The 57088-nt window shown below is 68.2% G+C and carries 48 protein-coding genes (2 of these 48 only partly in view); 26 read left to right on the top strand and 22 right to left on the bottom strand.

Annotation, left to right across the window (positions count from 1 at the left end; genetic code table 11):
• The 4 genes from F0U60_RS03370 to F0U60_RS03355 form a co-directional block, all read right to left on the bottom strand.
• Window positions 1-1216, bottom strand: partial view of a PAS domain S-box protein gene (locus tag F0U60_RS03370; protein WP_395813871.1) — the 5' portion only. The gene continues 2384 nt to the left of window position 1, outside the view; the window shows 1216 of its 3600 coding nt (coding positions 1-1216); it begins with the start codon at window positions 1214-1216; its stop codon lies beyond the left edge, outside the window.
• 160 nt (window positions 1217-1376) lie between these two features.
• Window positions 1377-2132 (bottom strand): DUF1338 domain-containing protein, encoded by a 756-nt coding sequence (locus F0U60_RS03365; RefSeq protein WP_395813869.1) that lies wholly within the window; start codon window positions 2130-2132, stop codon window positions 1377-1379.
• 27 nt (window positions 2133-2159) lie between these two features.
• Window positions 2160-2903 carry an alpha/beta hydrolase-fold protein gene (locus tag F0U60_RS03360; RefSeq protein WP_395813867.1) on the bottom strand — a complete coding sequence of 248 codons (744 nt, stop codon included), beginning with the start codon at window positions 2901-2903 and terminating at the stop codon, window positions 2160-2162.
• A gap of 503 nt (window positions 2904-3406) precedes the next feature.
• Window positions 3407-3661 (bottom strand): GlsB/YeaQ/YmgE family stress response membrane protein, encoded by a 255-nt coding sequence (locus F0U60_RS03355; RefSeq protein WP_395825943.1) that lies wholly within the window; start codon window positions 3659-3661, stop codon window positions 3407-3409.
• Between the two features lie 221 nt (window positions 3662-3882).
• Here F0U60_RS03355 and F0U60_RS03350 point away from each other — a divergent pair, with 221 nt between their 5' ends.
• On the top strand, window positions 3883-4143 hold the full coding sequence (locus F0U60_RS03350; RefSeq protein ID WP_395813865.1) for a phage tail protein: 261 nt from the start codon (window positions 3883-3885) through the stop codon (window positions 4141-4143).
• A 28-nt stretch (window positions 4144-4171) separates the two neighbouring features.
• Here the strand turns inward: F0U60_RS03350 and F0U60_RS03345 are convergent, their stop codons facing one another.
• Both F0U60_RS03345 and bioA read right to left on the bottom strand, forming a co-directional pair.
• Window positions 4172-5278: an NIF family HAD-type phosphatase gene (locus F0U60_RS03345; RefSeq protein ID WP_395813863.1), complete on the bottom strand. Its 1107-nt coding sequence runs from the start codon at window positions 5276-5278 to the stop codon at window positions 4172-4174.
• 59 nt (window positions 5279-5337) lie between these two features.
• A complete protein-coding gene (bioA, locus tag F0U60_RS03340) occupies window positions 5338-6642 on the bottom strand; it encodes an adenosylmethionine--8-amino-7-oxononanoate transaminase (protein WP_395813861.1) in 1305 nt (434 codons plus the stop codon).
• Between the two features lie 123 nt (window positions 6643-6765).
• On the opposite strand from bioA, the gene F0U60_RS03335 reads away from it, so the two are divergent.
• Window positions 6766-7251, top strand: coding sequence for a c-type cytochrome (locus F0U60_RS03335; protein WP_395813859.1), 486 nt, complete (start codon window positions 6766-6768; stop codon window positions 7249-7251).
• Between the two features lie 8 nt (window positions 7252-7259).
• Here the strand turns inward: F0U60_RS03335 and F0U60_RS03330 are convergent, their stop codons facing one another.
• Window positions 7260-12590 (bottom strand): AAA family ATPase, encoded by a 5331-nt coding sequence (locus F0U60_RS03330; RefSeq protein ID WP_395813856.1) that lies wholly within the window; start codon window positions 12588-12590, stop codon window positions 7260-7262.
• 274 nt (window positions 12591-12864) lie between these two features.
• Here F0U60_RS03330 and F0U60_RS03325 point away from each other — a divergent pair, with 274 nt between their 5' ends.
• Entirely contained in the window at window positions 12865-14043 is a 1179-nt protein-coding gene (locus tag F0U60_RS03325; protein WP_395813854.1) for a GNAT family N-acetyltransferase, read from the top strand.
• Here the strand turns inward: F0U60_RS03325 and F0U60_RS03320 are convergent.
• Window positions 14040-14765: a double-CXXCG motif protein gene (locus F0U60_RS03320; protein ID WP_395813852.1), complete on the bottom strand. Its 726-nt coding sequence runs from the start codon at window positions 14763-14765 to the stop codon at window positions 14040-14042. The two genes, F0U60_RS03325 and F0U60_RS03320, sit on opposite strands and share 4 nt — an antisense overlap.
• 211 nt (window positions 14766-14976) lie before the next feature.
• Here F0U60_RS03320 and F0U60_RS03315 point away from each other — a divergent pair, with 211 nt between their 5' ends.
• Complete coding sequence (locus F0U60_RS03315) at window positions 14977-15546, top strand: AAA family ATPase (RefSeq protein ID WP_395813850.1); 570 nt, start codon at window positions 14977-14979, stop codon at window positions 15544-15546.
• On the opposite strand, the gene F0U60_RS03310 is transcribed toward F0U60_RS03315, so the two are convergent.
• Together F0U60_RS03310 and F0U60_RS03305 are read right to left on the bottom strand one after the other, a co-directional pair.
• The gene (locus F0U60_RS03310; RefSeq protein WP_395813848.1) at window positions 15540-16079 is read right to left on the bottom strand and encodes a hypothetical protein; all 540 of its coding nucleotides are present in this window, start codon (window positions 16077-16079) and stop codon (window positions 15540-15542) included. The two genes, F0U60_RS03315 and F0U60_RS03310, sit on opposite strands and share 7 nt — an antisense overlap.
• A gap of 39 nt (window positions 16080-16118) precedes the next feature.
• Complete coding sequence (locus F0U60_RS03305) at window positions 16119-17096, bottom strand: hypothetical protein (RefSeq protein ID WP_395813846.1); 978 nt, start codon at window positions 17094-17096, stop codon at window positions 16119-16121.
• A 266-nt stretch (window positions 17097-17362) separates the two neighbouring features.
• Between F0U60_RS03305 and F0U60_RS03300 the strand changes: the two genes are divergently transcribed.
• Window positions 17363-18049, top strand: coding sequence for a suppressor of fused domain protein (locus tag F0U60_RS03300; protein ID WP_395813844.1), 687 nt, complete (start codon window positions 17363-17365; stop codon window positions 18047-18049).
• Window positions 18050-18121: 72 nt separating this feature from the next.
• On the opposite strand, the gene F0U60_RS03295 is transcribed toward F0U60_RS03300, so the two are convergent.
• From F0U60_RS03295 to F0U60_RS03280, 4 genes are all read right to left on the bottom strand, one after another.
• Window positions 18122-18967 carry a Fic family protein gene (locus F0U60_RS03295; RefSeq protein ID WP_395813842.1) on the bottom strand — a complete coding sequence of 282 codons (846 nt, stop codon included), beginning with the start codon at window positions 18965-18967 and terminating at the stop codon, window positions 18122-18124.
• 679 nt (window positions 18968-19646) lie between these two features.
• The gene (locus F0U60_RS03290; RefSeq protein ID WP_395813840.1) at window positions 19647-19919 is read right to left on the bottom strand and encodes a hypothetical protein; all 273 of its coding nucleotides are present in this window, start codon (window positions 19917-19919) and stop codon (window positions 19647-19649) included.
• 93 nt (window positions 19920-20012) lie between these two features.
• Complete coding sequence (locus F0U60_RS03285; protein ID WP_395813838.1) at window positions 20013-20936, bottom strand: WD40/YVTN/BNR-like repeat-containing protein; 924 nt, start codon at window positions 20934-20936, stop codon at window positions 20013-20015.
• Between the two features lie 79 nt (window positions 20937-21015).
• Window positions 21016-21741: a hypothetical protein gene (locus F0U60_RS03280; RefSeq protein ID WP_395813836.1), complete on the bottom strand. Its 726-nt coding sequence runs from the start codon at window positions 21739-21741 to the stop codon at window positions 21016-21018.
• Between the two features lie 262 nt (window positions 21742-22003).
• Here F0U60_RS03280 and F0U60_RS03275 point away from each other — a divergent pair, with 262 nt between their 5' ends.
• The 7 genes from F0U60_RS03275 to F0U60_RS03245 all read left to right on the top strand — a co-directional run bounded on the left by F0U60_RS03275 (window position 22004) and on the right by F0U60_RS03245 (window position 28122).
• Window positions 22004-22471: a ferritin-like domain-containing protein gene (locus tag F0U60_RS03275; RefSeq protein WP_395813834.1), complete on the top strand. Its 468-nt coding sequence runs from the start codon at window positions 22004-22006 to the stop codon at window positions 22469-22471.
• Between the two features lie 162 nt (window positions 22472-22633).
• Window positions 22634-23707, top strand: coding sequence for an AmmeMemoRadiSam system radical SAM enzyme (gene amrS / locus F0U60_RS03270; RefSeq protein WP_395813832.1), 1074 nt, complete (start codon window positions 22634-22636; stop codon window positions 23705-23707).
• 120 nt (window positions 23708-23827) lie between these two features.
• Complete coding sequence (locus tag F0U60_RS03265) at window positions 23828-24466, top strand: LuxR C-terminal-related transcriptional regulator (protein ID WP_395813830.1); 639 nt, start codon at window positions 23828-23830, stop codon at window positions 24464-24466.
• A 107-nt stretch (window positions 24467-24573) separates the two neighbouring features.
• Complete coding sequence (locus tag F0U60_RS03260) at window positions 24574-25470, top strand: S1C family serine protease (protein WP_395813828.1); 897 nt, start codon at window positions 24574-24576, stop codon at window positions 25468-25470.
• Window positions 25471-25485: 15 nt separating this feature from the next.
• The gene (locus F0U60_RS03255; protein ID WP_395813826.1) at window positions 25486-26400 is read left to right on the top strand and encodes a S1C family serine protease; all 915 of its coding nucleotides are present in this window, start codon (window positions 25486-25488) and stop codon (window positions 26398-26400) included.
• A gap of 60 nt (window positions 26401-26460) precedes the next feature.
• On the top strand, window positions 26461-27396 hold the full coding sequence (locus F0U60_RS03250; RefSeq protein ID WP_395813824.1) for a ketopantoate reductase family protein: 936 nt from the start codon (window positions 26461-26463) through the stop codon (window positions 27394-27396).
• Between the two features lie 93 nt (window positions 27397-27489).
• Entirely contained in the window at window positions 27490-28122 is a 633-nt protein-coding gene (locus F0U60_RS03245; RefSeq protein WP_395813822.1) for a hypothetical protein, read from the top strand.
• A gap of 36 nt (window positions 28123-28158) precedes the next feature.
• Here the strand turns inward: F0U60_RS03245 and F0U60_RS03240 are convergent, their stop codons facing one another.
• Window positions 28159-29820: an ATP-binding protein gene (locus tag F0U60_RS03240; protein WP_395813820.1), complete on the bottom strand. Its 1662-nt coding sequence runs from the start codon at window positions 29818-29820 to the stop codon at window positions 28159-28161.
• A 587-nt stretch (window positions 29821-30407) separates the two neighbouring features.
• Entirely contained in the window at window positions 30408-31088 is a 681-nt protein-coding gene (locus F0U60_RS03235; RefSeq protein WP_395813818.1) for a Crp/Fnr family transcriptional regulator, read from the bottom strand.
• A 214-nt stretch (window positions 31089-31302) separates the two neighbouring features.
• Between F0U60_RS03235 and F0U60_RS03230 the strand changes: the two genes are divergently transcribed.
• From F0U60_RS03230 to F0U60_RS03210, 5 genes are all read left to right on the top strand, one after another.
• A complete protein-coding gene (locus F0U60_RS03230) occupies window positions 31303-31896 on the top strand; it encodes a hypothetical protein (protein ID WP_395813816.1) in 594 nt (197 codons plus the stop codon).
• Between the two features lie 137 nt (window positions 31897-32033).
• The gene (locus F0U60_RS03225; RefSeq protein ID WP_395813814.1) at window positions 32034-33257 is read left to right on the top strand and encodes a hypothetical protein; all 1224 of its coding nucleotides are present in this window, start codon (window positions 32034-32036) and stop codon (window positions 33255-33257) included.
• Window positions 33254-35209, top strand: coding sequence for a protein kinase (locus F0U60_RS03220; RefSeq protein ID WP_395813812.1), 1956 nt, complete (start codon window positions 33254-33256; stop codon window positions 35207-35209). Before F0U60_RS03225 ends, F0U60_RS03220 begins: the two co-directional genes overlap by 4 nt.
• A 25-nt stretch (window positions 35210-35234) precedes the next feature.
• Window positions 35235-36767 carry an Hsp70 family protein gene (locus F0U60_RS03215; RefSeq protein WP_395813810.1) on the top strand — a complete coding sequence of 511 codons (1533 nt, stop codon included), beginning with the start codon at window positions 35235-35237 and terminating at the stop codon, window positions 36765-36767.
• A 15-nt stretch (window positions 36768-36782) separates the two neighbouring features.
• Window positions 36783-37502, top strand: coding sequence for a DnaJ domain-containing protein (locus F0U60_RS03210; protein WP_395813808.1), 720 nt, complete (start codon window positions 36783-36785; stop codon window positions 37500-37502).
• Window positions 37503-37514: 12 nt separating this feature from the next.
• Here F0U60_RS03210 and F0U60_RS03205 read toward each other — a convergent pair whose 3' ends face one another.
• Complete coding sequence (locus F0U60_RS03205) at window positions 37515-38189, bottom strand: PaxA (protein ID WP_395813806.1); 675 nt, start codon at window positions 38187-38189, stop codon at window positions 37515-37517.
• Window positions 38190-38502: 313 nt separating this feature from the next.
• Between F0U60_RS03205 and F0U60_RS03200 the strand changes: the two genes are divergently transcribed.
• The 3 genes from F0U60_RS03200 (at window position 38503) to F0U60_RS03190 (ending at window position 43612) form a co-directional block, all read left to right on the top strand.
• Window positions 38503-39447, top strand: a complete 945-nt coding sequence (locus tag F0U60_RS03200; RefSeq protein WP_395813804.1) for a hypothetical protein — start codon at window positions 38503-38505, stop codon at window positions 39445-39447.
• A gap of 29 nt (window positions 39448-39476) precedes the next feature.
• The gene (locus tag F0U60_RS03195) at window positions 39477-42287 is read left to right on the top strand and encodes a TonB-dependent receptor domain-containing protein (protein WP_395813802.1); all 2811 of its coding nucleotides are present in this window, start codon (window positions 39477-39479) and stop codon (window positions 42285-42287) included.
• A gap of 83 nt (window positions 42288-42370) precedes the next feature.
• On the top strand, window positions 42371-43612 hold the full coding sequence (locus F0U60_RS03190) for a phosphatidylserine/phosphatidylglycerophosphate/cardiolipin synthase family protein (protein WP_395813800.1): 1242 nt from the start codon (window positions 42371-42373) through the stop codon (window positions 43610-43612).
• A 109-nt stretch (window positions 43613-43721) separates the two neighbouring features.
• Here F0U60_RS03190 and F0U60_RS03185 read toward each other — a convergent pair whose 3' ends face one another.
• Together F0U60_RS03185 and F0U60_RS03180 are read right to left on the bottom strand one after the other, a co-directional pair.
• Window positions 43722-44405, bottom strand: a complete 684-nt coding sequence (locus tag F0U60_RS03185) for a 2-hydroxychromene-2-carboxylate isomerase (protein ID WP_395813798.1) — start codon at window positions 44403-44405, stop codon at window positions 43722-43724.
• Window positions 44406-44438: 33 nt separating this feature from the next.
• Window positions 44439-45449 carry a phosphatase PAP2 family protein gene (locus F0U60_RS03180; protein WP_395813796.1) on the bottom strand — a complete coding sequence of 337 codons (1011 nt, stop codon included), beginning with the start codon at window positions 45447-45449 and terminating at the stop codon, window positions 44439-44441.
• A gap of 127 nt (window positions 45450-45576) precedes the next feature.
• Between F0U60_RS03180 and F0U60_RS03175 the strand changes: the two genes are divergently transcribed.
• Window positions 45577-46269: a TetR family transcriptional regulator gene (locus F0U60_RS03175; protein WP_395813794.1), complete on the top strand. Its 693-nt coding sequence runs from the start codon at window positions 45577-45579 to the stop codon at window positions 46267-46269.
• Here the strand turns inward: F0U60_RS03175 and F0U60_RS03170 are convergent.
• Window positions 46235-49186, bottom strand: coding sequence for an SNF2-related protein (locus F0U60_RS03170; protein ID WP_395813792.1), 2952 nt, complete (start codon window positions 49184-49186; stop codon window positions 46235-46237). The genes F0U60_RS03175 and F0U60_RS03170 overlap by 35 nt on opposite strands.
• Window positions 49187-49239: 53 nt before the next feature.
• Window positions 49240-49632 (bottom strand): SET domain-containing protein, encoded by a 393-nt coding sequence (locus F0U60_RS03165; RefSeq protein ID WP_395813790.1) that lies wholly within the window; start codon window positions 49630-49632, stop codon window positions 49240-49242.
• A 358-nt stretch (window positions 49633-49990) separates the two neighbouring features.
• On the opposite strand from F0U60_RS03165, the gene F0U60_RS03160 reads away from it, so the two are divergent.
• From F0U60_RS03160 to F0U60_RS03150, 3 genes are read left to right on the top strand one after another with little or no spacing between them, the layout of a single operon-like run.
• A complete protein-coding gene (locus F0U60_RS03160; RefSeq protein ID WP_395813788.1) occupies window positions 49991-51226 on the top strand; it encodes an ATP-binding protein in 1236 nt (411 codons plus the stop codon).
• A gap of 11 nt (window positions 51227-51237) precedes the next feature.
• Entirely contained in the window at window positions 51238-51687 is a 450-nt protein-coding gene (locus F0U60_RS03155; protein ID WP_395813786.1) for a response regulator, read from the top strand.
• Window positions 51684-53609 carry a response regulator gene (locus tag F0U60_RS03150; protein WP_395813784.1) on the top strand — a complete coding sequence of 642 codons (1926 nt, stop codon included), beginning with the start codon at window positions 51684-51686 and terminating at the stop codon, window positions 53607-53609. Before F0U60_RS03155 ends, F0U60_RS03150 begins: the two co-directional genes overlap by 4 nt.
• 63 nt (window positions 53610-53672) lie before the next feature.
• On the opposite strand, the gene F0U60_RS03145 is transcribed toward F0U60_RS03150, so the two are convergent.
• Window positions 53673-55028: a sigma-54-dependent transcriptional regulator gene (locus F0U60_RS03145; protein WP_395813782.1), complete on the bottom strand. Its 1356-nt coding sequence runs from the start codon at window positions 55026-55028 to the stop codon at window positions 53673-53675.
• A gap of 196 nt (window positions 55029-55224) precedes the next feature.
• On the opposite strand from F0U60_RS03145, the gene F0U60_RS03140 reads away from it, so the two are divergent.
• Window positions 55225-56298, top strand: coding sequence for a hypothetical protein (locus F0U60_RS03140; RefSeq protein ID WP_395813780.1), 1074 nt, complete (start codon window positions 55225-55227; stop codon window positions 56296-56298).
• A gap of 270 nt (window positions 56299-56568) precedes the next feature.
• A protein-coding gene (gene adh, locus F0U60_RS03135) for an aldehyde dehydrogenase (protein WP_395813778.1) crosses the window boundary here: on the top strand, window positions 56569-57088 show its 5' end (the start). 1010 nt of this gene lie beyond the right edge of the window; only the first 520 of its 1530 coding nucleotides appear in the window; it begins with the start codon at window positions 56569-56571; its stop codon lies off the right edge, out of view.

The following is a 57088-nucleotide window of genomic DNA, read 5'->3' as shown; positions in this document are numbered from 1 at the left end:
CGGTGCGTTTGCGCTCGGTGATGTCCCGGAAGTAGACGGCGAGCCCCTCCCCCGTGGGGTAGACGTTCATCTCCACCCAGGTGTCCTTTTTGGGGTCATGCTCCTCGAAGTGGACGGCGCGCTGGGTGGTGAAGGCCTCGCGGAAGTACCGTGCGGAGCGCGACTCGGAGAAGCGCGGGAACACCTCATTGGGGGTGCGCCCGAGCATCTCCTTGCGCGAGCGGCGGGACAGCTCCTCGGCCCGGTGGTTGACGTAGGTGAAGCGCCAGGCGCGGTCCAGGGCAACGAAGGCGTCGGTGATGCTCTCCAGCATGCGGTGCAGACGCCGCTCCACCTCTTCGGCCCGGGCCCGTGCGGCCTGCTCGCGCAGGAGTTCGCGCTCGCTCTCGTCGGCACGCAGCCGTGCGGTGATGTCCGTGAAGGTGATGACCACGCCGATGAGGCGACCGTCCTCCCGCACAGGGCTGCTGCGGTACTCCACAGGGAAGAAGCTGCCGTCGCGCCGCCAGAACACCTCGCCCACCACATGGTACGTCTGGCCGTCTCGGAAAGCGGCGTGTATCTGGCACTCGGACTCGGGCAGGGGCGTGCCGTCCAGGCGCGAGTGGTGGACAAGCTCGTGCTGTGACTTGCCAATGAGCTCCTCTGGCGTCCACCCCAGCATGCGCGCGGCGGCCGGGTTGACGAAGGTGGTGCGCCCCTCCGTGTCCAGGCCGTAGATGCCCTCGTCGACGGAGGTGAGGAAGAGCTCGCCCAGCTGGCGCAGCAGCGCGAGACGGCCCTGCTCACCGACAGGGCTCAGGGCGCAGGAGAACCCGAGCAACTCACCGCCTGCGTCGTGCAGCGCGGTGAGCACCTGCCTCGCCCGGAAGCGGGTGCCATCTCGCCGCACGCGCCAACCTTCGGTCTCACTGTGGCCCTCCCGCTCGGCCTGGAACAGCGCCTGCTCCGCCAGCGCGTGCTCCTCGGGCAGGTACAGGGCGGAGAGGGGCTCGCCGAGCAAGTCTGCCTTGGAGTGGAGGGTGAGCTGCCCCGCCGCCGAACTCCAGAGGGCAATGCGGCCCCGCACATCCAGGCCAACAAGCGAGAAGCCCTCTGTCTGCTCCAGCATCCGCACGGCGAGTGCGCCGCGTAGCCAAGGCGCGTCGTCTTGACGAGCTTCGTCTTCAGGCGCCTCCAATTCACCCGGAGTGCTGTGGACGGTCGGAGGCGGCAAGCAGCAGGGCCCTCCTTTCGGACCACCCGTCGCGCCCCACCTGATTCGAGGGCGGGAAGCACGGGACTCAAGGCTGTGGATTTGCTCACGCGCGGACAGAGCGCAAGGAGGGCCCGGCCGAACGGCCACTGACTATCGGGGCGGGATTGGCGGCACGCTCCTAGGCCCCCGAGCGCTTCGTCATGTCGAAGAGGGCTCGCGCCTGGGGGCCGAGGAAGCCATCAAAGCCGGCCGAGCGCTGGGCAATCTCAAAGTACGCATAGGGCCAGTCGCGCGTGCGTCCGTCCTTCAGCCGAAGGGTGACGGGAGCAGCGCGGGTGGCCGTCTGGCGCAGGGGGCTGCCCGGCTCGCCCTCGATGTCTGCCTTCATGGGGACACCGGCCTCGCGCATGCGCCGCTGCCACACCTCCACGTCGTCCACGCAGCCGGTGAAGTGGTTCACCTTGCGGCTAAAGGCGAGCAGCCACGCGCCGTACTGAGACTCCTTCTCCAGGGCGAGCAGCGCCGGCTCATCCGGCGGCGGAGGAGCGGAGAACCAGTCGGCGAGCGCCTCGAGGGCGTCGGGGGCGGGAGGGTCCGCTGGCAGCGCGGAGAGGATGCGCTGGGCCTCGGCAGAGAGCTTGTCGGCGTGGAGCTCGGAGATGAAGACGCGGGGCAGCCCCTCCGGGTGAGCCATGTAGATGGCGGAGAGGTGCGTATCGGGGAAGGTGTACTGGCCCGCGGGCTTCCAGCCGAAGCGCTCGAAGACGCGCGAGAAGAGCGAGATGCCCCCACCGGGCCGAGCGAGGGAGCGAAGCGCGATGTGGTCATTGCGGAAAGCGCCGCCGGAGAGCTGGGCGAAGGTGCGCGCGTAGGGCACCTCCGCGGCATAGCGTTCCCACAACAGGTCCAGGAGTCGGGTGGCGTCAGGGCTCATGACGCGCAGTCATAGCGGAAGCCGACCCTACTTCCCGCGCCGCTGCGCGAAGAGCCAGGTGCTCACGGCCTTGTCGAGGTACACCGTGTCGAAGATGTCATGGCCCAGGCCGGGCAGCTCGGTGTAGCGCACCGCGTTACCCCCTCCGCTCTTGAGCTGCTCCAGGAGGGCGCGGCTCTCGGAGACGGGGACCACGGAGTCGGCCTCTCCGTGCCACATCCACAGGGGAAGGCCCTTGAGCTTGTCCAACCCGGGGCGGTCCGTGTAGCGCCCGGAGACGGCCACCACAGCGGCGAAGCGCTCCGGGTAGCGCGCCGCAAGCTGCACCACGCCCCGAGCCCCCATGGACTGGCCCGCCAGGTACACCCGCTTCCTGTCCCCGCCGTACTCCGTGAGGGTGCGCTCCAGCGCCTCCAGCGCGAAGTCAGCCACCTCCCCGCTCCACTCCCGATCTGGCGGACACTGGGGCAGCACCAGCACGGCCGGGTAGCGCTCCGGGTGCACGCGAGCCGCCTCCGCCAGGCTCTGGGTCCTCGGCCGATGCCCGTCCTTGCCGCGCGCGTTCGCGTCGTGCAGCGCCAGGATGACCGGCCAGGAGGCCCCTGGGCGATACCCCGGCGGCAGGTACACCGAATACGGGTACGTCTCGCCGCGCACGGTGAGAGACTTCGCCACAAACGTGCCGGCATTCCCGCCCGGGGCCGCGGGCTCACCCGCGTCGGGCGTCCCCGCCAACAACCACGCCACCAGCACCAGCGTCACCGAACCCATGGGTCTCCTCGTGTACCCGCACAGGTTCTGTCGCGGGATAGGGGAAAGCCCTGAAACCTACCCCTGAGCAAGAGGAGACGGGACGCACCGCACGCGGACCAGGCGCTCAAGGGTTGCGTTTCCATCACCCGGCGCTTGCATCTGACCGCATAGGTGGGAAACTGCGGCTGCGCGCGTCCTCGGGATTCGACCTTGGAGGGGTTTTGTCTCCCGAGGACGCGCGCAGTCTTCCGCAACCGAATTCGCGCCGCGGACTACCTTGGAGGGGTTCCCCCGCGTGCGCGTCATCCGGTATTCCGGGCGCACATACGGTAAAAGCGGGGTCAAAGGCTAGTCCCTGGCTCACAAAGCCATTAGCGCGACTTCATCGCGCCCATTAGCCTTGCTGATTCCTCCCGGGTGATGCCATCAGCCTACAGCATGGAAGGCTGTGTGCCTACCAGTTTGTGGAGCGGACTTCCCATTCTGCGAGAGCCCGTAAAATCTCCAATTATATCGGGAAGTTAGCGTCGTCCGGACATCATCCGCCCGATGGCGAGCAGCACAATGGCGCCGACAATGGCACCAATGAAACCGCTGGGCTGCAGCACGCGCCAGTTACCGCCCCGGAGTATCGAGGCGATGAAGCCGCCCATGAAGGACCCGGCAATGCCCAGCAGGGTCGTGGCGATGAGGCCCAGGCCCTGCCGGCCGGGCATAACGGCGCGGGCAATCAGCCCCGCCAGGAAACCGAAGATGATCCATCCACACAGGCCCATCGCGCCCTCCTCCAGTGTTTCGCGCTGAGGTGAAGCCCCAGTCTGCATGAACTACGTGCTGGGGCGAACATCATTGCTCCTGAGCTCTCGAGCTCCCGAACCGCAAACGTTTGGAGAGTGGGCGCTGTGAAACCGTTCACACCTTTGGCGTGAAGCCGTTCGTTCTCCCAGGCCCGAGAACCATGATCCTCTCGGCCCTTGGAAGTTCAGGGAACGCAGCCATGTCAAACCCCTTCATTGGCGAGATCCGCATGTTCGCCGGCAGCTTCGAGCCCCGAGGTTGGGCGCTGTGCGATGGCCGGCTCTTGTCCATCTCGCGCCACTCGGCCCTCTTCTCCGTCCTGGGTACCGCCTATGGAGGCGACGGCATGACCACCTTCGCGCTACCGGACCTGCGCGAGCGCGTGCCGTTCTCCTCCGGACCGGGCGCGGCGCTCCACTACATCATCGCGCTCGAAGGAGCCTTCCCCTCTCGGGGTTGAGGGCGAACGGGCTCGCGTCAGGAGCCGCTCAGAACCGCGGATCGACGACCTCGGGATGCTGACGGACGTAGTCGATGGCTCTCGCGCGGTCGAAGCCGCCGCTGTCGACGAGGAACTGCACAGTCACCTGCCCCAGCGAGGTGTAGGGCAAGTAGGCATCGGCGAACTCGCCGCCCCTCGCGTCCATGTACCGGACCGAGTCCTCGATTTCCTGCACGACGGTGGGCATCGCCAGCTCGAAGGCGCGGCGCAGCGCCGGGTCGCTGGAGGTGCAGTAGGTATCGGCCTCGAACTTCTTGAAGATGCGGGCGTTGCGCATCTGGAAGAGGCGCGTCGGGTTGTCATCGACGATGACGACGCGGCGCAGCTGCTCATCGAAGACCCGCAGGTCCTTGGACGGCTCGCGCACGGGATTGCCCCTCCTCGGGTCGGCAACACCCTCGGACTTCTCCTGCAGGACGAGGTGGCTGTTGGTGAGGATGCCAGCGATCGCGGGGTGCTCGGAGAGGGAGACGCCGTTGAGCTTCCAGTGCGCGAGGTTCTCGAGGGTGAGCGTATCCACGTTGGCGGAGAAGAGCACGACGACGCCATTGAGCGCCTGGATGCGCTCGAAGGCCTGCTGCCAACCCGGGACGAGCTTCAGGTACCGCACGCCCTTCTGGAGCGGAATCGCCACGTCGTAGCAGCCCTCGCCCACCTGGGGCGGGTAGTACTGATCAAAGAGGGTCTCATCGAGATCGAAGACGACGATGAAGCGGGCCTTGGCGAGCTTCTCGGGCTGGAGCCGGCTCTCGAAGCTGCCTCGGCGGACGCGCTCGAGGGAGGCAGTGAACGCGGCCATCGGCTCGGGAGCGGGCTGGGCGCGGACCTGGTCCCGGTAGAGGTTCTGCAGCTCGACGGCCTGGGCTCGGGAGAGCTGGAAGCACGTCATCAGGCGGCTGATGTTGAAGAAGCGGCGCGCCTCTTTGTTGTCGTTCGGGCCCGCGTACTTGTCGACCCAGTCGGGCAGCGCCGGGATGGTGAGCGCATCGAGCCCGGCGCAAGACGGGTTGCCGGGAGTGGACGTGGCGGAAGAGCCCGTCGCACAGCCGAGGACCGGCGCGATGAGCAGAACGAGCAACACGAGGCGGGACATAGGGTCTCCGGAGTCGAAAGTGACGGACTTGTCCAACAGTCGGACAAGTTGGGGAAAAATCAGGTCCGGCCGGAGGCCACCGCGAGCAAGCTGGCCTCCACACCGGCGAGCAGCTCGTCCAGCGCGGCATCCGGGATGTTGAGCGCAGGGGCGATGTACACCGTGTCCCCCATGGGGCGCAGGTACAGCCCACGCCGCCGCGCCGCCTCGTACACGCGCCATCCTCCGCTCGCCAGGTAGCCGCCGCTGCCAAGGTCCACCGCGCCCACCATGCCGAGGGCCCTCGGCCGCGTGACGCCGGGAATCGTGCTGGCCATGCGCTCGAAGGCGGCCTTCACCTTCGGCGCCTTGCGAGCGACCTGTCCCAGCACGTCCTCGTCCCGGTACACCGCGAGCACCTCGCGCGCCACCGCCGCGCCCAGCGGGTTCCCACAGTACGAGTGCCCGTAATACAGCGCCCGCTCGCGTCCCCCGCCAAAGCCTGAGAACACCCGCTCGGTGGCCAGCGTGGCCGCGAAGGGCATCAACCCTCCGGACAGCGCCTTCGCCAGACACAGCAGGTCCGGCACCACGCCGGCCAGGTCACACGCGAAGCGAGCTCCCGTGCGCCCCATTCCGGTGAAGACCTCATCGGCGATGAGGAAGGTGTCCACCGCCCGGGTGGCCTCGCGCACGGCCCGGACGAAGGCGGGTGCGTACATCTGCATGCCCGCAGCGCCCTGGATAAGGGGCTCGAGGATGACGGCGGCGATCTCGTCCGGATGCTCGCGCAGCGTGGCCTCGACCCGGGCGAAGGCGTGCTCCCAGCCCGCCGGCTCCGCGGGGGATGGCACGTGCACCACGTCGAAGAGCAGCGGCCCGAAGACGTCGCGGAACACCTCCACCCCGCCCACGCTGGTGGCGCCAATCGTCTCGCCGTGGAAGGCCCCCGAGAGCGTGATGAAGCGGGTGCGCCGAGGGCGGCCATTCTGCGCCCAGTACTGCGCCGCCATCTTGATGGCGACCTCCACAGCGGTGCTCCCGTTGTCCGAGTAGAAGACGCGCGAGAGCCCCGGAGCCAGCGCGACCAGCTCTTGGGCCAGACGGGCAGCCGGCTCGTGTGTCACGCCGGCGAGCGAGGTATGCGGTAAGGAGCCAGCCTGCTCGGTCAGCGCGCGCACCAGCCTCGGGTGCCGATGTCCCAGCGTGGACACCCACCACGAGCCGTTGGCGTCCAGATAGCGCGTCCCATCCGCGTCGTAGAGGTACGGGCCCTCGGCGCGCACCACCACCAGTGGGTCCGTCTTCGCGATGTACTCGTCCATCGCGGTGTACGGGTGCCACACGTGTCGCTTGTCCAACGTGACGATGTCCGCGCGCTCCATGCCGCTCACTCCTCCGATGCGCGGCCCTCCCTACCACGCGGCCCGCCCTCGCGCTCCAGGAGTTCCCACTCCCCCCTCGGACTCGTCACCAGATGTGGCCCGAGCCGTGACATGCTGGGCGCCATGAGCAAGCGACTGAGCAGCAAGCCCCCTTCCCTCTCGCTGATGCGCCCCGCGCTCCTGTCGATGGCCCTGGCCCTGTCCGCCTGCCCGGACAAGCAGGAGAAGGCGCCTTCCGCCCCCAGCGCGGCCACCGTCTTCAAGGACGCCCCCGCGCCCCAGGCTCCTCCCGCGCCCGCCGAGGGCACACCCACGGCTCCGCAGGGAGGTCAGCAGCAACCCCCGGCCGACACCGCCCGGACGCCGGAGCAGCTCTTCTCCAGCCTGGGCTGCCGGGCCTGCCACGGACCTGGCACCGCCTTCGCTCCCGTCCTCGCCAACTCTCGCAGCAAACCGGCGGAGGTGGTCGCCATGTGGATCCTCGACCCCCAGAAGGTCCGCCCCGGCACGATGATGCCGAGCTTCGCCGGCCGCATGTCCACGAGCGAGGCGCTCGCGCTCGCCAATTGGATCAAGGCGGGCAACCCGGCTCCCGCCAACACCCCGTAAGCGCCGGCTCAGTCCTGACGGACCGGCTCTGAGGGAACCCCACCGCCGAGGGGTAACTCCAGGGTGAAGCACGCGCCCCGCCCTCGGCCCTCGCTGGCCGCGAACAGACTCCCCCCCATCTCCTGGGCGGCATTGGCCGCCCAGTGCAGGCCGTAGCCCAGGCTCCCCGAGCGCGTGGTGAATCCGTATCGGAAGATGCGCTCCAGGTCTTCCGCGGCAATCCCCCCGCCGTTGTCCCGGACCATGAGGAGAAAACGCCCCGGCGAGCTGGGACGTGCCTCGATGCGGATGCACTTGTCGGCCTGCTCCGCCTCCACCAGGGCTTGCTTCGCGTTGCTGATGAGGTTGACCAGGATGTGCAGCATCTTGTGACGCTCGAGCGACGCCACGGGCAGTCGCGCCATGTCGCGCTCGATGCGCACCCGGTGTCGAGTCAGGGAAGACTGCTGCATGCGCAGCGCGTCCTCGACCAGTTCATCCACATCCACCTGCTCCACGAGCCGTGGACCGTGGGCGTACACCTGCTGCGCGTGGATTGTCGCACCGATCTGCTCGAGGTTGGTCTTCATTGACCGCAGCTGCACGAGCATCTGATCGGCGTCCTCCCGCAGCTTATCGCTCAGCTTGTCGAGGTACTCGGGGAGCATCCGCCCCCGGGAATCCTTCTCGAGGAACCCGGCGCAGTCTTCCTTCTTATCCGCCAGCAGACAGGCGCTCTTCTTCAATTGCTCCACGGGCAGGCGGGTCACGTCTCGGACCAGGCTCTCCGTGGTGACCACGAGCGAGTTGAGGGAGTTGCCAATGTTGTGCAACACCCCGCTGGCAATCTCCGCCATGCCCGCGCGGTGCGCCACCTCGACGATCTGCTTGTGTGCCGCCTCCAGCGCGCGCGTGCGCTCCTGGACGCGCTGCTCCAGGCCCCCATAGAGCGCCGCGTTCTCCAGCGAGAGCGCGATCTGCGAGGCGAGGAGCGTGAGGATCTGCAGGTGCCTGGAGGTGAAGACCCCCGCGGCCAGGTTGTTCTCGAGGTAGACGACGATGAGCAGTCGGCCCTGGTGGAAGATGGGGAGCGACAGGACAGAGCGCGGAGCATGCCGATGGACATAGGGGTCATCGGCCAGGGAGTCATCGCGCGACAGGTCCTGCAACACGAGGGGCTGCTGCGTCCGGATGGAGCGACGGATGACCGCGGCGGGCACGAGCTCGGCGTCGGCGGGCGTGTCGCTCGCGTGGCGGCGGGTCTCCCCCGTGAGGGCAGTGTGCTCCATGACCACGGAGAGGTGCTGCCGCTCCTCGCGGAGGAGGACACACCGCTGGGCGCCGGCGTTCTCGCAGAGGATGACCACCACCCGCTCCAGCAACCGGTCCAGGTTCATCTCCGAGAAGAACACCCGTGAGGCCGCCAGGACGCTCTGGAGGTCGAGCAAGGCGAGGTCGGTCCGGGCCTCCTCCGGTGCTCGCGCCTCGGGCTCTCCGGCCGGACGCGCGGACAGGCCCTGCTCGGCGTAGCGGACGGAGAGGTGACGCAGCATGGCGTGCGCGCCCCAGCGCGTATGGGCGTCATACGCCTCGTGCAGGTGGGGCCGCGCGCGGTACTCCATTCCCCACTCGAGGAAGAAGCGGGCGGTCAGCTCGTGGGCGAGGGCCTCGTCATGGGGATGCTCGTGCTCCCGGGCGAACGCGATGGCTCGATCATAGTGCTCGAGCGCCTCGGCCCGTGCACCTCGCACCCGGCAGCGCTCGGCCTCCACGAGGTGGTACGGGTGGAGGAAGTTCATGGGAGCCGACCGGGCCCAGCGATCCATCCGCCGTTGGTTCGCGGCAATCCGCTCCAGCGTCGCGCTCCGCTCCACCTCACCGAGCTCGGGCAGGAGGGCGAGCCGCGCCAGGGAGTCGAAGAAGAAGTAGCGCGGAACCAGAAGCTGGGCCGCCACCGCCGGCAGGTACTTCTCCGCCGCGTCGGCACTCTCCACCGCCAGCCGGTACTGCCCGAAGAGATAGGCCAGCATCAGCTTGTTGACGTACGCGATGCAGCTCGCGGTGCCATCGTCGTCCGCCACGTAGCGCGGAAGCAGCTCGTCTTCGTTCCAGGCTCGCCCCACCAGGCGCCACGGCGTCTCCCCTTCCCCCGAGAGGTTGAGCACGGCCTGCTGGTACACCGCGTACTGACGGAGGGTCACGCGACGGTGGTGGTGCTCGAGCACCTTCCGGTACTCGTCCATCTCCTCGACGAGCGGGCCGAGCGGCCGCCCCAGCATGAACGAATGGTGGCAGTAGAAGTCCGCCGCCCACCCCATGAACTCGAGGTCTCCCGTCTCGAGCCCGCTGGCGTACGCATCCAGCAGGGGCTTCAAGCTCTCGCGCACGTGGCGCTTCCAATGGAGCGTCTTCACGTTGACCACGTAGAGGGTCTTCGCGCGGTGCTCCCGGACGTTGAAGCGCTCGAGGATCCTCAGCGCCAGTTGACCGGCCTGGTATCCCGCATCGAGCTCGTCGAGCATCCCGCAGAGGACGAGCCCGTACATCGCGAAGGTCGGGGCCGTGATGGGCGCCACGCCATGCCGGGCGGTCAGCACGATCGTCCGGAAGATGAGGAGTTGCAGCAGCGCGGGCTTCGTCTGGTATGCGGGCGGCGCCAGCAGGGTCAGGATGCGCACCGCCGCGAGGCACCTGGCATCCGTCATCTCCGGCAGGGAGATGAGCTGCTCCAGCGAGCCGTCCCCCACCACGGCCCGGACCGCCTCGCGCTCCTGCTCGATGACCTCGAGCCGGGGAGCCGCCGGGAACTCCTCCCCCAACTCCCTCAGCACGTGGAGTCCGGTCTCGAGCGCGAAGGCGAGCCGCTCCTGGGCGATGGCCGTCTGGATGCGGATTTCGTAGGCCCGCACCCGCTCCAGCACCGTGCGCGCATGGGCCAGCACCGCGTCCACCAGCTCGTCCTGCCGCGCGAAATGCTTGCCGAGCCACGCCGCGCTCGCCGCCTCTTCGTGGAGGGCGAGCGTCAGCTCATAGTGGGTCCGCCAGCTCTCCGGCTCCAGGAGCGACAAGCCCATCTCCAGGTACTCCCGGGCCACGTCATACGCGTTCGACGCCAGGGCCCTCCTGCCAGCCCGCAGATTCGCCTGCGCGAGCTCGCGGCGCTCCTCCACCTCCACCAGCAGCCCCCGGGCGACATTCAGGTGGTTCACGATGTCGAACAGGTGCTCCTCCCGCTCTTGCACGGAGGACGTTTCGAGCAGGCGCCTGCCTATCTGGAGATGGGTCCGCTGCCTGTCCGACTCCGGGATGAGCGAATGGGCTGCCTGCTGCACCCGGTCGTGCAGGAACCGGTAGCGCACCGACAGGGGCTCCATGCCGGTGTCCTCGAGGCCCACCGGGTCCTGGTAGAACTTGTAGACTTGCGAGGTGGGGAGGATCAGCCCCTCCTGCAGCGCGCACCACAGCGCCGCCGCCGTCTCCGCCTCCGAGCCCCCGTACACCCGTGAGAGCGTCGCCAGCTCGAACCGATTGCCGATGCACGCGGCGAGCTCGAGCACCTTCCGGGTCTCCTCGGGCAGACGCAGGAGCTGACCAGCCATGAACTCCACCACGTCCGAGGACAGCGACTGGTCCCGCACCTGCGCCAGATCGCACTGCCACATGTGCGCCGAGGCGTCGTAGCTCACGAGACCCCGCTGAAAGAGGACCTTCAGGTACTGGGAGGTGAAGAAGGGATTGCCCCGGGTCTTCTGATAGACGAGCCCGGTCAGCGGCCGGGCCCGCTCCGGCGGACACGAGAGCGTCTCCGCCACGAGCTCGTTCACCACCTCCTCCGGGAGCGGCGCCAGCATCATCGAGCGGACCGCCACTCCGGCGTCGCGGATCTCCTCCAGCGTCAGCATGAGGGGATGGGCCGGGGTCACCTCGTTGTCCCGGTACGCGCAAATCAGCAGCAGCCGCGCGGAGCCCAGCTCCGTGGCCAGCAGGTGCAGCATCTTCAGCGAGGCCGAGTCCGCCCATTGCAGGTCGTCGAGGAAGATGACGAGCGGATGCTCCTGCGTCGCGAACGCGCGCAACAGCCGGAGGAAGAGCCGGTTGAAGCGCTGCTGCGCGGCGGCGGGCTCGAGCTCCGTCACCTGGGGCTGGGGTCCAATGAGGCCCTCCAGCTCCGGCAGCATGTCGATCAGCACCTGCCCTTCCCTGCCCAGGGCCAGCTGGAGCTGCTGCCTCCAGGTCTCGAGCCGCTCGCCGCTCTCCGCCTGGAGCTGCCGCATCAGGCTGGAGAGCGCCTGCACCAGGGCCGAGTACGGAATGCTCCGCCCGAGCTGGTCGAACTTGCCCGAGACGAAGAAGCCCTTGGCGCGGACGACGGGCCTGTGGATTTCATGAATCACGGCCGTCTTGCCAATGCCCGAGAAGCCCGCCACCAGCAGCAGCTCCATCCTCCCCTGGCACACCCGCTCGAACGCGTTCAGCAGTGTCCGGACCTCCTCCTGGCGGCCGTAGAGCTTCTCTGGAAGGTGGAACCGGTCAGAGACGTCGCGCCGGGCCAGCTCGAAGGCGGGGACGGACCCCTGCTCCCGCAGGGCCTCAAGGCACGTGCGGAGATCATGCCGGAGCCCGAATGCGCTCGCGTAGCGATCCTCGGCGGCCTTGGCCATCAACTTGAGCACGATGCGCTCGACCATCTCGGGGATGGCGGGCTCGAGCTCGCGCGGCGGGCGCGGTGGACGCGCGATGTGGCAATGGGCGAGCTCCAGCGGATCCGTGCTCTGGAACGGGAGACGGCCCGTGAGCAGCTCGTAGAGCGTCACGCCGAGCGAGTAGAAGTCCGTGCGGTAATCGATGCCCCGGTTCATCCGCCCGGTCTGCTCGGGAGACATATAGGCCAGCGTTCCCTCGAACAGCGTCAGGTCCTCGAGCGTCTGGGTCTCCCGTGGCAGCCGCGAGGCGATGCTGAAGTTCGACAGCAGGATGTCGCGCGTCTCGGGATGGATGACGATGTTGGAGGGCTTGAGATCCTTGTGGATGACCCGGCGCTGGTAGAGCCCCTCCAGCGTCTCCGCCAGCGAGATGCCAACCTCGAGCACCTGGGGCACGGTGAGCGGATGGGCCGCGTGGTACTCGTTCAGCGGAACATAGCCGCGATCCGCCGTGATGATGGCGAAGCCGTTGTGACAGCGCTCGAAGGCCAGCGGCGCAACGACTCCCGGGAGCCGGAGATCGCGGATGAGCGCGTAGTGATTGCGGAGCTGGAGCAGCTCGGAGAACGAGGGCCGCTCCGCGCGCAGGAGCCGGATGATGACAGGGAGCCCGTCTCGCATCCGGTGTCCCCGATAGAGCAGGAACCGGGACCCCATCTGAAACAGCGCGCCCACCTGGTATCCGGGAACGGAGGGGAGGAGCGCCGGGGACGTTGCGACATCAGACGAAGACGGCGTCATGAAAGAATTCTCTATTGAACATGCTCGGTACGGCCATCCCATTCATGACTCCCTGGATGCCATCCATACGCCCAGCACCTCGGCCCCCCGCTTGCCGTGAAGACGCCGACCCGCACAGGGAGAGAGGAAGCAAACACGGGGAGGCAGGTTGCGCGGCGAGCATCCGAAACTCTCGTTAAGAAGGTACCCCGTGGCCGCTCACCTCCGCCTCCGCATTCTCGAGTCCATCACCGACGTCCCCGCCGCCGAGTGGGACGCCCTCACCGGACCCAATGCCCCTCCCTTCATCCTCCATGCATGGCTCTCCGCCATGGAGGAGAGCGGCAGCGCCCGTCTCGAAACGGGTTGGGAGCCCCACCACCTGACGCTGTGGCGCGGGAAGAAGCTCGTCGCCGCCTCGCCGGCCTACCGCAAGCACCACAGCATGGGCGAGTACATCTACGACTTCTCCTGGGCCAGTGCCGCTGAGCGGCTCGGCGTCGAGTACTACCCCAAGCTCGTCGTCGGCGCCCCGCTCTCCCCCGCCACCAGCCCGCGCTTCCTCATCGCCGAAGGTGAGGACGTCCCAGCCCTCCGGCTCGCGCTCATCCAGGCCGCCGTTGAGAGCGCCCGCGAGGGGGGCTGCTCCTCTGTCCACTTCCTCTACCCCCGCGAGGACGAGGCGGAGCTGCTCGAGGAGCAGGGGCTCGCGCGCCGCATCACCCTGCAGTTCCACTGGAAGAACCCGGGCTATCGCGGCTACGACGACTACCTGGCCCGCTTCGACTCCAAGCGCCGCTCGCAGCTCAAGCGCGAGCGTGCCGCCGCCGCCAACCAGGGCATCACCATCCGCACGGTGCGCGGCCAGGAGCTGGGCCCCGAGCACGCCCGGCGCGCCTATGGCTTCTACGAGGCCACGTGCGCGAGCCGGGGTCCGTGGGGTCAGGTGCAGCTCACGGAAGACTTCTTCCTGCGCGCCTTCCGCGCGCTGCCGGACAAGGTGGAGTTGGTTCAGGCCGAGCGCGGGGGCAAGGTCATCGCCGGGGCCTTCAACCTCGTCACGCCCGAGCGCCTCTATGGCCGCTACTGGGGGTGCGTCGAGGAGCACCCCTTCCTGCACTTCCACGTGTGCCTGTACCACTCGGTGGACGAGTGCATCCAGGCGGGCCGCAAGGTGTTCGAGCCCGGCGCGGGCGGCGAGCACAAGATTGCCCGCGGCTTCGAGCCCACCGCGGTGCACAGCGCGCACCTCCTCTTCGACAAGACGCTCGACAAGGCGGTGCGCGACTTCCTACGCCGCGAGCACGCGCACCTGCAGCCCGCGGTCGAGCAGGCCGCGGAGCTCGCCGGTCTCAAGCCGTGGCCCCTGCAGGGCCGCGCCACCGGTTAGCGAACCTCCAGAGGCTGGAACACCACCCCATCCAGCTCCAGCCGCCGCACCGCCTCCACCATCCGCTCGCTGGCGATGATGAGGGCGGACCAGTCGGCCAGCCGGAACACGTCCAGCTCCTCGGGCAGTGAGGCGGCGGCGAGGATGGAAGGTTCCGGGAGGCTGAAGCCCTCGGTGCGGCCACACGTGGAGCACGGGGGGGCGAGGTCCCGCGGCAGGCAGTCAGGGTGGAACCGGCCGCTCAGCTCGAGTTGCAGGTCCAGCAGGTCCGGATGGTTCTTCTGCCGGAAGCGCACGTTCATCGGACAACCCTGAAGGCCACGCACCCCGGCCGCATGCAGCTTCTCCAGCGCCTCGCGACGCACGTAGAGCGACCAGGGGTTCTGCATGAAGAGCTGACCGAAGTACCCCGAGGCCGTTCCCGTCAGCGGGCCGAACTTCGTTCCTGTCTTCAGCACGGCCCCCGGAGGGGCCCATGGACGCACCAGCTCACAGAGCCGGACGAACTCCTCGTACGGCACGGGCCAGGGGTCGGACAGCTTCTTCTGCTCCTCGGCTGGCAGATGCGAGAGGTCCACGCAGGGGTACTGCGCCGCCGTACCGCCTCCGTGGAGACCACAAATGGGGCAAGGCTCGCTACCAGGCAGCCCCCACTTGTGCGCGGCGTTCAAGTTGCCCGTGTAACGCGGCGCCACGTCCTCCCTGATACGATAAAACTTCATGGCGTCCTCTTCGCCGCGCCCGGTCCTCACGGAGCGAACATCTGGGGCCCGGGTGAAACGAGCGCATGGCCGTAGGGACACCCGACCAGCAACAACACGCCGAGGGACGACCACAGCAGGAGCGAGACCCGAAGGAACCTTGGCATGGGGGCCGACACTCTAACTCCAGCCAGCTACGAGGGTCGCGGCCCGAGCAGGTATCCTCCTGAAGATGAGCGACACACCCCTCGAGACCATACCGGACGTGCTCCTCATCACGGGCATCATGGCGGCGGGAAAATCCACGGTCGCCCAGGCTCTGGCCGAGCGCTTGCCGAGGAGCGTCCATGTGCGCGGTGACATCTTCCGGCGAATGATCGTCGGGGGGCGAGAGGACATGACGCCGGAGGCTTCTCCCGAGGCGCAGAGGCAACTCACCTTCCGCTACGAGCTCGCGGCCACTGTCGCGGACGAGTATGCGAAGGCGGGATTCAAAGTCATCTACCAGGATCTGCTTCTCGGCACCCATCTCGAGAAGGCGGTGAACCGGCTTCGCGCCTGGCGGCCCGGCGTGGTCGTCCTCTGCCCGTCTCCCTCGGTCGCCGCCGCACGCGATGAGGCCCGCCCCAAGACAGGTTACGGAGCATGGAGCGCTGAAGCCTTCGACCGTCTCTTTCGAGCCGAGACACCTCGGCTCGGCCTCTGGGTGGACAACTCAGGGCTGACGATCGATGAGACGGTCGACTTCATCCTCGACCGTCTGGACCAGGTACGAAACGGACTCCCGCGACCCGCTCAGTAGCGCACGTCCAGGCTCGGCAGCAGCAGCCGCGCCTCGTCCAGCTCGTGCAGCGACTGTCCCAGGTCCAGGTGCACCACCACATGGCCATGCTCGGACAGGTACGTCACTGGCGCCTCGAAGCGCAGCGGCGCCACCCGCGTGTCGATAACTCCGCCTCCTGCGGCCTCCTCGTAGCCACCGAAGTCGTCGAACTCCACCTCCACCTGGACCCGGTCCAACCCCTCGGGCACCTGGAAGAAACCGAGCAGGTACGCCTGCTCCGGGTGCGTGAGGTCCATCGGGAAGCGAGACTTGAGGCTCACCGGGAGCGCCTGCCCGTTCACCGTGGTGACGGAGACGCGGCGCACCTGCACGAGCGCCGAAGCGTAACCGGGGTTGTTCACCCCCTTGAGACGCAGCGCGTATTGCTTACCCTGCGCTTCCGCGGGTTGCTCTGGACTCGGCTCCGAGACATCCCGCGTCCGGGAATCCCCTCCGCAACCCGCGAGCACGAGGACGGCCGCTCCCATCACCGACAGCATCAGCTTCTTCATGGCGTGTAATCTCCTGGAAGGCGTGTGAAGGAAACGGCGCTACGGACGGCGGGGCTCCGTCGGGTCCGCGGCGATACTGGCGGCGTGTGCCGGCGTGGCCCGCCCCGCGTCGAAGCCTCCGGGCAGCGGCTCACGCGAGCCCGCCTCATTGTGGCGCCTCAGCTCCTTGGCGAGCCGCTCCAGGCCCTCGTCTCCCGAGCCGCCGCGCAGCGTGCGCAGAGCCTCATCCAGCGCTCGGCTCCGCTTCGCGCTGGCACCAAAGAGGCGCTCGTTGCAGGTGGACACCAGCGCCTCACGCGCCAGCTCGAAACGCCGCGAGTCATCCTCGCTCCGCACCCCACCGTTGCGGTCCAGGCCGGGGCTGGCCCACAGCAGGCCCAGCGCCTGCTCCAGCGACTGCACCTGCGCCACGCCAAGGTCGAGGGGCCCCGACCCCAGGCACTGCTGAAGCGCCTGCTCGTGCACCTTGAAGAAGCCCGCGTTGCGCGAGAGGTCCGGCTTCACGGGGGTCGGCTCCACGCAGTCGGGGTCATCCGGCGGGCAGGCCATCTCGCAATCCACGAAGGGCTCACAGCAGGTGACGCGCGCGGCGCACTGCGTCTCGCCCAGCGGCCACTTCACCTGGAACGCGCTGTCGAAGTGCTCATCCACCCGGCCATCACTGGCCGCCAGCGCCTGGCAGGCCTCGGGCTTCTCCAGCTTCAGCTCGAAGAAGGCATCGCGCGCCCCGAACACCTCCACCGCCATGGGCGTGGCGAACGGCGAGCCAACGCCGTAGGGCGCCAGCAGCGGGTCCTCGACGTGCTGCGCCACAGACTCCGACGTCGGGTGGACATTGCGCAGCTTGTAGTGGAAGCGCAGCGTGGCCGGAAACTTCGTCACCCGAGGCGCCGAGCCCGGTATCTGCGACTCGCCCTTCACCTGGATGCGCTTTTCACAGATGAACTCATGGGCCCGCGCCGTCCCCGCCACTCCCAGCACTGCGGCCATGGCCGCCAACTTCCAACCCCTCTGCATGTCGCTCCTCCATGTGTGGACCCGAGCGCCCTGGCTGCTCGTCGCGCCGTTCCCCTTCACGACCCATACCGGGCGCTCGGGAACCCACTTCGTCCACCGGCGGCCACATCGTGGGTACACCGTGCGACAGGGATGCCTGCCTGCCTGCCCTGGGGTGGGAAAAAGCGCGGAATCGAGTGGGAAAGCGGTTACCCACCGTGGGACCTGACGTTCCCTGCGAATGGAAAGTGAATCGCGGGGAAACAACCCTTAAAGTCCCCTTCGCTATGAAAGCGCCTGAGACGGACGAGGCCTTCTGCCAGTGGTACGAGGACTGCTGGGCGGATCGGGACGAGGTGGAGTACCCCAAGCTCTTCGGGGCTATCAGCGAAGAGGTCTACACGCTGGAGCAGAGCGGTGCGTTGGAGGCCTGGCTGGAGAGTGATCTGGCCGAGGTGCAGGAGTTGGATCCCAACTGGGGAGGAATGGGCGTGCGCGTGGCGCCGCCGAGCCCCGAGTACCCCTACTGGACGTATGTGACGAGCGGGCTGTCCAACCCCATCACGTTGGCCCCGGGACAGGAGTTCGACTCGAACGAACCAAGTGGCCTGGGCTACGAGATGGTCATCCACACGCCCGAGGAGGCGCAGTGGCCGGTGCTCCGGCTGCTGGACATGATGGCCTACAACCTGGTGTGCATGCGGGCCTTCGCCATGGGCCACCGCTACCCGGTGGAGGGAACGCTGACGGGCGGTGAGTCGAAGCTCAACGGCTTCGTCTTCGTGACGGACCCCTCGCGCCCCACGCACTTCCAGCTCGAGTCGGGCAAGGTGCAGCTGCTCACGCTGGTGGGCGTGACGAAGAACGAGATGGCCTTCTCACGCTCCAACGGCATGGACCGGCTGATGAAGAAGCTGGTGGACGCGGGCCACGGCTACATCACCCACCCGGGTCGTGAGCAGGTGCAGCTGTAGCCCCTGACGTTCCCTACCCACCCCAGCCCCCTCTCCTGTCGCCGGGAGAGGGGCAGGAGTCGAGCAGCGATGTCAGGGAGTCTTCTCCCTCAACAATCGCTCGAGGTCTGGAACAGGGCGGAAATAGAAGGCTCGCCCTATTTGCGTCTTCTGTAAGTAGCCCGCCTTCTCCAAATCGAGCAGATCCTGGCGGGCGGTCTGGTAGACGACGCCGTGCTCGCGGCGGTAGGGCTCGATGGCGTACTGCGCGCCGGGGTGGCGAAGTGCATGGGCCAAGAGCGCCCGCTGGCGATGATTGAAGTTCTTGCCAGCCCGCATGAGCACATCCACCTCCTGCAGTTCCTTGCTCTTGCGGTCGAGATACGCGTAGAGGTCCTGCGTTGCCCGCCGGATGACCTCCAATTGGTGCAGGAGGAAGTAGGTGAGGTCGCTTCTATCTGTCTCGGTGTACAGGAATGCACGCCCGTACTGAGCGGGTGCTTTCTGGATGATCCGGGAGATCGAGAGGAACTCCGCGAGCCAGTAGCCTTGCCGGATCATGCTCCAATAGAAGAGTGCACGCGCGGTACGGCCATTGCCATCGACGAAGGGATGGTCATAGGCGAGCGCGAAGTGGAGCACGATCGCGCGAACGACGGGGTGTATGAAGGCATCTCCGGCGCTCTCATTCGCGAAGGCACAGAGCGCTTCGATTCGCGAAGGAAGCTCGCTCGCGTCTGGAGGAACGTGGAGGACCTTTCCATCGCTGATGTCATGCACCGTGATGGGCTCATCCGGACGCCGCAGCCGTCCCTCCTCTCCAGGATCCAAAGTGTCTTCGGTGATGACCTTGTGCAGTTCAAGGAGGAAAGCCGCGGATAGAGGCTCCTGAGCATTCTTGCGAAGCAACTCCATTGCCTGGAAGTTGTTGAAGATCATCCGCTCATCTTTCGTTCGCGGTTTCCGCCCCTGGAGAAGCATGTCCTTCGCAACACGGCGGGTTGTCGAAGCTCCCTCCAGTTGGCTGGAGGTAATTGCCTCCTCCATGAGAGAGCGGATGATGTAGCGGTCTCGAACCTCCTTGTTGGCCAACCGCGGATCGGCCGTCTCGAGCCGTCCACCCATCTCGCGGTCGATTTGGTGCAATGCGAGGAGGAGGCCGTCAGTCCGCGCGAAATGGAACTTGCGCCCTGTGTTGTCAGTGAGGGGTAACTCGGTCCTGACGACATTCCGGGCCAGGCAGATGCCGACCCACCACTCTTCGGACGTCAGTCCCTCTGGAGGTGGGCGCCGTCGAAGCTCGTCCCAATGAAGGTACTGACCTTCGACCTCCGGCTTGATTCCCCTCGAGAACAAACGCAGGAGCTCTCCCCCACCCTTGAGGACGGCATCTAGGACCGCGTCGGGGTCAGGAGGGGTCGAGGGAATCCGCACAGAACCTCCGAACTACTAATTTAGTAGCTATTAGTAGCAGGATGGTACTGCTGAGGAGCGCTACCGCCAAGAAAGACTGCTACTAAGTTGGTCCTAGTTAGTAGGTCCTTAGTAGGATTGCCCCGCTAAGGTCGGACAGGCAGACGAGGAAGTTGAGCGACAGCAGCCACGTGTTCGTGGCGCTTCAGGGAGCTGTCTCCGCCAGGTTCTTGGCGGCGACGTACACCTCGTGAACTCCCGAGCCCCACGGGTCGCCTGAACTCCGCGCTTCCTCGAGCCGGCGAATGAGGCTGCGCAGCAGTGAGCCCCAATCGGATGGCCTTTCCCGATTCAGGCGCGCGAGCTCTTCGGCGAAGCGCAAGTCACGAGCGAACGCCTCATCCTCTGGATGCCGCTCGCAGACCCCGCGGAAGTAGCGAACCAGCTTCTCCGTGTACTCAACTGTGGCCCAGGACATGGGCAGCTCCTTCGTTGCTCCGCAAGCTCAAGAGAACGAGCTACCCATCAGGCCCGAGCACAAAGGAGGTGCCGCGCGATCGCGTGGACCCTCTCACCCCACGCGGCCGTAGACGCCGCCACGGATGTCCACGCCGAGGCCCCACTCGCGGCCAGCGATGTCCACCTGAGGCCCGAGCGGCAGCGAGTGGCTCGACCACGTCTGCCCGCCGTCCTCGCTCACATGGAGCGCCGGATCCGCCCCCTTGGAGGGGTCCGCGCCACGGGTGAGCAGGCGCAGCACGCCCTCGGAGGCCACCAGGCGCAGCGGCTCACGGCCCGCCGGCAGCGGCTCCAGCCAGCGCACCTCGGAGCCCTGGCGCTCGCCCACCCGGGCCTGTCCCTGCACCACGGCGGCCACGAAGGCCCCGTCCACGTCCACCACGCGCGCCGCGCCCACGTCCACCTGGCTCCACGTGGCACCCCCGTCCGTACTGACGGAGAGCCCCTTGCCCAACAGGGCCACGCCGCCCTCCACCCGCCGCAGCCGCTCGGTGTGGGGGTTGCGCTCGCCTTCCAGCTCCAGCTCCGTCCACGTGGCGCCACCGTCCGCGGTGCGACCCAGGAACCAGGCGCCCAGCACCCAGACTTCCTGATCGCTCACAGCGAGCACCTGACCGAGGCTCGGCGCGTCCACCGGCCCGCGCGTCTGCCACTCGCGGCCCCCGTCCGAGGACACCAGCAGGTGGTAGTCCGAGCCCGAGCCCGAGGGCTTCAACGTGGCGCCGATGGCCACGCCCACCGCCCTGTGGCAGTCCATGGCCTGAATCCAGCCGGGGCCTTCCCAGGTCCGCGTCACGGCTCCGGCGGCGACGCGGTACACCTGGGCCCGGCGGCCCTTCATCCGCTCCAGGAGGCTGACACCAGGCGGCTCCGACGCCGCGCCGATGAGCCCGAAGCCCTCGGGGCTCGCGGCCACCGCTCCGACCCTCAAACCCTCGGACAGCTCTCCCAGCCTCTCCCAGTCTTTCTCCGGCACGCGTCAACCTCGGGATTTCGAATGCGGGGGGGAAGATGCCAGCCCGCCCGCGACCTGGGAAGCGACAGGTGTGGCCTCCCTAGAAGAGACGGGAGAAGGAGTGTTTGAGGTCCTTCCACATTTCCTTGGCCGACTCCTTGGCCACGCTCGCCATGTCCCCCGCGTCCATCTTGCCGAGCGCGACGGCGATCTGCCGCAGGCCGTCCTTGGTGAACAGGTCCTTGAGCTCCGGCGTGGTGCCGATCTTCATCAAGTCCTGCGCCGGCAGCTTGTAGAGGCCGGACTGCACGTAGGCGTCCGGGTGCGAGTCGTAGGCAAACTTCTTGAAGGCCTCGGGGTCGCGCTCGAGCTGGGCGAAGCCCGCCGGGTCCTCCATGCGCTTGGTCTCGATGGCGTCCTGGAGCGCCTTGAGCGTGCGATCGCGCCACGCGAGGCCCTCGGGGGTCAGGTCCTTGGGCCCGAGGCTGGAGAAGCGGTCGCAGTACTTCTGCCCGTACTCCAGGTAATAGGAGGGCGGGGTCATCCCCGGGTTGCGGCGCACGAAGTCGTCGTAGCGCTTGCGGTAGTAGTCCTTGGTACCGGTAGGAATCTCGGCGGGGAGGTTCCGGGCGGCGTTGCTCCGGCCGGGAGCGACAGCCTTGGCCGTGGCGCGGGTGGACGACTCGAAGGCATCGGCGGAGCGGGCCGGGGCCGACGAAGCAGCCGTGGCCGGCGAACGGACCGTGTTCTTGAGGGGGGTGACCGGGGAGTCCGTCCGGGCGGTCGGGGTCCGGGGAGCGGGGGTTCCCGGGCGTTGGATCTTCATGATGGCGGGATTATCGCGAGTTGCGTCAAAAAGTTTCCACCTGCGTGGAGGGCACACCGGGAGTGCGAGCCGAACCAGGCGTGACCACTGTCCCCCGAGGCGGAGGAGCGTTCACCCGGGAGCAAAGGTGACTCCCCGCCCGCCATCCGGCCGATCCTCCGGGGAGTCGGGAAATGTCCGCTGATGCAGCTTGAGACCCCTGGCCCCCCTGAGCAGCTTTCGGCGGCGTGGGAAGTCCCGCGCGGAACCGGAGGAGGACGGTATGGCGGCGATGGATCTGAACAGGATGCTCGAGCGGCTCAACGACCTGATCGCGCTCGACTATGACGCGGTGGGGGCCTACGCGGCGGCCATTGACCGCATCGATGTGGAGTCCCTGCGCATGAGCCTGCGGGAGTTCCAGCAGGACCATATGCGTCACATCCGGGAACTGTCGCAGGTGGTGACGGCCTTGGGAGGCACGCCCCGGAGGGCGCCGGACATGAAGGGCGTCGTCCTCAAGGGCTTCACGGCCATCACCTCGATGATGGGCACCGAGGCGGCGCTCCAGGCGATGCGGGGCAACGAGGTGCTCACCAACCGCACCTACCGCATGGCGCTGGACGAGGACTGGAGTCCCGAGGCCCGCGTCATCATCGAGCGCAACTTCTCGGACGAGCAGCGGCACCTGGCCTTCATCGAGGACGCGCTGCGCAACCGCATCTGGGAGCAGACGACGGTGCAGCCGTAGGCCTCGTGGGGCCGAGAGGACGGGAGCAGTCGGGAGGAAGAACCTGTCCGCCCGGCGGCCCGGCCTCGGGGAAGCGGTCGGAGACGGGACGTCTGCCCGCTTCCCCACGTGTTCCCTCTTCTGTTGGACGGCGGGATGCACCCGCCCCACGGGGAGGGAGACATGCAAGAGAGCGAATACCCCGCGCGCTGGTGGCATGCGCTGGAGGACGGGCGCATCCAGTGCGACCTGTGTCCTCGCGACTGCAAGCTGCACGAGGGCCAGCGGGGCATGTGTTTCGTGCGGCAGCGCACGGGCGACCAGATGGTGCTGACAACCCACGGGCGCTCGTCGGGGTTCTGCGTGGACCCCATCGAGAAGAAGCCGCTGGTGCACTTCCATCCGGGCAGCAGCGTGCTGTCCTTTGGAACGGCCGGGTGCAACCTGGCGTGCCGCTTCTGCCAGAACTGGGACATCTCCAAGTCGCGGGAGATGGACCGCCTCACTGACGAGGCGACCCCGGAGGCCATCGCCCGTGCGGCGGAGGCATACGGTTGCCAGAGCGTGGCCTTCACGTACAACGACCCGGTCATCTTCGCCGAGTACGCGATGGACGTCGCGGACGCGTGCCATGCGCGAGGCATCCAGACGGTGGCGGTGACGGCGGGCTACATGCATGCCGAGCCACGCCGGGACTTCTACGCGAAGATGGACGCGGCGAACGTGGACCTGAAGGCGTTCACCGAGGAGTTCTACTTCCAGCTCACGGCGGCACACCTGAAGCCCGTGCTGGAGACGCTCGAGTACCTCCACCACGAGACGAAGGTGTGGCTGGAGATCACCACGCTGCTGATTCCAGGGAAGAACGACTCGGACGCGGAAGTGGGAGCGATGAGCGAGTGGCTGATGAAGCACCTGGGGCCAGACGTGCCGCTGCACTTCACGGCGTTCCATCCGGACTACAAGCTGCGGGACATTCCACCGACGCCACCGGCGACGCTGAGGCGGGCGAGGGAGATCGCGCGCAAGGCAGGGCTGCGGTACGTGTACACGGGCAACACGCACGACCCGGCGGGCGAGACGACGCTGTGCCCGAATTGCAGCAAGGCGCTCATCGTCAGGGACTGGCACCAGATCCTCACGTACCGGCTGACGCAGGAGGGCCAATGCCCGGACTGCGGAGCGAAGGTGCCAGGCCACTTCGACACGAGCCCCGGAGACTTCGGCCGCCGCCGTATCCCCGTAGCAGTCATGTAACCCTCTCCCACTGGGAGAGGGACGGGGTGAGGGTATCGAGGGTCCCGGGTTGAACACGGTGAACCCACGCCGTGGACCAAGCCGGGCGAAGCGCACGGATGCCCGTTAGGCATAGAAGCCGTGCTGGACTCCGACGCCACCCCCATCCGCCTCACCCTGGTCGCCGAGGACCCGCTCGCGCGGGGTGCGCTCTCCCGAGCCCTCTCGGAGCAAGGAAGCGACCTCAAGGTCATGGCGTCTGGCACGCAGGCGGAGGTGGAGTCCTCGAGTCCCGAGACCACTCCCGACGTCGTGCTGTGGGACGTAGGCCTGCACCCGACCGGGTCCGGAGGGCAGCTCGATGCCCCGGACCTGGGAGCTCCCGTGCTCGCACTTGTGCCCGATGAAGCCGCGGGAGAAGGCGCGCTCTCCGCAGGGGCTCGGGGGTTGCTCTTCCGGGACGTGGCTCCCGCCCCGCTGCTCGCCGCGCTCCGGGCCGTAGCTCGTGGACTCACCGTATTCGACCCGGCCCTCGCCGCGCTGCGAGCCACACCACGCGCCTCAGCAACCACCTCGACGCCCGAGGGCCTGACACCTCGGGAGCGCGAGGTGCTCGCGCTGCTCGCCGAGGGCCTGTCCAACAAAGCCATCGCCGAACGGCTCGACATCAGCGAGCACACGGCGAAGTTCCATGTGAACGCCGTGCTCACCAAGCTTGGCGTGCAGCGGCGAACAGAGGCCGTGGTCCGAGCGGCGCGCCTGGGGCTCGTGACGATCTGACCGGATGGAGAGGGGGACTACCCATTCGGGTAGGTCGAGGCCCATCCGTCTCGCCGATGTGCCGCGGAGGCGAGCCCTTTAGCTTTCAAGGCGAAAGGAATCGCTCCATGTCCGCCGACCTCAGCACCTTCTCCGAGTCCCTCGCCTCCATTGTCGAGCGCATCGCCCCCGGCATTGTCCGGGTCGAGGCCCGCCGCCGCCACGGTGCCACCGGCATCGTCTGGGACGCGGAGGGACACATCCTCACCACTCACCATGCCATCGAGCAGGAAGGCTCCATCACGGTGGGCCTCGCCGATGGCCGCACCGCCTCAGCCGAGCTCGTCGGGAGAGATCCGTCCACGGACCTGGCGCTCCTCAAGGCGGACGTCGCCGGACTCACGCCACTGAAGCCGGCACCGCTCGAGGGACTCAAGGTAGGCCACCTCGTGCTCGCCCTGGGCCGCCCGGGCCGCACCGCGCGCGCCACGCTGGGCATCGTCAGCGCGTTCGGCGAGAGCTGGCGCACCTTCGCGGGAGGCCGCATCGACCGTTACTTGGAGACGGACGCGGACCTGCAGCCTGGCTTCTCCGGAGGGGCGCTGGTGGACACGCAGGGGCGCTTCCTCGGCCTGCTGACGGCGGCGCTGTCGCGCACGGCGGCGGTCGTCATTCCTGGGGAGACGCTCAGCCGGGTCGCCCAGGCGCTTCGGCAGCACGGGGGCATCCGCCGGGGCTATCTCGGGGTGGGAGCGCACCCGGTGCGCCTGCCCCAGAGCCTCTGGGAGCGCGCGGGCGGAGAGAGCGGCCTCATCTTCCTCACCGTCGAGCCAGGGGGCCCTGCGGACAAGGCCGGGCTGATGATGGGAGACGTGCTGGTGAGCCTCGGGGGCCAGCCGCTGCACAGCATCGAGGAGCTGCTCGGCTACCTCGGAGACGAGAAGGTGGGCACACAGGTCCAGGCGAGGGTGCTGCGCGCGGGCGAGGTGCGCGAGGTGCCCCTCACGATTGGCAAGCGTTCGTGAAGGGAGCATGAAACCATGAAGTTCCTCCAACAGTTCTCTGATGAGCTCGAGTCGCTCGTGGCCAAGGCGATGCCGGCGGTGGTGGCGGTGCAGCACTCGCAAGGGCACGGCACGGGCCTCTTCCTGACACCGGACGGCTACGTCCTCACCAACCGGCACGTGGTGCGCAGCCGAGGCCGGCTCACACTGGAGCTGCACGATGGCAGCGAAGTGCGCGCCGAGCTCGTGGGAGCGGACGCGCCCACGGACCTGGCGGTGGTGCGCGCCGAGGAAGGCGCGAAGTTCCCCACGCTGCCCCTGGCGGATCCGCATGACGTGCGCGTGGGGCAGTGGGTGATGGCCATCGGCAACCCCTTCCGCCTGGAGCAGTCCGTGTCGATGGGCGTGGTGAGCGCCATCAACCGCACCCTGCCGCTGCCCGACGGAGTCATTCTCGAGGGCCTGTTGCAGACGGACGCGGCCATCAACCCGGGCAACTCGGGAGGGCCGCTGCTCAACATGCACGGGCAGGTGGTGGGCCTCAACACGCTGGTGCTGCCGTACGCGCAGGGCATCGGCTTCGCAGTGAGCGCCACCACTGCGGCCTGGGTGGCCAGCCTGCTCATCCAACGCGGCAAGGTGGAGCGACGCTTCCTCGGCATCGCCGCCACGGCCATCAACCTCCCGGCCCAGCGAGCCCAGGAGGTGGGACAGCTTCGCGCGGTGCGCGTCATGAAGGTGGGCCAGGGCACGCCCGCGGCCGATGCGGGGCTCGAGGCGGACGACCTGCTGCTGGGCATCGACGAGCGGCCCGTCACGAACGTGGATGACGTCCAGCGCATGCTGGCGCTCGCCACGGGACCGGAGGTGCGCCTGGAAGTGCTGCGCAAGGGACGGCGCCGCACCCTGCGCGCCCGCACCGCGTCCCGCGAGCACAGCAAGGCGGCATGAGGCCCTGCGAGGGCGAGTTGCACTGGGAGGAGGAGGGGCCAGGACCTATGCTCCGCGCCCATGCGATTCGCCATCGTGGGTTCCGGAGCCGTCGGCGGTTACTTCGGCGCGAAGCTGGTCCAGGCAGGCCATGAGGTCACCTTCCTCGCGCGGGGTGCCCACCTGGAGGCGCTGCGACAGAAGGGGCTGGAGATCCGCAGCCCGGTCGGGGACGTGCGTGTCCCGGTGCGCGCGGAGTCGGACCCGGCCCGAGTGGGCCCCGTGGACGTGGTGATGTTGGCGGTGAAGACCTATGACATCGCCGGTGCGCTCCCCGCGGTGAAGACGCTGGTGGAGAGCGGGGACAAGACGGTGGTGCTCACCCTGCAGAACGGCGTGGACAGCCCCGACGAGGTGGCCTCCGCCGTGGGCCAGGAAGCGGTGCTCGGAGGCTCGGCCTACATCTCCGTGGCCATCACCGCGCCCGGAGTCCTCACCCAGACCGGGATGCACCATCGCATCACGTTCGGTGAGTTCTTCGGAGACACCACCCGCCTCTCCCCGCGAGTGGAAACCCTGCGCGACACGCTCGCTGGGGCCGGCATCCGCACGGACGCGGTGCCAGACGCGCGCGTATCGCTCTGGGACAAGCTCGTCTTCCTGGCGCCCTTTGCCGGGCTCACCGGCTCCACGCGCCTGCCCATCGGCCTGCTGCGGACGTGCCCGCCCGCGCTCGACACCTACCTGCAAGCGGCATCAGAAATCATCCGGGTCGCCGCCGCCGAGGGGGTGACCGTCACCCGCGGCCCAGAGTCACTCGTCCGAGAGCTCCAGGGACTGCCTCCGCAGATGCGCGCGTCGCTGCTGGTGGACCTGGAGCAGGGCAAGCGGCTGGAGGTGGAGGCCCTCATGGGCTCAGTGGTGCGCCGGGGCCGCTCAGCCGGAGTGCCCACGCCGGTGATGGCCACCCTCTACGGTGTGCTGGCCCCCTACGCGAGCGGCCGGCCCCAAAGCTGAAGAGAAGAGCAGACCACCGCCTGTTCCCCTGCCTGCCGGGTGGCACGGTGCACCAGCACCCTCCAGCTTTCCTCCGTCCTAAAGGAGGAATGAATGACGAAGAAGCTGGTGGCGGGTGCAGGTATCGCGGTGCTGTCTCTCTGGGCGGGAAGCGCCATGGCGCGGGAGGGCCGGGAGTCCAGCGCGGACATGCGCGGACTGACCGTGCAGCTCGGTGGTGGCGTGGAGGGCTATACCAGTGCTCTGGGTCAGGACATCGACCCCGGTGTCGCCTATGGGGCCACGATCGTCCTCAAGCCCACCAAGGTCGTGGGTCTCGAGCTAGGCTACTCAGGCGCGGCGAACAACTTCGACACGCAACTGCCGCTCACGGGGACGAGTGGCCCGGACGTGCTGCGCAATGGAGCGCAGGCCGTGGCCACGGTGGGCCTCACCGCCGCTCCCTTGCAGCCCTATGTCCTCGCGGGGCTCGGCATCAGTAACTACAACGTGCGCAACGCGGCGCCGGGCTTCCAGGATGACAACGTGGGTCTCGTGCCACTGGGCGCGGGGCTCCGCCTGCACATCGGCGACTTCGTCGCGGACGCGCGCCTCAACTACAACCTCCTCTTCGATCAGGAGTTCGCTGGGACCGTCCCCCCGGCGAACGTCGACCTGCCGGGGAACGAGACCTTCAGCTCGGGAGGCAGCTACACGGGCACGCTCAACCTCGGCGCCACCTGGTAAGCGGCCAGCGCTGAACCCGGAAGGGCCGGGCACCGCTCACGCACAGGCCTCGCCGCCATGAACCGGCAGGCTCACGCGGAAGGTGGTGCCCCGGCCCGCCTCGCTCTCAACGGAGATCTTCCCGCCATGCGCGGAGATGATGCTCCGGCACACCGAGAGCCCCAGCCCGCTGCCCTCGCCCACGGGCTTGGTGGTGAAGAACGGCTCGAAGACGCGCTCCAGCTTGTCCTCGGGGATGCCACAGCCCGTGTCGCGCACCTCCACGGTGACTCGCTGGCTGTCGTCCATGCGGGCCACGAGCTGGATTTCATTGCGCTCGACCTGGCCTGGCGTGATGGCGTGGGCCGCGTTGATGAGCAGGTTGAGGAACACCTGGCACAAGCGAGCGCTGTTGCCGTGGACCGGCGGCACGTTCTCCACTTGCTGCACCAACCGCGCGCGGTCGCGAATCTCGTGCGCCGCCATCTTCGCCGCGCTGCGCACGACCTTCACCAGGTCCACCGGGCCGCTCTCTCGATCATCCGGGTGGGACAGCATCTTGAGATCCCTCACGATGAGGCGCACGCGCTCAGCGCCCTCGCGGGCTTCAGCGAGTGCCTCCAGCAGCTCCCGGCGCTCCACCCCCGTGGGCGCCGCATCCAACTCCGACACCACCTGCTGGGCGTAGTTGAGGTTGCTGAGAATAAAGGTGAGCGGGTTGTTGATTTCATGGCCCACGCCCGCCGCGAGCTGACCGATGGTGGCCAACCGGTCGGCGAAGAGGAGCTGCGCCTGGGTGGACTGGAGCTGCTTCACGCTGTCGGTGAGCCGGGCATTGGTCTCCTCCAGCTGGGCGGTGCGCTGCTGCACCGTCGCCTCCAGCAGGGCGTTGTAGCGGCGCATCTCCCGCTCCGAGGCCTCCGCCTCCGCCTTGGCGAGCCGCTCCCGCTCTTGCACGGACTCCCGGAGCTGGGTGGCCATCCGGTTGATGGCCTGCGCCATCAGGTCATACTCATCGATGTCCCCGTTCACCGGCAGCTCGCTGGTGAGATCTCCCTCGCCGATGCGCTCCGCGCCCCGCAGCAGCGTCCGCAGCGCGCGGCGGATGTTCAGGTAGATGAGCGTCGCCAGCGAGAACACGAGCGTCAGGGCCACGAGGGGAGCGAACAGCCCGAGCAACTGGCCCCAATGGAGCGTCTGCTGGCCATAGCGTTTGTGTGCCTCCAAGTCCGTGCGCTCCAGCGCCCAGGCACTCTCCAAGAGCGGGGTCACCTGCGCGCGGAAGGCGGAGAGCGCCTCGTGCAGCAGCGTGGCCTCCGACCCAACGGGAGCCTCTCGCACGCGTGCCTCGGAGCTTCGCAACCACTGCAGGTGAGCCTGAGCGAGCTGCTCGATGCGCAGGAGCTCCTCCGCCTCGGAGCCCTCCAGGTGCTCCTGCTGCACCAACGTCCGCAGGCGCGAGAAGCCTGCCTGGGAACGCGTCTCCTGCGCCGCGAGCAACGCCCGGGTATCGCCTCCCGTCTCATGCGCCTGGAGCAGCGCGTGCAGGTACCCGAGCGCGTCGTCCGTCATCCGGCCGTAGAGCTCCGTCTGCTCCTCAATGGCGAGCAGCCGCTCCAGGCCCTGTTGTCCACGACTCGCCAGGGCGAAGAGCGTCCCCCCCACCAGTGCGACAAGCCCCACCGCCACCGCTGCGAAGAGCAAGATCCTGGCGCGCACTGTCATCTTCTGACCTCACTCCTGGAATCCCGGATCAACGACTCAAGACCGAATTCCACCTGAAGACGGAGCAGTCCTCCAGCCCCCCCAGGGCTGGAAGTGCCACCTGCCTCGGGTGTATGTAGGGGGGAGGCCCTAAGAGCGAGCGCCGGGACGCCTCACGAGCTGCCGTCCTCCGCGCGCATGCACGAAACCGTCGAGGGTGTCTGTGAACGGCTTCACACTCCCGGGGTGAGTCGATTCACAGCCCACAAAGGGCCGTGGGGGTACACCTCATCTTGGGAACAGGGACTCGATTCCCGTTGAACCCGAACGCCGCGCCTGAGGTGCGAGCGGAGTGATGTAGGTGTGAAGTCTCCGGATGCCGTGTTTCGAGGGGGGGCTGACCGGAAAAAGACTTCACACAGGGGGACTCCGCCCGCTCCGCCTTGGGGACGGCACGTGGGGGCCACGCTGGGGGGTGTGGCCTTCAACACGGGTCCGGGAAGCACGGTCGCGCCGGGGGGCGTGACCTTCGTCTCCTGTCTCAAGGGGCCAGGGGGCCGCGCTGGGGGGCGCGGCCTCCACCCATGTTTTCCTTCCGCTCCTCAGTCCACGTCGCGGCGCAGGCGCTCGATGTCCAAGATGGTGATCTGCCCGTTCTCGTACGAGATCACTCCCTGGCGGGTGTAGTAGCGCAGCCACTTATTGGCGCTCTCGCGCGTCAACCCGCACAGGTTGGCCAGCTCCACCTGGGTGAGCTTGGGGAGGACGACTCCGCCGTCGGGAGCGGGCTGGCCCTGCCGCTCGGCCAGGTCCAACAACACCCGCGCCAGCCGCGCCCGCGCATCCAGGAAGGCCGAGTCATGCACTATCTGGGTGACGCGCCGCACCATGCGGCTGAGCACCGCCAGCAGCCCCATGGCCACCTGCGGGCGCTCGCTCAAGAAGCGCCGGAAGTCTTCCTGATGGAGGCTCAGCAGGTGCGTCTCCTCGCGCGCCACCGCGTCCGTCGAGCGGGGCTCCCCATCCAGCAGCGCCAGCTCCCCGAAGGATTCCCCACGGCCCAGCAACCCCAGGATGACCTCCTTGCCCTCCGACGAGCTCAGGCGGATGGCCACCTCTCCCTTTCGGACGATGAAGAGCGCCGTGCCCACATCGCCCTGGTGGAAGATGACCTCACCTTTGTTGTACCGCCGCTGTTGCAGCAGCCCCGACAGAGTCTCCAGATCCTCGCTTGCGAGGTCCTCGAACATGGGGATTTGAGCCAGCAGCTGCGAGTACGACATGCGGGCACCTCAGGGCATCCAGGACGACGAAACAAAAGAACGCGCCGGAAGTCTCCACCTCCTGACGCCCACGTCCAAACCTTATCGGCGTGACCCAAAGAGGAATGTCTCCTCGCTCGCCCTCCGCTCGTGTCTCCCCCCGAGGCGCATTGACCGGGACGTTCTCTTGCGAAATGATACGACGATGGTGTAACGCCAAGCCCAGCATGCGTGGATGCCACGGCGGCGTTCCTCGAAGCTCGACGAGCGCATGACCGAAGAGGCTCCCTCACCCGCCCTGGCTCCCCGCCCCCAGTGCCCACGTTGTGGGACGGTGGTGCCGCTCGTGGGGCCTGGGACTCAGGTCATCCGGTGCGCGGGATGTGGTGCCGCCCTGCAGGTGAGCGCGCGTCCGCTGGAGCAGCCAAGAACCCCCGAGGAGGGAGTCCAACGCCCTCGTCGCCGGCCCATGGTGGAGGTCTCCGGCCCCCGGCGCGCAGAGCCGCAGCCCGTCCACACCTTCACGGTCAACCTCTCGCAGTCCGACATCGACCCGGATTCGCTCGGACCCCAGGCAGCGGCCCCTCCTCCAGCGCCCGCTCCTGCGCCCGCCCCTGTAGCGCCCCCCGCCAGCGCCGAGACCCCCTGGTTTGCCGAGGACATCGAGCGGCTGCCAGAGGCGAGCATCAGCCTCGGACAGCTCGCGCTGGAGGGCTTTGAGCCTTTCCCCTCCCTGCCGCTGCGTCCCGACGTGCCCCAGGGCGCGCGGACGGGGGCGGCCCCAGCTCGCCCACCTGGAGTGCCCGCGCCCCATTTGCAGGGGAAATGAACGCAATCCAGTAGGCTGGTGCGCTGACGACCAGGCTCGCCACCCCATGCAAGCCCGGCACGGGGCGGTGGGGTATCATGGTGCGGACGCGCGGTTCGGCGACGGTACGTCTTTGAGGAGGGAGTGGAGGAAGCGCGATGAGGAACGCAACCAGCATGGAGCCGTCAACGGGCTCCTCGGCGGACCTCCAGGCGGCACGACAGGGCTGCATCGAGCTGGGACGTCAGGCAGAGGGCATCGCCGAGCTGGTGCTCCCCCTTCTGCGCCAGGCGACCCACGAGCTCGGCCGCCTGGAGACGCAGCGCGAAGAGCTGCGCAAGACGGGCGCCCGCGAGACGCTGCAGGCCGTGTTGCCCAAGCTGCTCGAGCGCATTGAGGAGCAGAGCCAGCTCGTCAAGCGTCTGGAGCGGGCCGGCCGCGGCCTCAAAGAGCTCATGTCCGGACTCGGCGGGCTGAGCGAGCAGCTCCAGAACGGGCTCGCGCGGCACGACGAGGAGCAGCGCGAGCAGGAGGCCATCACCCGCGAGGAGAAGCGGATGTGGCTCCAAGAGCTCAACACCCTGCGAGAGCAGGTGAGCGCCCAGAGCGGCCAAGAGACGGCCACGGGTCCTTCGTCGGCGCAGCAGGAGGAGCTGCGCCGACTGCGCGCCGAGGCGGAGATCCTGCCGAGGCTGCGTGCTGAGCGGGAGCGACTCGTCCTCCGTGTGGCCGAGCTCGAGAAGAACCTCACCACTCGGGAGCAGACGCTCGAGGCCAAGGAGCACACCATCGAGGACCTGCGCAGGATGATTGTCCTGCTCACGGGGGACACCGCCGCCTCCGCCCCGTCCTCACCCACCTCGCCCAAGCCTGTGCCGCCGCCCATCAACGTCGCCCCGCCCCCGCCCAGGGTGGCCCCGGCCAGGCCCGTCAGCCGGCCGATCGACAAGACGCCGGAGATTCCGTTCGGCAACAACACGCTGCAGTTGGCCAACAGCCAGGTGGACACACTGAGCTCGGAGGCTCCCGTGGGCCGGCCCCCCGTGCCGGCAATCACCCCCGTTCCAGAGCGCAAGGTGCCGAGCATGGAGGTCCTGCTTGGCCCGCTCGACGCGCTGGAGTCGCCCCCACCGGCGATGCCGCCCCCCGTGCCCTCCGTCCCGCCCGTTCCCGTGGTGTCCACCGTGGCGGCCAAGGCCCCCATGCCCAAGGCGAGCACACGCGCTCCCTCGGGTCCGGCCATGACGCCCGCCCCTGTCCCAGGTCCCCTCCCGCCTCGGCTTCCACCGTCCCGCCCCGGCACCCTCGTCATCAGCGAGGACATGTTCAACGAGATGCTCGTCGAGGAGAATCCACACCTCGGCGGACCCGGTAAGAAATGAGCACGCCGTCCGGGCAACTCTCACTGCCGGCCCGCTTCGGCCGTTACGTCCTGCTCAGCCACCTGGGTCGCGGTGGCATGGCCGACATCTACCGGGGCATCGCACTCGGGGCCAACGGCTTCGCCAAGCCGGTCGTCCTCAAGCGCGTGCTGCCGGAGGCCATTCAGCAGGAGTCGGCGGTGAAGATGTTCATCGAGGAGGCGCGGCTGTCGGCGCTCCTCCAGCACATGAACATCGCCCAGATCTTCGACTTCGGAGAGCACCGCGGCGAGTACTTCATCGCCATGGAGTTCATCCACGGCCGCGACCTGCACGACCTGATGCGGCGCGTGGGGACGAAGGGGAAGGGACTGCCCGTCCACATCGCCTGCTACATCGCCATGGAGGTGCTCAAGGGGCTGGACTACGCCCACCGGGCGCGCTCGGCGGCGGGCGAGCCTCTCCACCTGGTGCACCGCGACGTCAACCCCACCAACATCATCCTCTCCTTCGAGGGCGAGGTGAAGCTGCTGGACTTCGGCGTGGCGCTGGTGGGCGACACCGATACCGGCAACAACGTGCGCGGCAAGCCGGGCTACATCCCCCCTGAGCAGCTCTCCCGAAAGAAGGCGGATGGGCGCGGCGACATCTTCGCGCTCGGCATCACCCTGTACGAGATGCTGGCCCGCAAGCACGCCTTCAAGGGCACCACGATGATGGACATCCTCAAGCAGACGGTGGCGCTCAGGGCCGTGCCGCTGCGGTTGCAGGATGCCGCCCCCTTCGTGCCAGAGCCGCTGTGCGCCGTGGTGAACCGGTGCATGCTCGCCAACCCGGACGAGCGCTTCCAGACGGCCGCCGATGTGCTCGACGCACTCGACGAGTTCCTGCTGTCCGCCGGCCTGCGCGTGTCCCAGCGCGACCTGGCAGCGCTGATGGCCACCTACTACGAGCCGGAGGTGCGCGCGCCTCCCGTGCAGCCTCCCATCCCCGCGGAGCTGCTGGAGCAACCGCCGCAGCCCACCCAGGCCACAGCCCCCACCTTCACGGTGCGCGAGCCGGGGGGTGGCCTCTACCTCATGAAGCTGGGCGAGGACGACGTGCAGCTCCTCTTCGCCTCCGGGAAGCTGTCGCCCGAGGCGCAGGTGTCCCAGGCCGGTGGGCCCTTCCTGTCTCCCTCGGCCTTCCCCCGCTTCAGCGCCGCGGCGGCTTCGGCCCGCGAGCGCCTCGAGGCCCGTCGCGCGACGGCGTCTCCGCCCCGCTACGCCGGCAACCTGGCGTTGGTGCCTCCCCTGCGCGTCATGGCCCGGCTGATGCTGGCCCGAGCCACCGGCCGGCTCCACTTCGAGCACAACCGCACCCACAAGGAGCTCTTCCTCAAGGCGGGGCAGATCATCACCGTGCGCTCGAGCCTGGCCGCGGACCGCTTCGGCCCCTTCCTGCTCAACACGGGGAAGCTGTCCCCGGAGCAGTGGCAGCGGGCGGTGGAGAATACACGCCCCTTCTCCGGCCGACTGCTGGACGCACTGCTCATGTCCCGAGTCCTCTCGCCGTCGGAGCTGGCGGAGTGGACACGCGAGCATCGGCGCAGCGTGGCACTCAGCCTGCTGGGCTGGACAGCGGGCCGCTACGCCTTCTTCGAGCACGAGACGCCCATCAACGACGGGACCGAGGAGCGGCTCGGCGGACTGGCCCTGCTCAACGAGGGCCTGCGCGCGCACTACCCGCTGGAGCGCCTGGTGCGCGAGCAAGAAGCGCTGCGCCACAAGCCGCTCTACCGCAACCTGGATGCGCCCGTGGCCGCCAGCGACCTGGCGCTCTCGGCCTCCGAGCTGCGCACTGCCTCACTGCTCAACAAGCCGGGAAATACCCTGTCCGCCGCCCTTGCGGAACTGAAGCGTCCGGAGGATGAAGTAGCTCTGCGCCGCGTGGCGCTGCTCTTCACCGAGGTAGGGCTCCTGGCGGCCGCCTGATGCCTACCGGGGGGGAACGGGAGGCATGGGAATCGTTCTCGGAATCGACCTGGGCACGTCCAATAGCTGCATGGCCATGGTCGACGCGGCCACGGGTCAGGCCCGCGTGCTGCCCAACCGCGAGGGCGAGCGCACCACCCCCTCCGTCGTTGCCTTCGATGCCTCGGGCCGGGTGACGGTGGGCAGCGCAGCGCGCCGTCAGGCCGTGCTCCACCCGCGCAACACCGTCTACGGCGTGAAACGCCTCATCGGCCGACGCTTCTCGGACCCCGCCGTGCAGCGGCTCATGAAGCTGCTGCCCTACGAGGTGGTCGCCGACCCCTCGGGCAATGCCGCGGTGCGCGTGCACGGCCAGGTGATGACCCCCGCGGAGGTCTCCAGCCACGTGCTGCGCTACCTCAAGGAGTGCGCTGAGGCGCAGCTCGGCCAGAGCGTGGAGGGCGCCGTCATCACCGTGCCCGCCTACTTCGACGAGGTGCAGCGCCAAGAGACGAAGCTCGCCGGCCAGCGCGCCGGACTCACCGTGCACCGGCTCCTCAACGAGCCCACCGCCGCCATGCTCTCCTGCCGCTTCGACGAGTCGCGCCCGGAGAACATCGCCGTGTTCGACCTGGGCGGCGGCACCTTCGACATCTCCCTGCTCCACGTGGAGGAAGAGGTGGTGCAGGTGCTGGCCACCTGCGGGGACAACTTCCTCGGCGGGGACAACGTCGACGAGCTCGTGGTGGAGGCCCTGCGCCGCATCTTCCTCAAGCAGACCGGAGTGGACCTCACGAACAACCCCGAGGCCCTCTGGCGCCTGAGGGAGGCCGCCGAGTCCACCAAGCGCACCCTCTCCGAGAGGGACCAGACGTCCATCGAGCTGGCCTACCTCGTGGCCCTCCAGGAGGGGCCGCTGCACCTGTCCATCCCCTCCTTCTCGCGCACGCTCCTGGAGAACCTGGTGGCCAAGGAGCTGGAGCGGCTGCGCGCCCCGTGCGAGCAGGCGCTCGAGGACGCGGGCCTCACCGTCGCGGACATCCACCGCGTCATCCTCGTGGGCGGCATGACGCGCATGCCCGCGGTGCGCGCGCGCGCGGAGGCCTACCTCGGCCACCCCGGCGAGCGCTCCGTCAACCCCGACGAGGCCGTGGCCATCGGCGCCGCGCTCGAGGCGGACATCGTCGCCGGCATCTCCCCCGAGACCCCCAAGGTGTTGCTGCTGGACGTGCTCTCGCGCAGCCTGGGCATCCGCACCGAGGGCGGCCGCTTCAGCGTCCTCATCCCCCGCAACACCACCATCCCCACGCGCGAGACGAAGGTGTTCACCACCACCTTCGACCAACAGACGCACGTGGACATCGAGGTGTACCAGGGCGAGGCGCCCACTGTGGACGGCAACCGCTACCTCGGGGAGCTGCAACTGGCGGGGCTCACCGCCGCGGCAGCCGGCACGGTGCGAGTGGCCGTGGACTTCACCATCGACGCGGACGGAATCCTCCAGGTCACCGCGAGAGATCCCACCACTGGCCGCAAGGCCGAGGCTACGCTGCGCCCTCCCACCGCCACCTCGCCCTGAAAGGAGGATGCGCCCATGTCCCAGGACCCGTCCCCCTTCCACGGCAGGAATCCCTTCGAGGTGCTCGGCCTGAGCGGCAGGGAGGACCTGCCCGCCATCCGCAAGGCCTTCCTGGCCATCGCCGGCCGCACCCACCCGGACCGGCTCCGCATGAAGTCTCCAGAGGAGAAGGCCCAGGCCCTGGAGCTCTTCCTGAGCGCCAAGAAGGCCTTCGAGGTGCTCTCCCTGCCGGACAAGCGGCGTGAGTGGGGCGAACGCATGTCCCAGGCGAAGCCCGCCCCCGAGGCCCCGAGCATCCCGGCCCCTCCACGACCTGGGCCCGCCCTGACGCCCGTCATCGGTGTGCCCGTCGCCTCGGTTCCGCCCCGTACCCCGACCACGCCGATACAGCCCATCCCCGAGCTGAAGCCGGCAACAGCGCCTCCCGCGCGCAGCGGACCCCTGCCCGCCGCCGCGGCGCTCCAGCTCTACAAGCTCGGCATGCTGGCCCTGGAGTCCGCCGACTACGCCCGGGCGCTCGAGCTGTTCGCCCGGGCCACTCGGGTGTCACCCACGCCCCGCCACCAGGCCATGGAGCTGGTGTCCCGCGGCTACCAGTACCTCACCACGCGCTTCTTTGATCGCGCGCGAGAGAGCTTCGAGCGCGCCCTCCAGCTCCTACCGGAGTGCCGCGAGGCCAGGGCAGGCCTCGAGTTGCTCGACAAGCAGTCGGGCCGCTTCCTCAAGGGACGCTAGCCCCGCACCGCTTCACTGAATGGTGATGGGCATGTTGTAGAGGAAGCACACCGGCACCTTCTGGGGCTTGTACTGCCAGCCGTCCTTGATGCCCGCGATGATGTCCTCGTCCGCGCCGGGCACCGACTTCACCGGCGTCACTTCATAGACGTTGCCGTCCGTGGACACGCAGATGCGGTACATGCCGGTGACCGTGCCCATGTTGCGGTGCGACTGCTTGAAGACCTCCGACAGCCGCGGCTTCGTCTGACGCACCACATCGCGCTGGATGACGAACGGCGGCACGTTCTTGGGCTTCACCGGCTCCTCCCCCGTGCCCCCGAGCTGCCCGCCCACCACGCCTCCCACCACCCCCCCGACCACTCCTCCCACCACACCGCCCTGCACCCCTCCCTCGACTCCGCCCGCCACTCCCGCCGGGTTCTCCACCGCGGTGGGCTCGGGCTCGGGGGTGGGCTCCGGCTCCGGCTCGGGCTCCGGCTCCTTGGGCTTCTCCTCGACCTTGATGGGCTCGATCTTCTCCGGCTGGCGGATCACCATCTCCTTACGAGGAGTGGGCTTGCGCTGCACCACGGAGCGCACCGCGCCCGAAGGCGGCGGCGGAGGCGGCGGGGGCGGAAGCTGCCGCATCAGCGACACCGCCACCTCCTTCTCCTCCTCCACCGGCTTCATCTGCGGCCTCGCCATGAAGAACAACGCCCCGATGATCCCAACGTGGATAATCAGGGAAAACAGGGCAGGACCGAACAGGTGGGAAGGCTGTGGGGCGGTTTGCTGCGCGAACATGGGGCCTGAATATAGAGGGGAACCCTCTCATAGCGCGAATCCCAGGCGCTGTCTTCCCTACCCCGGGGGTCACGAGTGACGTTCCTGTGAAAACTGCCCCCTAATTGGAAAAGTTCCTCAACTATTGATACACGGCCCTCCCGGCAGCGGCCGCCGTTCGCTATTCAACGTCCGTGTCGCGAGCCACCTCCCCCCGTTTCCCCGCGAGGCTCTCGTGCAGACGAAGCAGAAGTGGGCACTGACGCTGACGATGGCGTTGGGTGCCATGTCTTGTGGTGGCTCGACCGAGCCGGGTGATCCCTACATGGGGTTCATCGATGCCACCGTACTGGATGCGAAGTTCCAGCCGGGCACTGGATGTGGCTCGGACGGAAAGACGAAGTGCTACCTACCGGTGAAGGCCTACTCCAGTGGCGAGGAGTTCTCCTTCTACAACCTGGGTCTCATCGCGGCCAGCGATAAGCTCCTGCCCAAGGACGCCGAGTCGCGGCCCATCCTGCCGGCCAGCGCGGTGAAGGCCACCGCCTACGACTTCCCCGAGGGCTGCAAGACGGGCAAGGCGTTCAACGAGCGCACCGACGCGTACCGCGAGGACATGCAGTACCCCGTGTTCGATACGCTCCCGCTGACCAATTCGAGCGCGCTGGTGCTCCCACTGGTCAAGACGCAGGCCTGGACGGGCGTGTCGAAGTACACCTGCAACGCCATCAAGGATGCCCAGTCCCTGCGGGACGGTGACTTCGGCGGCGCCGCGGCGGAGGGAGAGACCTTCGCCCTGCGCGGGGTCATCGACATGACGCATCTGCCCGCCCGGCCCTCGGAGCAGGCCGTCTACGGGTGGTACCGTGGCCTGCAGCTCGCCTACCTGGATGGTGGCGCGGTGCCGGTGGACGCAGACGGCAACCTGAAGGTGATGGACGGCGTGTGGCTCAAGCCCTCGTCCTCCAGCGCCAAGCCCACCGACGCCACCGCCAAGCTGGTGTTCCAGGCGAAGCCCGGCGAGGACGCCTGGTCCCCGGTGGTGCGGCTGCGCGAGGTCTCGGGCACCGGCACCTATACGCGGCTCTGCTACGACCCGCCGTGCGCCGCGGACGCCGTCGATATGACCGCGAAGCCCACCTACACCGGCGTGCTCTTCCTGGTGGCGAGCCCGCAGTGAGTCCCTCCTCTTCCCCCGAGATTGCCCCCATGACGACTTCCCTTCTGCTCCGCGGACGGGCCCTGCTGCTGGTGCTGCTGGCGCTCGCCGTGCCCATGTCCGCGCTCGCCGCGGGCGAGAACTACGGCCGCGTCTCTGGCTACGTGTACGACCCCACCGGGACCCCGCTCTCCGAGGTGCCCCTCACCCTCAGCGGCCCCGCGCTCCAGCAGCCCATCGCCCGCACCAGCGGCGAGGACGGCCGCTTCGAGTTCGGCCAGGTCCCCCCCGGCGAGGGCTATGTCCTCGAGGTGTCGGTGGAGGGTTTCACCCCCATCAAGAAGACCGGCATCATCGTCCGCTTGGGCCAGAACACGCCCGTGGACGTGAAGCTGGAGGTGTTCACCGAGACGCAGGCGGTGGCCACCTATGAAATCGTGGAGAAGGTCAACCCCATCATCAACCCCGACTCGGCGCAGACGGGCGCGGTGCTGACGGCAGAGAAGGTGGCCTCCACGCCCATCTTCAACCAGGTGCAGGCCATTCCGCAGCTGGTGGCCGGCGTGGGCCCGGGCAACTCCCCGAGCAGCCGCGGCGGTCTGTCCCGCTGGGGCAAGTTCTACGTGGACGGCATGGACACCACCGACGTGTCCGACGGCTCCATCACCGCCACGATGAACTACTACGCGGTGGAGAACTTCGAGGTCATCACGGGCGGCCTGGATGCCCAGTACAACTCGCTGGGCATGATTGAGAACGTCGTCACCAAGACGGGCTCCAACAAGTTCACCTACGACGTCTCGCTCATCCTCTCGCCAGCCTGGAGCAACGCCAAGGCGCAGTACGCCTCGGACCAGGGCACCGGCACCGGCAACTACCTGCAGCCCACGAACAAGCTGGCGGAGACCTCGTTCTACGCCCCGCTGGTGGCCTTCGGCGGCCCCATCGTGAAGGACCGGCTGTGGTTCTACGCCAGCGGTCAGTGGAACATCTCCAACAGGGAGACGCCGCTCACCATCAACGGCGCCCAGGAGAACCGCCCCAAGGACACGCAGACCAAGCTGGCCCGCCTGAAGCTCACCTGGCAGCCGACGAGCCGGGACCGCGTCTCCTTCGCCGTCAACGTCGACAACAACACCATCACCAACAACCTCAGCAACGCGGCGACGTCGCCCGAGGCCGAGTCGCGCATCGACCGCGGCGGCTACTTCCTCATCGGTAACTACGACCACAACTTCACCGACAACGTCCTGTTCCAGCTGCAGACGGGTGCCACCTACAAGAGCGCGTACTTCGGCCCGCAGAACGACGTCATGGACGCGGTGTCGCACGCGGACCGGAACAACAACTTCTTCACCACGGGCGCCCCGGGCTCCCTCTCCAACTCGGTGGGTAACTACTCCAACGAGGACAAGTGGCGCTTCCAGTTCGACCCCACCCTCCTCTTCAAGGCGGGCGCGCACAACATGAAGGCCGGCGTGCAGTTCGGCTACCTGACGGGTGCCCAGGAGGTCGGCGTCACCGGCAACATGCGCTACGACGACCGGGGCGGCATCTGCAACCCGGAGGACCCGAGCACCTTCGGCTACTGCAACCAGCGCACCAGCTTCTACAACCTCAAGGGCGAGCAGGGCCCGCTCACCACGAGCGCCTCGGTGGCGCAGCTGGGTGCCTTCTTCCAGGACCGCTGGAACGTCAACCGCCACCTGACGCTGATGCTGGGTCTGCGCGCGGACGTGGGCCGGCTGTACTCCGACGACAACACGTTCATCACCAACCTGGTGGGCATCGGTCCTCGCGTGTCGGCCACGTATGACATCACCGGTGACCGCAAGACGCTCATCAAGGCGCACTACGGCCGCTCCAACGAGATGGGCGACGTCTTCATTGCCCAGCACGGCAACCCGGAGCTCGTCCAGGCCCGGTCCACCTTCGTCAGTGGCAAGTTCGTGGACTGCACCCCGGAGACCAATGATCCCTCCGGCAACTGCCGCATCTCGGGTGGTCTCTCCGGCCGCTACTTCGACAAGACGCACACGCCGCCGAGCGTGGACGAGTTCAGCCTGGGCCTCCACCGCGAAGTGGCCGAGGGCGCGGTGATCGGCGTGGACGCCACCTACCGCCGCTACAACAACATGTGGATCGACGAGGAGGTGAACCAGATCTGGGACCCGACCGGTACGCGCATCATCGGCAACGTGGACGGCCAGAGCCACTCCGTGTTCAAGATCTCCAACCCGGACGACGCCTGGCGTGACTACAAGGGCGTGGACCTGTGGGCCCAGGGCAAGACGGGCAACTGGGACATGCTGGCCAGCTACACCCTGGCGTTCAGCAACGGCACCGTGGGCAGCTACTTCGACGGCTACGGCAACAACCCGCGCATGAAGTACCTGTTCGAGGGCCCGACGCCGGACGACATCCGCCACACCATCAAGGGCGCCGTCGGCTACGCGACCAGCTTCGGCCTCGATTTCGGCATCCGCTTCCGCTACCTGACGGGCACGCCGCTGTGGATGAACGAGTCGCTGTCCAACCCCAGCACCACCCTGTACCGCTCGCCGCGCGGCACCGGCTACGCCCTCAACCGGGGCGCGCCGAACTTCAACGACCCCTCGACCATCTCCGAGCTGCGTAACCCGGACCAGTTCATCATCGACGCGCAGGCCCGCTACGACGTGGGTCGGCTCTTCCAGCTGAAGAACAAGCTGGAGCTGACGCTGATGGTGGTGAACGCGCTGAACAACAATGACGCCAACACGCTGTATGACCGGTGGAGCACGGGCTCCACCACCTACGGCATGTCGCGCTTCCGCACCAGCCCGCTGCAGGCCGAGCTGCTGCTGCGCTTCCGCAACTAGCGTCAAAGGCAGACACGTTGTGAACCCGGGGCCCTCCGCGAGCAATCGCGGGGGGCCCTTGGTTTTTGTATACGGTGCGCCCCATGTCCCTCCTCCGACAGACCGTCCTCCTCTTTCCCCTCGTGCTGTCCCTCGCGTGCGCCTCGCCAGCTCCGGCAGTGCGCGCCCCCGCTCCCGAGGCCGGGCCTCCCGACCTGGTCCTGGTGGAGAGCAGCCCCGTGGAGACGTCGCTGGACCATGCGGACATCCCAGACGCCAAGGATGTGTGGCCGGAGATGATCAACGGCGCCACGCGGACGGTGGACGTCGCGCAGTTCTACCTGAGCAACGAGCCGGGCAGCCGGCTGGAGCCCGTGGTGCAGGCGCTCGAGGCGGCGGCGGACCGCGGCGTGAAGGTGCGCGTGCTCGCCGAGGAGAAGTTCTACAAGACGTATCCGGAGACGCTGGAGCGGCTGGCGAAGCGGCCGGGCATCGAGATGCGCCGGATGGACACGGCGAAGTCCATGGGCGGCGTGCTCCACGCGAAGTACTTCGTGGTGGACGGGCGCGAGGCCTTCCTGGGCAGCCAGAACTTCGACTGGCGCTCGCTGGAGCACATCCAGGAGCTCGGGCTGCGCATTCGCGTGCCCGAAGTGGTGCGCTCGCTGGTGGATGTCTTCGAGCTGGACTGGGCGCTGGCGGCGGGTGGAGAGAAGCCCCAGGTCGCGACGACGGTGGGCGGTCCCTTCCCGGCGCGTGTCGAGGGGGGTGCTGTGCGCGTGAGGCCCGCGCTGAGCCCACAGGGCTGGCTGCCCGACCCGGCCACGTGGGACCTGCCCCAGATGGTCAAGCTCATCGACGGCGCGAAGCGCTCGGTGCGCGTGCAGGTGCTCACGTACAGGGCGAAGAGCCGTGACGGGAGCACCTTCCCCGAGCTGGAGGAGGCGCTGAAGCGGGCCGCGGCGCGCGGCGTGACGGTGGAACTGCTGGTGGCCGACTGGGGCAAGCGCAAAGGCACCATCGAGGGCCTTCAGGCGTTGCAGGCGCCCCCGGGGCTGACGGTGAAGATGGTCACCATTCCGCAGTGGTCGGGCGGGTTCGTCCCGTTCGCGCGCGTGGTGCACGCGAAGTACCTGGTGGTGGATGGCGCGCAGGCGTGGGTCGGCACGAGCAACTGGGAGCGCGACTACTTCACGCACAGCCGCAACGTGGGCGTCATCGTGGAGGGCGAGGCGTTCGCGCGTCAGCTCGAGCGCTTCTTCGCGGACACCTGGTCGAGCCCCTACGCCACCGAGGTGGATCCGAAGGCCACCTACACCGCCCCGAACATCAGCGGCACTCCGTAATGTCCCCTCTCCCTTCGGGAGAGGGCTAGGGTGAGGGTATCGGGTGCAACCGGGTTGAACTCCCTGTCCACACCGGGGGCCATGGGTTGAAGAACAGACTCGGGTACCCTCACCCCCCGCCCTCTCCCGAAGGGAGAGGGAGCCGCGACGCGGCGACTGGCAGGGTGCGCAGGCGCTCCAGCTCCTCGCGGGACAGGGGATCCTCCCCGCGCAGGAAGCGCTCCAGGTGGCCCAGGGAGTCGACGCCGAAGAAGAGCTCCCCGTCGACCACCACCGTCGGCACACCAAAGCCGTCCAGAGAGAGCAGTTCCTGCGTGTTGCGGCGAATCTGGTCCTTCACCGCGGGCGTCTGCGAGGCCGCGAGCAACGCCTGTGCATCGAGCCCCACCGAGGCGACGACAGCCCCCACCCGCTCCGGCTCCAGCAGGCCGCCGCCTCCGGCCCACACCGCCGCGTAGAGCGCGGAGACGAGCCGCTGCCGGGCCTCCCCGTCCTCCACCGCCGCCGTCACCCGGAGCGCGAGCAGCGGGTTGAAGGGGTGCGCCGCGGGCATGACGAAGGGCACTCCTAAATCGTGGGCGAGCCGCCGGGTGTGCTTGTAGATGTAGAAGCGCTTCTGCCGCACCTCCGCGGGCCCCGTCGTGCCGAGCGCGTTGAGCACGCCCGCGAAGAGGACCGGCACAAGCTCCAGCGGGCGGCCATGACGCTCGGCCAACCCCGGGAGCTGCGTCCACGCGAGATACGAGTACGGCGAGACGTAGTCGAAGAAAAAGCGGAGCGGAGCGCGGTTCATGGCGCCCCACTCTACGCCTATCCCTCCCGGGACTCAGAAGCGGAAGCCGGCCGACACGCCCCCACCCTTCGGCGTCACCATCGGCATCACCATGAACAGGGGTCCGCCCTTCTTCGCCGAGGCCCCACCCTTCGCGGCCCGGTGCTTCACCACCCACTGTCCAATGGCGTACCCCATGGCGCCTCCCCAGATGACGTCGGAGAGGAAGTGGTAGTCATCCATGACGATGGTGGCCGCGAAGAGCAGTCCAAAGGCGTGCAGCGCCAGCGTCAACGGCAGGTTGTCCAGGTAGGCCGTCGCCACGCCCATCATCGCGTAGAGACTGGCCGTGTGCCCCGAGGGCGTTCCGGCCGGGAAGAGGTTGAAGGACTCGGAGGGCCCGAAGATGCGGCCGAGCCCCTGGCCATTCCTCGGCCCCTCGCGGCCCAGCAGCAGCTTGAAGGTGAGATGAAAGGCCTGCGTCACCGCGAAGGCCTCGACCGTCAGCGACACCAGCTGCACGGCGCGAATGTCATTGTTCGCCAGGCCCCAGACGAGCAGGCCCACCATCGGAGCCCAGAGCGCCCCGTTGACGAGCACGTCACCCACCGGCGTCCAAACCCTGAAGTGGTCCGGCCCGAGCGCCCGCTGGATGGAGCGCTGGATGCGCGCATCGAATGGGTGGTTCAGCGGGAACATCAGCGCGCCCGTCGCGAGCGTCACCAGGGAGAAGGCGCCCCAATCATGCGGCTCCCAGAGCGCCATTCCCGCCGGAATGGCCACGATGTCGGAGAGCACCCGCAGGGGGAGCATCATGTTCCCATAACGGAACTCGTCGCCCAGGAAGAGTCCAGGCCGCAGCCTGCTGCTCGGTGACTCCGGAAGGGTGGGAAGCTGGACGCCCCCAGGGCCACCACCGCCCTCATCGTCAGGCGCCTGCGTCGTCGAGGCCTCCTGAGGGTCCTCCGTCGCGGTTTGTGCGTGCGCCAGGGGTGCCGACACCAGGAGCAGGGCCACGAAATACCCGGCGAGCCGGGACAGCCTTCGTCGTCGTGAAGCACTCACGCGGATACCTCTCGTGCCACACCGGGCGATTGATTCAACGCCCGTTGATATCCAGGGGCGCAGCTTGATACGAGCGGCATGGCGCGAAGTCAACAGCCGTTGAAAAAGGTGGAGGGAGAGCGGAGCGATGATGTCACGTAGCAACGGGGGAGCCCGGGGGGCCCCGAAAGCCCAGCGAGGGCGTAAAGGCCGTCCCGCCGGTTCCCCACCCAACCGCGAAGCCATCCTGGCCGCGGCACGCACCCACTTCACCGAGCGCGGGTACGACAGCGCCACGATCCGAGGCATCGCCGCCCAGGCCGGCGTCGATCCCGCCCTCGTCCTCCACTACTTCGGCTCGAAGGATCGGCTCTTCGCCGCGGCGATGGAGCTGTCCATCGTCTCCGCCGAGGAGATTCCTGAGCTGCTCGGTGATGATGTCGACGGCCTCGGGGAGCGCATCCTGCGCCTCGTGCTCCGCTCCTGGGAGAAGTCTTCCGACCCGGCCAATCCGATGGTGGCGCTGCTGCGCTCGGCCGCGGGACACGAGGCCGCCGTCCGGATGATGCGCGAGTTCATCACCCGCGAGGTGTTCAGCCGGCTCGCCGCCCGGTTCAAGCTCCCCCAGCCGGAGCTGCGCGCGGCGCTCATCGGCACCCAGCTCATCGGTCTGGCGATGGCCCGCTTCGTCCTGCGGCTCGAGCCCATCGCCAACGCCGACACCGAGCTGCTCGTCGGCTGCTACGCCCCCGCCCTGCAGAACTACGTCACCGGCGTCCTGCCCGGCGATCCCCCGCGGCGCACCGTCAGGAGAACAGCTCGAGCAGGTCGTCGCGGGTGATGGCTGTCGCGGCCGCCGCTTCGCTCAGGGCCGCTTCGAAGAGCGCGCGCTTCTTCTCCTGGAGTCCCAGGATGCGCTCCTCCACCGTCCCCTGCGACACCAGCCGGTACACCATCACCGGGCGCTCCTGACCGATGCGGTGCGCGCGGTCCGCCGCCTGCGCCTCCACCGCCGGGTTCCACCACGGGTCCATCAGGAACACGTGGTCCGCCGCGGTGAGGTTCAGACCCGTTCCGCCGGCCTTGAGCGACATCAGCAGCACCGGTGGGCCCTCCGGCGTCTGGAACCGCGCGGTGATTTCACCGCGATTGGGCGTCGACCCGTCCAGGCGCTCGAAGGTGATTCCCGACGACTTCAGGTGCGGCTCGATGAGGTCGAGCAGCGACGTCCACTGCGAGAACACCAGCGCCTTGTGCCCATCCGACACCGCGGTGCCAAGCGCCTCGACGAGCGTCTGCACCTTCGACGACGAGCTCGCGTGCTGGCCCGGAACGAGCGCCGAGTGACAGGCCGCCTGGCGCAGCCGGAGCAGCGCCTCCAGCGCCTTCAGGACGCTGCCGCCTTCGTTCAGCAGGGCCACCACCTCGGCACGCGTCGCCGCCATCACCGCGTCGTAGACGGAGCGCTCGCGCTCATCCAACGACACGTGCATGACGGACTCGGTGCGCGGCGGCAGCTCGGGCGCGACGTCCCGCTTGAGGCGCCGCAGGACGAAGGGCCGGATGCGCCGGCGCAGGCGATCCGCCGCCTCGGCGTTGCCCTCGCTGATGGGCCGGGCCACCTTCTCCTCGAACTGCCTCCGCCCTCCGAGCAGGCCCGGGTTGGAGAAGTGCATCAGGCTCCAGAGCTCCTCCAGCCGGTTCTCCAGCGGCGTACCGCTCAATGCCAGACGGAAGTTCGCCTTGAGCCCGAACGCCGAGCGCGCCACCTGGCTCTCTGGATTCTTGATGGCCTGGGCCTCGTCCAGCACGACGGCTTCCCAAGTGCGCGCCGAGAGCACAGCCGCGTCCAGCCGGAGCAGGGCGTACGTCGTGAGCGTCACATCCGCGGACTCATCCAGGGCGCGACCCGGCCCGTGGTACACGCACACCTTGAGCGACGGACGGAAGCGCTTGAGCTCCGCGGCCCAGTTCGGAAGCACACTGGTAGGGCAGACGACGAGCGAGCGCGGACCCAGCACGCACAGCGTCTGGAGCGTCTTTCCGAGGCCCATGTCGTCGGCGAGGATGCCGCCGAGCCCCGCGCTCCGCAGGAAGCTCAGCCAGCTCACACCCTGCTGCTGATAGTGGCGCAGCGTCGCGGAGAGGTCCTCCGGCAACGTCGGGGCCGTGAGCTTCTCGAAGCCCTCGACGAGCGGCGCCAGCCGGTCGAGTCCCGGAGGCGGCGGCTGCTCGAGCGTCTCACACAGCGCGCCCAGCTCCGGCAGCGCGTGATTGGAGATGCGGCCATCCGCCTGACGCGCGGCCAGGAGGTCCGCGACGCGCTGTCCGTTCTTGTCCAACCAGGCACGCGGGAGCGGCGCCCAGCCGCCTCCCTCCAGCGGCACCAACCCCAACCCCTCCGTCCACGCCCGGATGACCGCCGCCGCGTCCACCGTCCGCGTCGTCGTGCCCTTGTCCCCTTCCACCTGGAACTCGAGCGTGAAGCGCACCTCGGGAACGCCCGGCCCGGTGCCGATGGACTCCACCTGGAGCAGGGGCCGGAGCCGAACGTCCGGGCTCACCAGGCTCGCCGCGTCTCCGGAGAGGTCTCCCCGCCAGCGCCGCAGCTTGTCCGCCCAGCGCACCATCTCCTGCCCCTGCACGGTCAGACGCCGGCCGGGTACCAGGTTCAGCTCGTCGCGAAGCTGATGGATGAGGCGCTGCTCGGCCGCCTCGTCACGCAGGGGGACGGAGCCGCGCAGGTACACCATCCGCCCGTTGTCGATCCGCACCGACGGCGGCGCGCCATAGACGAGCGTGGGCAGGACGGACAGCCCCGACTCCAACTGGTTGAGCTCCAGCAGGATGCGCGGCTTCAGCTCGCGATCGAGCGTCGGCAGACGCCGGCTGCGGACCTCCACCGGCATGCGGCGGCCCAGCTCCGGCAGCACCTTCGAGGAGATCTCCCCCAGCTGCTCCGCCGAGTACGTGCGGACGATCGGCAGGTTCTGGAGCCAGGCGCCCGTCATCGAGGTCTCGCCCAGCCGCGCCACCGAGTCCCCGCACAGCGCAACCCCCGGGCTCACGACCTCGACGACACGGGGATCCTTCGTCACCGTCACGACGAGCTGCCCGCCCTTGTCCTCGATGAGGGCCCTCGGAGGGACGACCTCATCCGCGACGGCGACGGGCCGCCCATCGAGCAGCACGTTGCGCGCCTGCTGGAGCACCTGGAGCAGCGCGTCCAGCTTCTCGGGGGAAATCGCCCCCCGCGTGCGGCGCTCCAGGAGGCGATCCGCGAGGAGGTCCGACTGCTCAACCTGAAGCGTCGAGGCCAGCGCCGGCTTCGCGAGCAGACCGGAGAGGCTCCCCTCGATGGGCTCCTCCTTCCCGTCGGCGTGCACGAGCACCCGGTGCAGCTCCAACCCTCCATCCACCCGCGAGAACCGATACACCACGCGGGACCACTTGTTGGCGGCGGCCTCCAGCGGGGTGTCCTGCTTCTCCGCCTGCTGGACGGTGATGGCCGCGGCCACCACGTGCTCGCATGGGTCCATCCTGCCGTCGCAGTCACACTCCCAAACCTCATCGTTTGGATAGAGGGTGACCGTGAGGGCTACCGAGCGCCCGGGCGCCCGCACCCTCAGCTCCAGCTCGGTCGGGGTCCGCGACTGGAGCGCCACAGCGCCCGCACGAGAGAGATTCACCCCGGTGGACCAGATGCCAGGGCGGGCTTCCTTCCGAACAGCTTCGAGCAGTTGAGCAGTCGAGGACATGGGAGAGGTCATTCAACGCGGGAGGTGAAAGGCGAATTCGAGCGCTCCTCCGGCTACATCCGCTCGGGCTCGATGATGCCGGCGAACGGCTCCCAGCTGTCTTCCATGGTGGCGTAGTCGTCGGTGAGCTCGTCACCCGGCGCGATGTCGCGCAGCGCCAGCGTGAACTGCCGCGTCGGGTCGTTGCCACAGCTCGGCGTGGGCGAGTGGTTCATGAACCGGGCGTGATCGCCGCACAGCACGAGCGTCCCTCGCTCGCAGTAGGCGTAGCGTGACAGGAACTCCTTCATCTTCGGTGTCATCCTGGCCACGTCGTCCGGCGTGAAACGCTGATCAATCGGCGCATCGAAGGCCCAGATGACCGCTCCCTTCGGAATGGCCTCGCCCGCGAACAGACCAATGCCGTGGATGCTCGAATTCGAGATGTATGTCTTCACGCGAAGCATCAGGCCCCTCCCAGGGCATGCATAGCGCCCCCTCTATACACGCCTGGACGGCAGGTAGGGGACCGCGTTTGACCTCGGCCAGCGCTGCCGCTGGAACGCTCCACAGGGAACACTTCAGCAGGGCGAGGGGGTGCCACCATCCAACGCTTCGCGGGGCCCGTGAGAACCACTCGCACACCCCTGGCAAGGGTTCTTTCGCCAATGTGGTGGCTACTTTACATCTTTGAGCATCATGATACTTCTTCAGGGCTGTCCTCGGAGGGGACCCACTGCTCCGGGGATCGCTCACCAGAGGGGTCAGCTTCACTTGGAAAAGAGCCGGGGAATCGAAGCGGACGTGAGTCCGGGGGGCGAAGCCATGTGCGCTGCATCCGCCCCGGAGACGACCGTCGCGGAGTTGCGCCAGATGGTGGCGAAGCTGGTGGCCAGGGATCCTCACGCCCAGTGCCGTGTAGGGAGCGGACCGCTCGCCCCGCTGGCTGCCGAGCTCAACCATCTGTCCGCCCATCTGGCCACGAGCCACATGAACGCGGATGAGGCGTTTGGCATCCGGGCGCTGGTCGAGCTGTCGCCCAACATCATGTTCACGTGTGATCTCGAAGCGCGGCTGCGCTACGTCAACTTCACCGTGCCAGGCCAGGGCCTCTCGGAGGTGTTGGGCACCAGCCTCTACCAGTGGATCCACCCGGACACGGTCGAGGTGGCCCGCGGCGTCATCCAGAAGGTGATCTCCACGGGAGAGATCGGCGGCTACGAGGCCCGACCCTTGATCGACACCGGCGCCGAGTGGTTCGCGGCCCGGGTGGCCCCCATCAAGACGGGCCAGCAGGTCATCGGCTTCACGGTCATCCTCACCGACATCACCGAGCTCAAGCGAACCCAGCTCCGCCTGGAGCAGTCCAACCGCGAGCTGGAGAGCTTCGCGTACGTCGCCTCGCACGACCTGCAGGAGCCCCTGCGGAAGATCCAGACCTTCGGCGAGCGCCTGAAGACCACGGCCTCCGCCGCGCTGAGCCCCGAGGGTCGCGACTACATCGAGCGGATGCAGAACGCCGCGGGGCGCATGCGCCGGTTGATCGACGACCTGCTCAGCTTCTCCCGGGTGTCATCCAACGCCCAGCCCTTCGCCCAGCTGAACCTCACCGTCGTCGCGCGCGAGGTGCTCGGCGATCTGGAGACGCGCATCGAACAGACCGGCGCTCAAGTCTCGCTCGGGGAGCTGCCCACGCTCGAGGCCGATGCCCTGCAGATGCGCCAGCTGCTGCAGAACCTGGTGGGCAATGCCCTCAAGTTCCGCCGGGAGGGCGTGACGCCCGTCATCTCCCTCTCCTGCACGGTGGACGCGCAGACCCAGCGGTGCGAGCTGGTGGTGCAGGACAACGGCATCGGCTTTGAGCAGAAGTACGTCGACCGCATCTTCAACGTGTTCCAGCGCCTGCACGGGCGCGGCCAGTACGAGGGCACGGGGATCGGCCTCGCCATCTGCCGCAAGATTGTCGAGCGGCACAACGGAAGCATCGGAGCGCTGAGCACGCCTGGAGAGGGCACCCGCTTCAACGTCACGCTTCCCCTCAAGCAACCCACGCGCAGGTAGTAGGAGAAGTCATGGAGCCCAAGAAGCCCGTCACCATCTTGATGGCAGATGATGATCCGGATGACCGGGATTTCGCCCGAACGGCGATGCAGGAGAGCCGGCTCGTCAACGAGCTCCGATTCGTCGAGGACGGAGAGGAGCTGCTCGACTACCTGCACCGTCGTGGCCGCTTCGCCGACCCGAAGGACTCCCCTCGCCCCGGGTTGATCCTCCTGGACCTGAACATGCCCCGCAAGGACGGGCGCGAGGCGCTGAAGGAAATCAAGTCTGATCCTTCGCTCAAGCTCATCCCCATCGTGGTACTGACCACCTCGAAAGCCGAAGAGGACATCCTCCGAAGCTATAACCTGGGCGCCAACTGCTTCATCACCAAGCCGGTCACCTTCGACGGGCTCGTCGATGTCGTGAAGGTGCTCGACAAACACTGGTTCCAGATCGTCGAATTGCCGCCCCGCACATGAGGCTCGAGGCCGACACCCCACCCATTCAGGTACTCCTCGTCGAGGACGATGAGGATGATTTCGTACTGACCCGTGACTGCCTGCGCGCCCTCGGGCCCGGCCGGGTGAAGCTGGAGTGGGTGTCGACCTGTGAAGAGGCCCTGGCGGCGCTGGCCTCGGGCCGTCATGACGTGTGCCTGTTGGACTACCGGCTCGGCGCGATGACGGGACTCGAGCTGCTCCAACAGGCCCGGCAGCAGGGCTGGAGCGGCCCCTTCATCCTGCTGACCGGGCAGGAGGATGCCACCATCGATCACCAGGCGCAGCAGGCCGGGGCCGCCGACTTCCTCGAGAAGTCCCAGCTCACCCCCACGCTCCTGGGCCGCTCCATCCGCTACGCGCGCCAGCACGCCCGCACGCTGGAGGCCCTGCGCCGCTCCCAGGAGAGCTTCCGCGAGCTCATCGAGCACCTGCCCGACGGCATTGGCGTGCAGCAGGGGTCGCAGCTCGTCTACGCCAATCGCGCGCTCGCCACCCTGCTCGGCTGCGCGTCGGTGGACGAGCTCATCGGGCACTCGCTCTCGACTCTGGCGGAGGAGTTCCTCCAGGCGGAGGCGTGGACCCTGCTCCGCGACGACATCACCCAGGCGCTGAAACAGGGTACGCCCGTCGCCCCTCGGGAAATCCGCATGATGCGCAGGACGGGCGGCCATGTGCTCGTGGAGATCACCCAGGTGCCCCTGGTGTTCGATGGTCAGCCGTGCCTGCTCTGGAGCGTGCGCGACCTGACCGAGCGCAGGCAGATGCAGGCGCGCCTGCTGCACGCGGACCGCATGGCCTCGCTCGGCGTGCTCTCCGCGGGCGTGGCGCACGAGATCAACAACCCGCTCGCCTATACCATCTCCAACCTGGACTACCTGGAGACGAACGTGCTCTCGCGCCTGGAGCTGCCCGAGGGCGCGCGAGGCGAGGTGCGCGAGCTGCTCTCCGATGCCCGGCTCGGCGCGTCCCGGGTGAGCGACATCGTCAAGCAGTTGAAGCTCTTCTCGCGCGTGGACGAGGACTCGCAGCCCGAGCCCGTGGACGTGCACCGCGTGCTCGAGACGTCCATCTGCATGGCCATGAACGAGCTCAAGCACCGCGCGCGGCTGGTGCGCAACTACGACGAGCCCATCCTGGCCCGGGCCCACGAGGGCCGGCTCGGGCAGGTGTTCCTCAACCTGCTCGTCAACGCCGCCCACGCCATCCCCGAGGGGGACGTGGAGCGCAACGAAATCCAGGTCGTCACGCGCAACGAGGACTCGAGCGTCATCATCGAGGTGCGCGACACGGGCGTCGGCATCCCCGAGGACCTCCAGGAGCGCGTGTTCGAGCCGTTCTTCACCACCAAGCCCGTCGGCGTGGGCACGGGGCTCGGCCTGTCCATCTGCCACGGCATCGTGACCGGCTTCGGCGGGCAGATGAGCGTGGAGAGCCGCGTCGGGCACGGGAGCACCTTCCGGGTTGTGCTGAACGCGGCTGCCGCTGCGCGGCCCGCTGAGCCGGCGAAGGCGTCGGAGAAGAACGTGGCGTCGAGGCGCGGTCGCATCCTGGTCGTGGATGACGAGCCCATGATTGGTGTCGCCATTCGCCGCACGCTCCAGCGCGAGCACGAGGTCGTTACGCTGACGAGTGCACGCGAGGCTCACGCGCGTCTTCTGGCCGGCGAGCACTTCGACGTCGTGCTGTGTGACGTGATGATGCCGGAGATGAGCGGCGTGGAGTTGCATCAGGCACTCGCCAGTGGCGCTCCCGCCGTCGCCGAGCGGATGGTGTTTTTGACGGGCGGTGCCTTTACCCCCGTGGCCCGCGCGTTCCTGAATCAGGTGAAGAACCACCGCGTCGACAAGCCGTTCTCCTCTGACGAGCTGCGCGAGTTGGTACGGCGGTTGGTCGGGACCTGAGCGCGGGAACCTCTATACCCTCACCCCCCGCCCTCTCCCAGAGGGAGAGGGGGCATGCGGAACTCAATCGCTCTCGGTGTCCGTCACCTTCTCGCCCAGGCTCTGCAACCTTGAGTAGAGGCGCCGTCTGGTGATTCCCAACAGCTTCGCCGCCGCCGTCTTGTTGCCCCCCGCTCGCTCCAACGCCGCGTACAGCAACTCTCGCTCGAAGGCGTCCAGGTTGAAGCCCTCCCCCAGCACGTCCGCCGCCCGCACCGCCTTGCCTCCTCCTCTCGACAACGACGGGCCCCCCGCCCCCAGGTGCTCCGCCAGGATGTCCCCTTCCCCTGACAGGATGAGCGAGCGCTCCAGCGCGTTCTCCAGCTCGCGCACGTTGCCCGGCCACGTGTGCGACGTCAGCCGCGCCTCCGCCTCCTTCGACAGCTTCGACGCCGGCAGCCCCCGCCTCGACAGGAAGGCGTGCGCCAGCGGCACCAGGTCCTCCTTGCGCTCGCGCAGCGGTGGCACCTCGATGCTGAAGACGTTCAGCCGGTAGTAGAAGTCCTCCCGGAACCGCCCCTCCCTCACCGCCCCCACCAGGTCTCGATTCGTCGCCGCGATGACGCGCACGTCCACCTTGCGCGCCTGCGTGCTGCCGAGTGGCACAAACTCGCGCTCCTGCAGAAAGCGCAACAGCTTCACCTGCGTGGCCGGCGTCACCTCGCCAATCTCGTCCAGGAACAGCGTCCCCCCGTCCGCCGCCGCCAGGTGCCCCGCCTTGCGCTCCGTCGCCCCCGTGAAGGCGCCCTTCTCGTGGCCGAACAGCTCGCCCTCCAGCAGCGTCTCCGGCAGCGCCGCGCAGTGCACCTCCACCAGCGGCCCCGCCACGCGCTTGCTCGAATAGTGGATGAGCCTCGCCAGCTGGCTCTTCCCCGTCCCGCTCTCCCCCAGCAACACCACGCTCGCGTCGCTCGCCGCCACCTGCCTCGCCGACGCCAGCGCCTGCTTCATCCGCGGGCTCTCCGCCACCAGCGAGGGCGTGAGCTGCCGCATCAGCCGCTCGCTCTTCGTCTCCGCCGCGCGCTGCTCCGCCAGCCGACGAACCCGCAGCCGCACCTCGTCCATCGCGAAGGGCTTGGTGAGGTAGTCCGCCGCACCCGCCTTCATCGCCGCCACCGCGTTCTCCGCGCTGCCGTACGCCGTCATCATCACCACCGACGGCGGGGTGGGCAGCGCCTGCGCCGCCTTCAACACCTCCAGCCCATCCACCTCCGGCATCCGCAGGTCCGTCAGCACCACGTCGAAGCCGCGCCGCGCCAGCTCCACCAGCGCCGCGCGCCCCCCCGTCACCCGCGCCACCTCGTGCCCGTCCAGCTCCAGCGCCTCCGCCACCAGCTTCCCCAGCTTCACCTCGTCGTCCACCACCAGCACCTGCGCCATGCCTCACCTCGCTCGTCCGGTGACCTTTCCGCCGTGGCACCGATCACCGCCACGCGTGTACGCCGTGTGACGCGCACCCTCACTACGAGTAACGAAATCCCCTTCTCTGCGTCTGTTCCGGAATGTCAGGTATTTACAATAAAATAATTTTCCATCGATGACGGAACCATCCGTCGTCTTTCGAGGGGGAAGTCGCATGTTGAAGAAGACGGGTTTTGTCGTAGGTACGTTGATGGGAGCCCTCGCGCTGGCGGGGTGCGGCCAGGACGCTGGCCCCGCGGCCCAGCCGTCCGGGGAGGGGATGACGAGCGTGTCGGTGCGCGGCCTGTCCGCCAGCCAGATTGCCTCGCTGGTCATCACCTCGCAGCCGGCCAACGTCACCAAGACGCTCAGCTACGACCCGAGCACGGGCTTGTTCACCGGCAGGCTGGTGTTGCCCGCGGGCACCCACACCCTCACGGCCCAGGGCTACGGCACGGACCCCAGCCAGGGCGTGGTGGCGTCCGGCTCCGGAACGGTGACGGTGACGCCCAACACCACGACGACTGTCACCCTGCGCATCCATGACCAGACGCCCAAGCAGGGGCAACAGGACATCGCGCCCATCATCCGCTCGGTGTCGGCGACCAAGGCGGACCTGGTGGTCAATGAGGCCATCACCGTCACCGTGGACGCGGTGGACCTGGACGGTGACGCGCTGTCGTACACGTGGTCGAGCGACTGCGCGTCCAGCACCTTCGGCAGCCCGACCGCCGCCACCACCACCTGGTCGAGCGGCGCCGCGGCCTCGTGCACGCTCCAGGTGAATGTGAGCTCGCGCGCCCAGAACGTCCATGAGTCCGTCGCCGTGCTGGTCTACTCGGCCCCGGGCGGCGGCGGCGAGGGCGGCGCCCAGGTCAACGGCGAGTACGTGCCCCGTCCCCTCGTGACGAGCCTCTACCTGTCCGGTCCGGACATCGCGTACCAGTCCTTGTACCGCGATACCTACGGCTACGGCGGCGTGGCCAACTTCGCTCCCGTGAACGCGGGCCAGCAGTACGAGCTCAACATCAACGTGAACTTCGACACCACGTACGGCGTCTTCGAGACGGGGCTCGAGGCCAGCTGCGGCACCCTGGAGAAGCGCTACGACAGCTGCAGCTACGGCGGCTACTGCTACAGCTATTTCCTCTGGACGGCGCCGGCCTCGGGCTCCATCTGCAAGCTGACCGGCTACGCCATCAACGACGGCCTGCGCGACGACTTCTCCGCCGGCATCCGCGTGCGCTAGCCCTCCGCTCCCCACATTGAAAGGCGTCCTGCTCGGGACGCGACTGGAGGCCGGTCCCGCACCTCGTGGGGCCGGCCTCTTCGTCTTGGGGTGAGAGGAGGGTGCGCCGGGCGTGTGACCGGGAGCCCGGATGCCCCCTGCCCGGCCGGGCCCTGATCACTATTCGACGCTCGCGTGTTCTTTCGCGGCGATGACGCGGAGCGGCACCTGCCTATCATCGGCGCCTCTCCCCTGCCGTAGCCAGAACCACCCACCCACGCCGAGGTCAGTATGTCGTCGACCGTGTACGAAGCTCCGGGTCAGAAGGGCAGCAAGGTGCAGTACCTCCCCCGCTACGGGAATTACATCGGAGGTGAGTTCGTCCCGCCCGTGAAGGGGCAGTACTTCGAGAACATCTCCCCCGTCACCGGCAAGCCGTTCTGCGAGGTTCCCCGCTCCACCGCCGAGGACATCGAGAAGGCGCTCGACGCCGCCCACAAGGCCAAGGGGGCCTGGGGCCGCACCTCGCCCACCGCGCGCGCGGACATCCTCAATAAGATTGCCGACCGGATGCAGGCCAACCTGGAGATGCTCGCCGTCTCCGAGACGTGGGACAACGGCAAGCCCATCCGCGAGACGCTCGCCGCGGACCTGCCGCTGGCCATTGACCACTTCCGCTACTTCGCCGGCTGCCTGCGCTCCCAGGAAGGAAGCCTCTCGGAGCTCGACGAGCACACCGTCGCGTACCACTTCCACGAGCCGCTCGGCGTGGTGGGGCAGATCATCCCGTGGAACTTCCCGCTGCTGATGG

The sequence above is a fragment of the Archangium minus genome, assembly GCF_044360475.1.
GTDB classification, from domain to species: Bacteria; Myxococcota; Myxococcia; order Myxococcales; family Myxococcaceae; genus Archangium; species Archangium minus.
The sequence above is the reverse complement of the archived record's forward strand: the minus strand, read 5'-3'. Positions and strand labels throughout refer to the sequence as shown.

Bases quoted from the DNA above. Each gene is read 5' to 3' on its own strand.
- F0U60_RS03160 (WP_395813788.1), top strand. From the start codon at position 49,991: ATGTGCGCTGCATCCGCCCCGGAGACGACCGTCGCGGAGTTGCGCCAG.
- F0U60_RS03235 (WP_395813818.1), bottom strand. From the start codon at position 31,088: ATGTCGTACTCGCAGCTGCTGGCTCAAATCCCCATGTTCGAGGACCTC.
- F0U60_RS03190 (WP_395813800.1), top strand. From the start codon at position 42,371: ATGTCCCTCCTCCGACAGACCGTCCTCCTCTTTCCCCTCGTGCTGTCC.
- F0U60_RS03170 (WP_395813792.1), bottom strand. From the start codon at position 49,186: ATGTCCTCGACTGCTCAACTGCTCGAAGCTGTTCGGAAGGAAGCCCGC.
- F0U60_RS03220 (WP_395813812.1), top strand. From the start codon at position 33,254: ATGAGCACGCCGTCCGGGCAACTCTCACTGCCGGCCCGCTTCGGCCGT.
- F0U60_RS03140 (WP_395813780.1), top strand. From the start codon at position 55,225: ATGTTGAAGAAGACGGGTTTTGTCGTAGGTACGTTGATGGGAGCCCTC.
- F0U60_RS03335 (WP_395813859.1), top strand. From the start codon at position 6,766: ATGAGCAAGCGACTGAGCAGCAAGCCCCCTTCCCTCTCGCTGATGCGC.
- F0U60_RS03300 (WP_395813844.1), top strand. From the start codon at position 17,363: ATGAAAGCGCCTGAGACGGACGAGGCCTTCTGCCAGTGGTACGAGGAC.
- F0U60_RS03350 (WP_395813865.1), top strand. From the start codon at position 3,883: ATGTCAAACCCCTTCATTGGCGAGATCCGCATGTTCGCCGGCAGCTTC.
- F0U60_RS03145 (WP_395813782.1), bottom strand. From the start codon at position 55,028: ATGGCGCAGGTGCTGGTGGTGGACGACGAGGTGAAGCTGGGGAAGCTG.
- F0U60_RS03215 (WP_395813810.1), top strand. From the start codon at position 35,235: ATGGGAATCGTTCTCGGAATCGACCTGGGCACGTCCAATAGCTGCATG.
- F0U60_RS03330 (WP_395813856.1), bottom strand. From the start codon at position 12,590: ATGGGGTCCCGGTTCCTGCTCTATCGGGGACACCGGATGCGAGACGGG.
- F0U60_RS03260 (WP_395813828.1), top strand. From the start codon at position 24,574: ATGTCCGCCGACCTCAGCACCTTCTCCGAGTCCCTCGCCTCCATTGTC.
- F0U60_RS03245 (WP_395813822.1), top strand. From the start codon at position 27,490: ATGACGAAGAAGCTGGTGGCGGGTGCAGGTATCGCGGTGCTGTCTCTC.
- F0U60_RS03345 (WP_395813863.1), bottom strand. From the start codon at position 5,278: ATGTCCCGCCTCGTGTTGCTCGTTCTGCTCATCGCGCCGGTCCTCGGC.
- F0U60_RS03295 (WP_395813842.1), bottom strand. From the start codon at position 18,967: ATGATCTTCAACAACTTCCAGGCAATGGAGTTGCTTCGCAAGAATGCT.
- bioA (WP_395813861.1), bottom strand. From the start codon at position 6,642: ATGGAGCGCGCGGACATCGTCACGTTGGACAAGCGACACGTGTGGCAC.
- amrS (WP_395813832.1), top strand. From the start codon at position 22,634: ATGCAAGAGAGCGAATACCCCGCGCGCTGGTGGCATGCGCTGGAGGAC.
- F0U60_RS03360 (WP_395813867.1), bottom strand. From the start codon at position 2,903: ATGGGTTCGGTGACGCTGGTGCTGGTGGCGTGGTTGTTGGCGGGGACG.
- F0U60_RS03355 (WP_395825943.1), bottom strand. From the start codon at position 3,661: ATGGGCCTGTGTGGATGGATCATCTTCGGTTTCCTGGCGGGGCTGATT.
- F0U60_RS03365 (WP_395813869.1), bottom strand. From the start codon at position 2,132: ATGAGCCCTGACGCCACCCGACTCCTGGACCTGTTGTGGGAACGCTAT.
- F0U60_RS03250 (WP_395813824.1), top strand. From the start codon at position 26,461: ATGCGATTCGCCATCGTGGGTTCCGGAGCCGTCGGCGGTTACTTCGGC.
- F0U60_RS03155 (WP_395813786.1), top strand. From the start codon at position 51,238: ATGGAGCCCAAGAAGCCCGTCACCATCTTGATGGCAGATGATGATCCG.
- F0U60_RS03230 (WP_395813816.1), top strand. From the start codon at position 31,303: ATGCCACGGCGGCGTTCCTCGAAGCTCGACGAGCGCATGACCGAAGAG.
- F0U60_RS03315 (WP_395813850.1), top strand. From the start codon at position 14,977: ATGAGCGACACACCCCTCGAGACCATACCGGACGTGCTCCTCATCACG.
- F0U60_RS03310 (WP_395813848.1), bottom strand. From the start codon at position 16,079: ATGAAGAAGCTGATGCTGTCGGTGATGGGAGCGGCCGTCCTCGTGCTC.
- F0U60_RS03255 (WP_395813826.1), top strand. From the start codon at position 25,486: ATGAAGTTCCTCCAACAGTTCTCTGATGAGCTCGAGTCGCTCGTGGCC.
- F0U60_RS03205 (WP_395813806.1), bottom strand. From the start codon at position 38,189: ATGGCGAGGCCGCAGATGAAGCCGGTGGAGGAGGAGAAGGAGGTGGCG.
- F0U60_RS03225 (WP_395813814.1), top strand. From the start codon at position 32,034: ATGAGGAACGCAACCAGCATGGAGCCGTCAACGGGCTCCTCGGCGGAC.
- F0U60_RS03185 (WP_395813798.1), bottom strand. From the start codon at position 44,405: ATGAACCGCGCTCCGCTCCGCTTTTTCTTCGACTACGTCTCGCCGTAC.
- F0U60_RS03210 (WP_395813808.1), top strand. From the start codon at position 36,783: ATGTCCCAGGACCCGTCCCCCTTCCACGGCAGGAATCCCTTCGAGGTG.
- F0U60_RS03320 (WP_395813852.1), bottom strand. From the start codon at position 14,765: ATGAAGTTTTATCGTATCAGGGAGGACGTGGCGCCGCGTTACACGGGC.
- F0U60_RS03150 (WP_395813784.1), top strand. From the start codon at position 51,684: ATGAGGCTCGAGGCCGACACCCCACCCATTCAGGTACTCCTCGTCGAG.
- F0U60_RS03290 (WP_395813840.1), bottom strand. From the start codon at position 19,919: ATGTCCTGGGCCACAGTTGAGTACACGGAGAAGCTGGTTCGCTACTTC.
- F0U60_RS03175 (WP_395813794.1), top strand. From the start codon at position 45,577: ATGATGTCACGTAGCAACGGGGGAGCCCGGGGGGCCCCGAAAGCCCAG.
- F0U60_RS03305 (WP_395813846.1), bottom strand. From the start codon at position 17,096: ATGCAGAGGGGTTGGAAGTTGGCGGCCATGGCCGCAGTGCTGGGAGTG.
- F0U60_RS03195 (WP_395813802.1), top strand. From the start codon at position 39,477: ATGACGACTTCCCTTCTGCTCCGCGGACGGGCCCTGCTGCTGGTGCTG.
- F0U60_RS03275 (WP_395813834.1), top strand. From the start codon at position 22,004: ATGGCGGCGATGGATCTGAACAGGATGCTCGAGCGGCTCAACGACCTG.
- F0U60_RS03165 (WP_395813790.1), bottom strand. From the start codon at position 49,632: ATGCTTCGCGTGAAGACATACATCTCGAATTCGAGCATCCACGGCATT.
- F0U60_RS03280 (WP_395813836.1), bottom strand. From the start codon at position 21,741: ATGAAGATCCAACGCCCGGGAACCCCCGCTCCCCGGACCCCGACCGCC.